At 69.3% G+C, this 54580-nt stretch carries 54 protein-coding genes (1 of these 54 cut by a window edge); 25 read left to right on the forward strand and 29 right to left on the reverse strand.

The genetic code is table 11. The features are described 5' to 3' along the window. Positions 1 to 52 precede the first annotated feature (52 nt). A complete protein-coding gene (locus tag ACTJLD_RS05850; RefSeq protein WP_060085040.1) occupies positions 53 to 601 on the reverse strand; it encodes a DUF3005 domain-containing protein in 549 nt (182 codons plus the stop codon). Positions 602 to 815: 214 nt separating this feature from the next. Further along, a complete protein-coding gene (locus ACTJLD_RS05855; protein WP_060314592.1) occupies positions 816 to 1055 on the reverse strand; it encodes a hypothetical protein in 240 nt (79 codons plus the stop codon). A gap of 218 nt (positions 1056 to 1273) precedes the next feature. Here ACTJLD_RS05855 and ACTJLD_RS05860 point away from each other — a divergent pair, with 218 nt between their 5' ends. The 3 genes from ACTJLD_RS05860 (at position 1274) to ACTJLD_RS05870 (ending at position 4845) form a co-directional block, all read left to right on the forward strand. Beyond that, a complete protein-coding gene (locus ACTJLD_RS05860; protein WP_440658278.1) occupies positions 1274 to 2824 on the forward strand; it encodes an NCS1 family nucleobase:cation symporter-1 in 1551 nt (516 codons plus the stop codon). A 22-nt stretch (positions 2825 to 2846) separates the two neighbouring features. Next, positions 2847 to 3575 (forward strand): aspartate/glutamate racemase family protein, encoded by a 729-nt coding sequence (locus ACTJLD_RS05865; RefSeq protein ID WP_027791222.1) that lies wholly within the window; start codon positions 2847 to 2849, stop codon positions 3573 to 3575. 61 nt (positions 3576 to 3636) lie between these two features. Next, positions 3637 to 4845 (forward strand): LysR family transcriptional regulator, encoded by a 1209-nt coding sequence (locus tag ACTJLD_RS05870; RefSeq protein WP_440658279.1) that lies wholly within the window; start codon positions 3637 to 3639, stop codon positions 4843 to 4845. 51 nt (positions 4846 to 4896) lie between these two features. On the opposite strand, the gene ACTJLD_RS05875 is transcribed toward ACTJLD_RS05870, so the two are convergent. Then, a complete protein-coding gene (locus tag ACTJLD_RS05875; protein WP_440658280.1) occupies positions 4897 to 6468 on the reverse strand; it encodes an MFS transporter in 1572 nt (523 codons plus the stop codon). A 100-nt stretch (positions 6469 to 6568) separates the two neighbouring features. Between ACTJLD_RS05875 and ACTJLD_RS05880 the strand changes: the two genes are divergently transcribed. Together ACTJLD_RS05880 and ACTJLD_RS05885 are read left to right on the forward strand one after the other, a co-directional pair. Then, positions 6569 to 7459: a LysR family transcriptional regulator gene (locus ACTJLD_RS05880; protein WP_060373038.1), complete on the forward strand. Its 891-nt coding sequence runs from the start codon at positions 6569 to 6571 to the stop codon at positions 7457 to 7459. Positions 7460 to 7607: 148 nt separating this feature from the next. Beyond that, positions 7608 to 8594: an ABC transporter substrate-binding protein gene (locus ACTJLD_RS05885; RefSeq protein ID WP_440658281.1), complete on the forward strand. Its 987-nt coding sequence runs from the start codon at positions 7608 to 7610 to the stop codon at positions 8592 to 8594. A 29-nt stretch (positions 8595 to 8623) separates the two neighbouring features. On the opposite strand, the gene ACTJLD_RS05890 is transcribed toward ACTJLD_RS05885, so the two are convergent. Beyond that, entirely contained in the window at positions 8624 to 8983 is a 360-nt protein-coding gene (locus ACTJLD_RS05890; RefSeq protein WP_334035746.1) for a phage protein NinX family protein, read from the reverse strand. A 315-nt stretch (positions 8984 to 9298) separates the two neighbouring features. Between ACTJLD_RS05890 and ACTJLD_RS05895 the strand changes: the two genes are divergently transcribed. From ACTJLD_RS05895 to ACTJLD_RS05910, 4 genes are all read left to right on the forward strand, one after another. Then, positions 9299 to 10396 (forward strand): glycosyltransferase family 2 protein, encoded by a 1098-nt coding sequence (locus ACTJLD_RS05895; RefSeq protein WP_060373036.1) that lies wholly within the window; start codon positions 9299 to 9301, stop codon positions 10394 to 10396. 6 nt (positions 10397 to 10402) lie between these two features. Further along, positions 10403 to 11665 carry a glycosyltransferase family 87 protein gene (locus ACTJLD_RS05900; protein ID WP_134257558.1) on the forward strand — a complete coding sequence of 421 codons (1263 nt, stop codon included), beginning with the start codon at positions 10403 to 10405 and terminating at the stop codon, positions 11663 to 11665. 255 nt (positions 11666 to 11920) lie between these two features. Further along, the gene (locus ACTJLD_RS05905) at positions 11921 to 13000 is read left to right on the forward strand and encodes a glycosyltransferase family 2 protein (RefSeq protein ID WP_440658283.1); all 1080 of its coding nucleotides are present in this window, start codon (positions 11921 to 11923) and stop codon (positions 12998 to 13000) included. Between the two features lie 15 nt (positions 13001 to 13015). Continuing rightward, positions 13016 to 14269, forward strand: coding sequence for a glycosyltransferase family 87 protein (locus ACTJLD_RS05910; RefSeq protein ID WP_440658284.1), 1254 nt, complete (start codon positions 13016 to 13018; stop codon positions 14267 to 14269). Here ACTJLD_RS05910 and ACTJLD_RS05915 read toward each other — a convergent pair. The 13 genes from ACTJLD_RS05915 to ACTJLD_RS05975 form a co-directional block, all read right to left on the reverse strand. Further along, positions 14242 to 15282, reverse strand: a complete 1041-nt coding sequence (locus ACTJLD_RS05915; RefSeq protein WP_333974154.1) for a TadG family pilus assembly protein — start codon at positions 15280 to 15282, stop codon at positions 14242 to 14244. The genes ACTJLD_RS05910 and ACTJLD_RS05915 overlap by 28 nt on opposite strands. Further along, a complete protein-coding gene (locus ACTJLD_RS05920; protein WP_021162502.1) occupies positions 15275 to 15703 on the reverse strand; it encodes a TadE/TadG family type IV pilus assembly protein in 429 nt (142 codons plus the stop codon). Before ACTJLD_RS05920 ends, ACTJLD_RS05915 begins: the two co-directional genes overlap by 8 nt. Continuing rightward, positions 15700 to 16575: a tetratricopeptide repeat protein gene (locus ACTJLD_RS05925; protein WP_060357611.1), complete on the reverse strand. Its 876-nt coding sequence runs from the start codon at positions 16573 to 16575 to the stop codon at positions 15700 to 15702. The genes ACTJLD_RS05920 and ACTJLD_RS05925 overlap by 4 nt, the downstream gene beginning before the upstream one ends. Continuing rightward, entirely contained in the window at positions 16572 to 17516 is a 945-nt protein-coding gene (locus ACTJLD_RS05930) for a type II secretion system F family protein (RefSeq protein ID WP_021164083.1), read from the reverse strand. Before ACTJLD_RS05930 ends, ACTJLD_RS05925 begins: the two co-directional genes overlap by 4 nt. Then, a complete protein-coding gene (locus ACTJLD_RS05935) occupies positions 17513 to 18490 on the reverse strand; it encodes a type II secretion system F family protein (RefSeq protein WP_124545668.1) in 978 nt (325 codons plus the stop codon). The genes ACTJLD_RS05930 and ACTJLD_RS05935 overlap by 4 nt, the downstream gene beginning before the upstream one ends. Then, positions 18487 to 19893 carry a CpaF family protein gene (locus ACTJLD_RS05940; protein WP_124531604.1) on the reverse strand — a complete coding sequence of 469 codons (1407 nt, stop codon included), beginning with the start codon at positions 19891 to 19893 and terminating at the stop codon, positions 18487 to 18489. The genes ACTJLD_RS05935 and ACTJLD_RS05940 overlap by 4 nt, the downstream gene beginning before the upstream one ends. Beyond that, a complete protein-coding gene (locus ACTJLD_RS05945; RefSeq protein WP_124531606.1) occupies positions 19890 to 21113 on the reverse strand; it encodes an AAA family ATPase in 1224 nt (407 codons plus the stop codon). The genes ACTJLD_RS05940 and ACTJLD_RS05945 overlap by 4 nt, the downstream gene beginning before the upstream one ends. A 21-nt stretch (positions 21114 to 21134) precedes the next feature. Further along, complete coding sequence (locus tag ACTJLD_RS05950) at positions 21135 to 21515, reverse strand: CpaD family pilus assembly lipoprotein (protein ID WP_021164087.1); 381 nt, start codon at positions 21513 to 21515, stop codon at positions 21135 to 21137. A gap of 15 nt (positions 21516 to 21530) precedes the next feature. Further along, positions 21531 to 22913 carry a type II and III secretion system protein family protein gene (locus ACTJLD_RS05955; protein ID WP_021164088.1) on the reverse strand — a complete coding sequence of 461 codons (1383 nt, stop codon included), beginning with the start codon at positions 22911 to 22913 and terminating at the stop codon, positions 21531 to 21533. A 54-nt stretch (positions 22914 to 22967) separates the two neighbouring features. After that, a complete protein-coding gene (gene cpaB, locus ACTJLD_RS05960) occupies positions 22968 to 23987 on the reverse strand; it encodes a Flp pilus assembly protein CpaB (protein WP_440658286.1) in 1020 nt (339 codons plus the stop codon). Positions 23988 to 24007: 20 nt separating this feature from the next. Further along, the gene (locus ACTJLD_RS05965) at positions 24008 to 24481 is read right to left on the reverse strand and encodes an A24 family peptidase (RefSeq protein ID WP_124841013.1); all 474 of its coding nucleotides are present in this window, start codon (positions 24479 to 24481) and stop codon (positions 24008 to 24010) included. A gap of 90 nt (positions 24482 to 24571) precedes the next feature. Then, positions 24572 to 24754, reverse strand: coding sequence for a Flp family type IVb pilin (locus ACTJLD_RS05970; protein ID WP_027791205.1), 183 nt, complete (start codon positions 24752 to 24754; stop codon positions 24572 to 24574). Between the two features lie 344 nt (positions 24755 to 25098). After that, complete coding sequence (locus ACTJLD_RS05975) at positions 25099 to 25518, reverse strand: hypothetical protein (protein WP_440658289.1); 420 nt, start codon at positions 25516 to 25518, stop codon at positions 25099 to 25101. A 99-nt stretch (positions 25519 to 25617) separates the two neighbouring features. Here ACTJLD_RS05975 and ACTJLD_RS05980 point away from each other — a divergent pair, with 99 nt between their 5' ends. The 6 genes from ACTJLD_RS05980 (at position 25618) to ACTJLD_RS06005 (ending at position 31503) form a co-directional block, all read left to right on the forward strand. Further along, complete coding sequence (locus tag ACTJLD_RS05980; protein WP_060194761.1) at positions 25618 to 26685, forward strand: ABC transporter substrate-binding protein; 1068 nt, start codon at positions 25618 to 25620, stop codon at positions 26683 to 26685. A 14-nt stretch (positions 26686 to 26699) separates the two neighbouring features. Continuing rightward, the gene (locus ACTJLD_RS05985) at positions 26700 to 27551 is read left to right on the forward strand and encodes an ABC transporter permease (protein WP_059694215.1); all 852 of its coding nucleotides are present in this window, start codon (positions 26700 to 26702) and stop codon (positions 27549 to 27551) included. Between the two features lie 48 nt (positions 27552 to 27599). Then, positions 27600 to 28418, forward strand: coding sequence for an ABC transporter permease (locus tag ACTJLD_RS05990; protein ID WP_440658292.1), 819 nt, complete (start codon positions 27600 to 27602; stop codon positions 28416 to 28418). A gap of 33 nt (positions 28419 to 28451) precedes the next feature. Then, positions 28452 to 29297 carry an ABC transporter ATP-binding protein gene (locus tag ACTJLD_RS05995; protein WP_021162897.1) on the forward strand — a complete coding sequence of 282 codons (846 nt, stop codon included), beginning with the start codon at positions 28452 to 28454 and terminating at the stop codon, positions 29295 to 29297. Between the two features lie 148 nt (positions 29298 to 29445). Continuing rightward, complete coding sequence (locus ACTJLD_RS06000; protein ID WP_027791201.1) at positions 29446 to 30399, forward strand: TauD/TfdA dioxygenase family protein; 954 nt, start codon at positions 29446 to 29448, stop codon at positions 30397 to 30399. A gap of 156 nt (positions 30400 to 30555) precedes the next feature. Then, complete coding sequence (locus ACTJLD_RS06005) at positions 30556 to 31503, forward strand: TauD/TfdA dioxygenase family protein (RefSeq protein ID WP_059649051.1); 948 nt, start codon at positions 30556 to 30558, stop codon at positions 31501 to 31503. Between the two features lie 100 nt (positions 31504 to 31603). On the opposite strand, the gene ACTJLD_RS06010 is transcribed toward ACTJLD_RS06005, so the two are convergent. Next, positions 31604 to 33265: an ABC transporter substrate-binding protein gene (locus ACTJLD_RS06010; RefSeq protein WP_059684287.1), complete on the reverse strand. Its 1662-nt coding sequence runs from the start codon at positions 33263 to 33265 to the stop codon at positions 31604 to 31606. A gap of 265 nt (positions 33266 to 33530) precedes the next feature. On the opposite strand from ACTJLD_RS06010, the gene ACTJLD_RS06015 reads away from it, so the two are divergent. After that, positions 33531 to 33938, forward strand: coding sequence for a DUF427 domain-containing protein (locus ACTJLD_RS06015; protein WP_440658295.1), 408 nt, complete (start codon positions 33531 to 33533; stop codon positions 33936 to 33938). 342 nt (positions 33939 to 34280) lie between these two features. Further along, a complete protein-coding gene (locus ACTJLD_RS06020; protein ID WP_027791197.1) occupies positions 34281 to 35273 on the forward strand; it encodes a sulfonate ABC transporter substrate-binding protein in 993 nt (330 codons plus the stop codon). A gap of 36 nt (positions 35274 to 35309) precedes the next feature. Here ACTJLD_RS06020 and ACTJLD_RS06025 read toward each other — a convergent pair whose 3' ends face one another. Next, positions 35310 to 35894 (reverse strand): putative glycolipid-binding domain-containing protein, encoded by a 585-nt coding sequence (locus ACTJLD_RS06025; protein WP_060085023.1) that lies wholly within the window; start codon positions 35892 to 35894, stop codon positions 35310 to 35312. 174 nt (positions 35895 to 36068) lie between these two features. On the opposite strand from ACTJLD_RS06025, the gene ACTJLD_RS06030 reads away from it, so the two are divergent. Then, a complete protein-coding gene (locus ACTJLD_RS06030) occupies positions 36069 to 36977 on the forward strand; it encodes a LysR family transcriptional regulator (protein WP_440658297.1) in 909 nt (302 codons plus the stop codon). Positions 36978 to 37191: 214 nt separating this feature from the next. On the opposite strand, the gene ACTJLD_RS06035 is transcribed toward ACTJLD_RS06030, so the two are convergent. The 8 genes from ACTJLD_RS06035 to ACTJLD_RS06070 form a co-directional block, all read right to left on the reverse strand. Beyond that, entirely contained in the window at positions 37192 to 38349 is a 1158-nt protein-coding gene (locus ACTJLD_RS06035; protein WP_440658299.1) for an iron-containing alcohol dehydrogenase, read from the reverse strand. Next, a complete protein-coding gene (locus tag ACTJLD_RS06040; RefSeq protein ID WP_321910310.1) occupies positions 38349 to 38681 on the reverse strand; it encodes a putative quinol monooxygenase in 333 nt (110 codons plus the stop codon). Before ACTJLD_RS06040 ends, ACTJLD_RS06035 begins: the two co-directional genes overlap by 1 nt. Before the next feature lie 28 nt (positions 38682 to 38709). Beyond that, positions 38710 to 39285 (reverse strand): glycerol-3-phosphate responsive antiterminator, encoded by a 576-nt coding sequence (locus tag ACTJLD_RS06045; protein WP_437264524.1) that lies wholly within the window; start codon positions 39283 to 39285, stop codon positions 38710 to 38712. 5 nt (positions 39286 to 39290) lie between these two features. Then, positions 39291 to 40853 carry an FAD-binding oxidoreductase gene (locus ACTJLD_RS06050; protein WP_440658301.1) on the reverse strand — a complete coding sequence of 521 codons (1563 nt, stop codon included), beginning with the start codon at positions 40851 to 40853 and terminating at the stop codon, positions 39291 to 39293. Next, positions 40850 to 42529: a glycerol-3-phosphate dehydrogenase/oxidase gene (locus ACTJLD_RS06055; RefSeq protein WP_027791190.1), complete on the reverse strand. Its 1680-nt coding sequence runs from the start codon at positions 42527 to 42529 to the stop codon at positions 40850 to 40852. Before ACTJLD_RS06055 ends, ACTJLD_RS06050 begins: the two co-directional genes overlap by 4 nt. Positions 42530 to 42547: 18 nt before the next feature. Next, on the reverse strand, positions 42548 to 44089 hold the full coding sequence (locus ACTJLD_RS06060) for an FGGY family carbohydrate kinase (protein ID WP_440658303.1): 1542 nt from the start codon (positions 44087 to 44089) through the stop codon (positions 42548 to 42550). Then, positions 44086 to 45549 carry an MFS transporter gene (locus ACTJLD_RS06065; protein WP_175854915.1) on the reverse strand — a complete coding sequence of 488 codons (1464 nt, stop codon included), beginning with the start codon at positions 45547 to 45549 and terminating at the stop codon, positions 44086 to 44088. The genes ACTJLD_RS06060 and ACTJLD_RS06065 overlap by 4 nt, the downstream gene beginning before the upstream one ends. Before the next feature lie 252 nt (positions 45550 to 45801). Further along, the gene (locus ACTJLD_RS06070; RefSeq protein WP_322074622.1) at positions 45802 to 46518 is read right to left on the reverse strand and encodes an SDR family oxidoreductase; all 717 of its coding nucleotides are present in this window, start codon (positions 46516 to 46518) and stop codon (positions 45802 to 45804) included. Positions 46519 to 46651: 133 nt separating this feature from the next. Here ACTJLD_RS06070 and ACTJLD_RS06075 point away from each other — a divergent pair, with 133 nt between their 5' ends. Then, a complete protein-coding gene (locus ACTJLD_RS06075; protein WP_322074624.1) occupies positions 46652 to 47638 on the forward strand; it encodes a LysR family transcriptional regulator in 987 nt (328 codons plus the stop codon). An 8-nt stretch (positions 47639 to 47646) separates the two neighbouring features. On the opposite strand, the gene ACTJLD_RS06080 is transcribed toward ACTJLD_RS06075, so the two are convergent. Further along, positions 47647 to 48384, reverse strand: coding sequence for an SDR family oxidoreductase (locus ACTJLD_RS06080; RefSeq protein WP_440658305.1), 738 nt, complete (start codon positions 48382 to 48384; stop codon positions 47647 to 47649). A 103-nt stretch (positions 48385 to 48487) separates the two neighbouring features. Between ACTJLD_RS06080 and ACTJLD_RS06085 the strand changes: the two genes are divergently transcribed. The 3 genes from ACTJLD_RS06085 (at position 48488) to ACTJLD_RS06095 (ending at position 51864) form a co-directional block, all read left to right on the forward strand. After that, a complete protein-coding gene (locus ACTJLD_RS06085; protein WP_321910306.1) occupies positions 48488 to 49444 on the forward strand; it encodes a LysR family transcriptional regulator in 957 nt (318 codons plus the stop codon). Positions 49445 to 49595: 151 nt separating this feature from the next. Then, positions 49596 to 50984 (forward strand): nucleobase:cation symporter-2 family protein, encoded by a 1389-nt coding sequence (locus ACTJLD_RS06090; RefSeq protein ID WP_440658307.1) that lies wholly within the window; start codon positions 49596 to 49598, stop codon positions 50982 to 50984. A 454-nt stretch (positions 50985 to 51438) separates the two neighbouring features. Then, positions 51439 to 51864, forward strand: a complete 426-nt coding sequence (locus ACTJLD_RS06095) for an NUDIX hydrolase (protein ID WP_060085013.1) — start codon at positions 51439 to 51441, stop codon at positions 51862 to 51864. A gap of 76 nt (positions 51865 to 51940) precedes the next feature. Here ACTJLD_RS06095 and ACTJLD_RS06100 read toward each other — a convergent pair whose 3' ends face one another. After that, the gene (locus ACTJLD_RS06100; protein ID WP_027791181.1) at positions 51941 to 52153 is read right to left on the reverse strand and encodes a hypothetical protein; all 213 of its coding nucleotides are present in this window, start codon (positions 52151 to 52153) and stop codon (positions 51941 to 51943) included. Positions 52154 to 52442: 289 nt separating this feature from the next. Between ACTJLD_RS06100 and ACTJLD_RS06105 the strand changes: the two genes are divergently transcribed. The 3 genes from ACTJLD_RS06105 to ACTJLD_RS06115 form a co-directional block, all read left to right on the forward strand. After that, complete coding sequence (locus ACTJLD_RS06105; protein WP_230958281.1) at positions 52443 to 53423, forward strand: AraC family transcriptional regulator; 981 nt, start codon at positions 52443 to 52445, stop codon at positions 53421 to 53423. 91 nt (positions 53424 to 53514) lie between these two features. After that, on the forward strand, positions 53515 to 54081 hold the full coding sequence (locus ACTJLD_RS06110; protein ID WP_059694345.1) for a carboxymuconolactone decarboxylase family protein: 567 nt from the start codon (positions 53515 to 53517) through the stop codon (positions 54079 to 54081). Then, positions 54078 to 54580, forward strand: partial view of an acyl-CoA dehydrogenase family protein gene (locus tag ACTJLD_RS06115; protein WP_440658309.1) — the start only. The gene runs 577 nt beyond the window's last position; 503 of the gene's 1080 nt are visible here — the first part of the coding sequence; its start codon is at positions 54078 to 54080; its stop codon lies beyond the right edge, outside the window. Before ACTJLD_RS06110 ends, ACTJLD_RS06115 begins: the two co-directional genes overlap by 4 nt.

Raw genomic sequence — 54580 nt, forward strand, 5'->3', positions numbered from 1 at the left:
GCCGGTGCGAGTGCACCGGCCGCCACACGCCGGGTACGCGTATCCGGCGGTATCAGTCGATCCGCTCGAGGCAGATCACGTGCTCGGCGCGCGCACCGTCGCCGTGCTCGACGTCGACATCGCCGACATGCCGCACGCGCCAGCCCGGCCGCGTCGCGATCTGCGGCATGTTGCCGCCCGGCCGGCTCTCGATCCCGCCGAGCCCCTCGTCGGGCGTATCGACCGCGTCGTCGAGCGACGCGTTCGAGTAGATCACGTTGTCCTGCAGTTCCGACGCGCCGGTGCGCGCCTCCATGCCCTTGCCGTCGACGTCGACCGTGTTGTCGGTCATCGCCATGTTCGCGTTGTCGAGCGTGACGATCCGGCCGGCCGCGCGACGCACGGGATCGCCGCTGTCGACCGCATGCGCGCCGACGTCGATCGGCGGCAGGCCGGTCGGCGTTTTCGCCGCGACCGCCTCGGGCGTCAGCGGCCGCTTCGCCACCTCGGCGGCCTGGGTCGCCGCGTCGGGCATGTCGCCGGCTGCCGGGGTCTTCACCGGACTCTTCGCGATCTGTTCCTGCTGCTGTTGCGGGGTTGGATTCGATTCCGCGTTCTGCATCGCACCTCCTGTTCCGGACGGCGTGCGCCGGCGTGATGCCGGCGCCGGTCCGGGAATCGCTACAACGGTCCTTGCAAATCTTTCACGCGCAGGTACGCCGCGCACGCGCGTCCTGCGACGCCCATGCGGCATGGGCATGCCGCACGGCAGCGCACGGGTGACGAACCGGCGCACGCCGCGTGCACGTGCACGTGCGCCGCCCGCCTGATGCCGGTCAGCCGCCGCTTGCGCCCGCCGGCGCGGAAGCCGCGCCCGGCATGCTTGCCGCGCCGCCCGGCGTGCCCGACGGCGCGGTGGACGGCGCCGGCGACATGCCGCCCGTGGCGCTGGTGTCCGAGCTCGCACCGGTACCGGTGTCGCTCTTTTTCTGGCAACCCGCACCCGCCGCCAGGCCGGCGATCAGGATGCCGGCGAAGACGGCTCGCGATACGTGACGAAGGGAATATCGCTGCATGACACCTCCGCTGATGTCGGTGGATGGAACCCTTCGACGCGCAATCCCCGTGCCTCGCCATCGATCCCTCCCATTCATTTTTCAAATGGCGCCCAGCCGAATATTTAATTTCCCATCACCGTGCCGGCCACCCATACTCGCCAACAAATCCGAGACATAACGTCCACGGCGGCCGGGCCGTCGCAGCGTATACGCGCTGCCGGTTTCGCGCCCCGCACATGGAAGGAGACAACGGCGTGCAACTGGAAGCCACCCACCGCCCGGGCATCGTGCCCGGCGCGGTCGACGCATCGCATCGAACCGATTCGGCCGCGCGCGACCCCGCGCTGAGCCCGCGGCTGCACAACCCCGACCTCGCGCCCACCAAGGCCCAGGGGCGGACGTGGGGCCGCTACAGCATCTTTGCGCTGTGGACCAACGACGTGCACAACATCGCGAACTACTCGTTCGCAATCGGGCTGTTCGCGCTCGGCCTGTCGGGCTGGCAGATGCTCGCGTCGCTCGCGATCGGCGCGGCGCTCGTGTACTGCTTCATGAACCTCACCGGCTACATGGGCCAGAAGACCGGCGTGCCGTTCCCGGTGATCAGCCGGATGAGCTTCGGCATCTACGGCGCGCTGCTGCCCGCGATGATCCGCGCGGTGATCGCGATCGCATGGTTCGGCATCCAGACCTATCTCGCGTCCGTCGTGCTGCGCGTGCTGCTCACCGCGATCTGGCCGGGCCTCGCCGCGTTCGACCAGGACGCGATCTTCGGGCTGTCGACGCTCGGCTGGGTCACGTTCGTCGCGATCTGGCTCGTGCAGATCGGCATCCTCACGTACGGGATGGAAATGGTTCGCAAGTACGAGGGGCTCGCCGGCCCGGTGATCCTCGTCACGACGCTGTCGCTCGCCGCGTGGATGTTCAGCCGCACGGGCGGCCATCTCGCGATGTCGATCGGCAAGCCGCTGACCGGCCTGAAGATGTGGACGGAGATCTTCGCGGGCGGCTCGCTGTGGCTCGCGATCTACGGCACGCTGGTGCTCAACTTCTGCGACTTCGCGCGCTCGTCGCCGAGCGCGAAAACGGTGCGGGTCGGCAACTTCTGGGGCTTGCCGGTCAACATCCTCGTGTTCGCGACGATCAGCTTCGTGCTCGCGGGCGCGCAGTTCAAGCTGAACGGCCACATCATCCACAGCCCGACGGAAATCATCGCGACGGTGCCGAACAAGCTGTTCCTCGTGCTCGGCTGCCTCGCGTTCCTGATCGTCACGGTCGCCGTGAACATCATGGCGAACTTCGTCGCGCCGGCCTTCGTGCTGACGAGCCTTGCGCCGCATCGCCTGTCGTTCCGCCGCGCGGGCCTGATCAGCGCGACGGTCGCCGTGCTGATCCTGCCGTGGAACCTGTACAACAGCCCGATCGTGATCGTCTATTTCCTGTCCGGCCTCGGCGCGCTGCTCGGCCCGCTGTACGGGATCATCACGGTCGACTACTGGCTCGTGCGCAAGCAGCGCGTGAACGTGCCCGACCTCTATACCGAAGCGCCGACCGGCACCTATTTCTACACGCGCGGCGTGAACCGCAAGGCACTTGCGGCGCTCCTGCCGTCCGCGCTGATCTCGATCACGCTCGCCGTCGTGCCGGCCTTCAGCGCGATGACGCCGTTCTCGTGGCTGCTCGGCGCGGCCATCGCGGGCAGCGTGTACTGGCTGCTGGCCGATCGCAAACGGCAATACGAGGAGCGCTCGGGCGAACCCATCGCGGTCGCCTGCGCGCAACACTGAACACACGCATACGGAGTCAGCAATGAGGATCCTGGTAGTCAACGTCAACACGACCGAGTCGATCACCGACGCGATCGCCGCGCAGGCGCAGGCCGCCGCATCGCCGGGCACGGAGATCGTCGGTCTGACGCCGCGCTTCGGCGCGGAGTCGATCGAAGGCAACTTCGAGAGCTATCTCGCGGCGATCGCCGTGATGGATCGCGTGCTGAGCTACGACGAGCCGTACGACGCGGTGATCCAGGCCGGCTACGGCGAACACGGCCGCGAAGGCCTGCAGGAACTGCTGACGGTGCCCGTCGTCGACATCACCGAAGCGGCCGCGAGCGTCGCGATGCTGCTCGGCCATCGCTACTCGGTCGTCACGACGCTCGACCGCACGGTGCCGCTGATCGAGGATCGCCTGAAGCTCGCCGGGCTCGACGCGCGCTGCGCGTCGGTGCGCGCAAGCGGCCTCGCGGTGCTCGAACTCGAGGAAAACCCGGCGCGCGCGATCGAGTCGATCGTCGGCCAGGCGCAGCGCGCGGTGAAGGACGATCACGCGGAAGTGATCTGCCTCGGCTGCGGCGGGATGGCCGGCCTCGACCGGCAGATCGAGGAATGCACGGGCGTGCCGGTCGTCGACGGCGTATCGGCCGCGGTCGCGCTCGCCGAGTCGCTGGTGCGCCTGAAGCTGAAGACGTCGAAGGTCCGCACGTATGCACCGCCGCGCCCGAAGCGGATCGTCGGCTGGCCGGGCACCTTCGCGAAATGACGCGCCGCCGGCCGGCTGCTGCGTCGCGCTCGGGCATCGTGTCGCCGGGAGACGTATCGGCATGCGGGACACGCTAGAACCGGACGCACTGCCCCGCGGCGCGTCCGACGCCGCGGGCGCGCTCGACGTGCTCGATGCGCGGCTGATGCGCATCCTGCTCGTGCTGCTCACCGAGCGCACCGTGTCGCGCGCGGCCGTGCGGCTGAACATGTCGCAGCCGGCGACGAGCGCCGCGCTCAAGCGCCTGCGCACGCTGCTCGGCGATCCGTTGCTGGTGCGCAGCCGCTACGGGATGGTGCCGACCGAGTTCGGCGCGCGGCTGATCGAACCGCTGCGCAACGCGCTGCGCGTGATCGACTTCATCCGCATCCAGCAGCCGACGTTCGACGCGCGCACGTCGGTGCGCACCTACCGGATCGGCTGCCCCGACTACCTGAACGTGCTGTTCGTGCCGAAGCTCGTCGCGCTGTTCCGCGAACGCGCGCCGAACGCGCAGCTCGTGTTCCATCCGCTCGGCGACGGCTTCGACGACGAGCGCGCACTGGCCGACGGCGAACTCGACGTCGTGATCGACAATCGCCCGGCGCGCTCGTCGCGGTTCCGGCAGGACGACCTGTTCGACGATCGCGTTGTATGCCTGATGCGCGCGACGCATCCGCTCGCACGGCACGGCGCGATGACGGCCGCCGATTTTGCCGACGCGCCGCAGCTGTGCCCGACACCGTCGTGGCTCGAGGCGTCCGGCGCGATCGACCGGCAGCTCGAACGCGTGGGCCTGCAGCGGCGGATCGTCGTCACGCTGCCCCACTTCGAACTTGCCGCGCATGCGCTCGTGCGCACCGACATGCTCCTGACCACCACGTACCGGCTCGCGCGGCATTATGCGAAGCTGCTGCCGCTCGCCGCCGTCGCGCTGCCGGCGGAGCCGCCGGACATCGTGTACCGGATGACGTGGAACGAATCGGGCGCGTGCGTGGACGGCGTGCGCTGGCTGCGCGGGCTGATCGCGGAAGCGACACGCGCGTGGCTCGACGCCGAGGCGATGCTGCCGGCGGTTGCCGCGGTTCCCGCCGGCGCAGCTGCGGACGCAGGGAACAGCGTGACGGCTGCGGGCGATACGGCCGATGCACCCGATACAGACGCTACAGCCGATACGCCCGAACCGGTTCGACGCACGCGCCGCAGGCACGCGACGCGTTGCCGTGCATCGCACCCGCCGCGCGTCGCCCGTGCGGCACGCATCCACCGTCACGCGACGAAGTCGCATTGACCGGCGCGACCGACAGGCGCGACAACGCGCCGCTCCATACGTCACACACTTTCACGCACCATCGCGCATCGGTTGCGCAAGCAACTTCCATGCGACGACGGCCACGACGAGCGCGAGCACGCCGCTCACCGTCAGCGCGTCGGCAAACCCGCTCGCGAACGCGACGGGCGCCGCCTTCGCGAGCGCGCCGGCGGCCGACGGCGGCACACGCTCGAGCGCCCGCGCCAGGTCGCCGGCCAGCAGGCTCGACATGAACGGCGCATCGGCGAACGCGCGCAGGCCGGGCGCGGCGGACAGCAGCCGGTCGAGCCGCGCCTGCGTGCTCGCCGCCAGCACCGCGCCGAGCACGCCGACGGCCGTCACGATCGCCGAGAAGCGCGTCGTCGTGCTGATGCCCGACGCCATGCCGGTGCGATTCGACGGCACGCACGCCATGATCGCCTTCTGCGTGTCGCCGTTCATGATGCCCGCGCCGCAGCCCGTCACGAACATGCCGATCGCGACGAGCCGGTAGTCGCCGGCGGCCGTCAGCGCCGCGGTCGCGAGGTTGCCCGCGCCGATCAGCGCGAGCCCGCCCGCCAGCACGCCGCCGGACGACAGGCGCGCGGCCAGCGCCGCGCCGAGCGACGGCCCGGCGATCATCGCGAACGCGAACGGCAGCATCCCGAGCCCCGCGTCGATCGCCGACATCCCGAACGCGTTCTGCAGGTACAGCGGCAGGAACGTCATCATCACCTGCGCGCACGCCGCATAACCGAACATCGCGAGCACGGCGCCGACGAAGCGCGGCTGGCGGAACAGCGCGAGATCGATCATCGGCCGCGCCTGCCAGCGCTCCGCGCCGACGAACGCCGCGAACAGCGCGGCGGCGAGCGCGAGCCGGCCGAGCGTCGCGGCCGACAGCCAGCCGTGCGACGGCGCGCCGATCAGGGCCGCGATCGCGCACGCGAGCGCCGCGCCGAACAACAGGCTGCCGGCCGCATCCACGCGCTTCGCGTGCGGATCGCGCGACTCGTCGATCGCGACGCGCGCGCCGGCCGCGAGCAGCATGCAGACGGGCAGGTTCAGCAGGAACACCCAGCGCCACCCGATCCATTGCGTGATCGCGCCGCCGACGAGCGGCGCGACGGCCGTCGCGATCCCCATGCACATGCCCCAGATCGCCCACGCGCGCGCCCGCTCGCGCCCCTCCGGAAAACGGTTCGCGATCACGGCGAGCGCGGCCGTCAGCAACAGCGCGGCGCCGCCGCCCTTCACCGCACGCGCGGCGATCAGCCAGCCGGCCGACGGCGCGACGCCGCAGCCGAGCGACGCGAGAAAGAACAGCGCGAGCCCCGCGCCGAGCATCCGCTTGCGCCCGAAGCGGTCGGCGAGCCCGCCGGCCGGCAGCAGGCAGGCGGCGAACGCGGTCATGTACGCGCTCACGACCCATTCGATATCGGCGAAGCTCGCGTGGAAGCTGCGCGCGATGCTCGGTAGCGACACGGCGACGACGTTCGTGTCGAGCACGATCAGCGAGCAGGTCGCGGACGCAACGGCGAGCGTCGCGGCGGCGGGCATGCGGCCGCCCGTGCGCGGGGCGGCAGCCGCGCCCGCGCGCGACGCCGGTGAAGACTGGGACATCGGACACTCCGGAACAGGTTGAACGAACCGTATGCTAGGCTTGCCCGGTATTGCCCGTCATTGACACTCAGACGCTTTTTTATTGACGAAAACTGCAATCATGGATCGGCTCGAATTCCGTCACGTGCGCGCGTTCCTGAGCGTCGCGCAGCACCTGCACTTCGCCCGCGCGGCCGAGGCGCTCGACATGGCGCCGCCCGCGCTCACGCGGCAGATCCAGGAAGCCGAACGCGTGCTCGGCGTGCGTCTCTTTCACCGGTCGCGCCGCGCGGTCACGCTGAGCGCGGCCGGCGAGGCCTATCTCGGCGAAGCGCGCGCCGCGGTCGAGCACCTGCAGCGCGGCCGCGAACTCGCGGCGCTGGCCGAGCGCGGCGAGCTCGGCCGGATCGAGATCGGCTACGTGTCGTCGGCCGTCTATTCGGGCACGCTGCAGCGCACGGTCGGCGCGTTTCGCGACGCGCATCCGCGCATCGAACTGAACCTGCGCGAAGTGCCGATGGACGACGTCGCGAACCAGCTCGACACCGGCCGCCTCGACCTCGCGTACGTCCGCCCGCCGCTGCCGCTGCCCGGCGGCCTGCGGATCGTCACGCTGCAACGCGACGTGTTCGTCGCGGCCGTGCCGGCCGGGTCGCGCTACGCGTCGATGGCCGCCGTTCGCGCGGCCGACCTCGCCCACGCGCGCTTCGCGGTGCCCGAACAGGAGCGCGGCACGCTCGAAGTCGCGCGCCGCGGCCGCTTCGCGCCGCTGGTCGCCGCCCGCCCGGGCGGCTTGCTCGCGGTGCTCGCGTGCGTGTCCGTGAACGGCTGGGTCGCGGTGATTCCCGATGCGCTCGCCGGCTGCGTGTCGCTGCCGGGTGTCGTGTACCGGCCGATCGCCGGCAAGCCGATCACGTCGGAACTCGCGCTCGCGCACCGGCGCTTCGAAAAGGCGCCGGCGGTGCGCGCGTTCCTGCGGACGGTTCCGTCGGCCGCGCAAGATGCTGGATGAAACGCCCGCGTGCGGCGACGGCGGCGATGGCGGCCGCCGCGGCGCGAATATGCATTGCACGATTCGATGTTTGTCGGCTGGAAACCGATTCCGTAACCTGCCCGGCAACCGCGCCACCTGCGCGCGGGTAACCGAGGACACTCCGCCGATGAACTCAACCTCCGCCCCGGCGCGCCGCCGCGTGCTGCAGCGTCTTGTCGCCCTCGCCGCCGCGCCGCTCGCCGGCGGCGTCGCACTGCCCGCCCATGCGGCGGGCGCCGACCCGTCGGGCGTCACGCTCGTGCTCGGCGACCAGGCCGGCGGCCTGCGCGCGCTCGCCGAAGCCGCGCGCGTGCTCGACGGCACGCCTTACCGGTTCCGCTGGGCCAACTTCCAGGGTGCCGCGCCGCTGTTCGAGGCGCAGCGCGCGGGGGCGATCGATCTCGCGCCGGCCGGCGACCTGCCCGTGCTGACGGCCGCGCTCGGCGATCCGTCATTGCGGATCGTCGCGACGCGCGTCGGCTCGGCGACATCGCTCGGCATCATCGTGCAGCCCGATTCGCCGGTCCGCACCGTCGCCGACCTGAAAGGACAGACCGTCGTCGTGTCGTCCGCGCGCGGCAGCATTTCGCAGTACCAGCTGTACGGGGCGCTGCGCGAACACGGCCTCGCGCCGCGTGACGTCGACGTGCGCTTCGTGCTGCCCGTCGACGCGTTCGCCGCGTTCGAGGCGAAGCGGATCGGCATCTGGGCGACGTTCGACCCGTACTACGGGCATGCGGTACGACGCGGCGCGCGCGTCGTCCGTGACGGCAGCGGCATCAATTCCGGGCTGGCGTTCCTCACGTCGCCGGTCGAAACGCTCGACGATCGCGCGAAGCGCGCGGCGCTCGCGGACGTGCTGGCGCGGCTCGCCCGCGCGGGCCAGTGGGCGCTCGCGCATCCCGCCGACTACGCGACCGTCTATGCGTCGCTCACGCGCCTGCCGCCCGACGCGGCCACCGACATCGCGCGCCGGGCCGCGCTCGCGCAGCGCAGCCTCAGCGGTGCCGACATCGACGTGCTGCAGCGTGTCGCCGACCGCGCGGCGGCCGACGCGATCCTGCCGCGGCGCGTCGACGTCGCCTCGATCGCGATCCGCAACGTGTCCGCCTGAACGATGACGCGCGTGGCGGCGTTCAGCGTTCAGCGCGGCCGCGGCATGTCGAGGTCCGGCACGTCGTCGCCGAACGTGGAGGCGACGAGCGTGCGCATGGCGGCGACCAGCAGCATCGGCCCCGACTGGTTGGACGTGCAGCGCTCGCCCGCGGCCGGCACGGCCCGCCACGCGCCACGGCCGCCCTCGCGTTCGAAAGCGGCGAACGGCAGCCGCTCGACGATCGGGCCGCCGTCCGTCCACGATGTCGACGGCGCGAACGGAGCCGGCGCCGCGCCCGCCGCGCGAATCGACGTACACCCGGACGCATCGGCGCGCGGGGCGTCATGGCCCTGCGCGACCGCGACCCAGTAGTCCAGCGGCGCGCCTGTCAGATCCCGGACTTGCATGCCCGTCACCGTCACCGTCGTTTTCGAATCGACATGCCGACCATTGCATCTGCGGCGGTTGCGGTTCCCGATGGCGCCGAAGCGCGCTGCCATATCGCTGAAATCCCTCCCCCGAGCAAACCCGCGCACGTTGTCACGGCCGCGTCACTCGTGCGTACAATGATCCGACCGCTTGCCGCCGCCGTTCACGGCAAACGAATCAGGACATTACAAACAGAGAACACACAAAACTGCGCCGATCCGGAGCTGTTTCCGGGAGTTCGGCGACATCAGGACCAGACAATGCGGCGCAGACCTGATCTCACGGGGGGACATATGTCCAGGCACACCCGAAAGCCGTTGGTATCGCTCGTCGTACCCTTCCATGACGAGGCGGAAGCGATCGACGCATTCTTTGCGACTGCCCTTCCCATCCTCGAATCGATCGACACCACGCGCTTCGAAATCGTTTGCGTGAACGACGGCAGCCGCGACGACACGCTGGACAGGCTCATCGACATCGCAGCCGGCGACCCGCGCGTGCGCATCGTCGATCTCACCCGACGCTTCGGCAAGGAAGCCGCGCTCACCGCCGGCATCGACGAAGCCGCCGGCACCGCCGTGATCCTGATCGATGCCGACCTGCAGGATCCGCCCGCTCTGATCCCCGCGATGGTCGAACGCTGGCTCGCCGGCGCCGAGGTCGTCGCCGCGAAACGCACCGACCGCATGTGCGATCCGCTGATGCAGCGCGTGGCCGCCGCGCTCTACTACCGCGTCCACAACCGCCTCTCCGAAGTCGAGATGCCCGAGAACGTCGGCGATTTCCGGCTGATGGACCGCCAGGTCGTCGACGCGCTGCGTGCGCTGCCCGAGCGGCGGCGTTTCATGAAAGGCCTGTTCGCGTGGGTCGGCTATCGCACCGAGATCATCGAATACACGCGTGCCCCACGCAGCGGCGGCCGCTCGAAATTCTCCGGATGGCGGCGCTGGAACTTCGCGCTCGAAGGCATCACGAGCTTCAGCACCGTGCCGCTGCGCGTATGGACCTACATCGGCCTCGCATTCGCCGCCCTCTCGTTCATCTACGGCGCCTTCATCGTCATGCGCACGTTGCTGTTCGGCAACCCCGTGCACGGCTACGCGTCCCTCATCTCCGTGATGCTGTTCGTCGGCGGCATCCAGTTGATCGGCATCGGCGTCATCGGCGAATACCTTGGCCGCATCTATCACGAGTCGAAGCAGCGCCCCGTCTATCTCGTCCGGCGCCGTTACCGCGCCGCCGCCCTGGTGGGCCAACATCCGGCGCGGCACGTCGCGCAGCCGGACGCCTCGAAACTGCTGCCGTTTCCGGTTCGGCGCGTCGCCCCTGCCCGACGACGGCAGACGGCCGCCGTGACCGCGGCAGCAGCACGCAACCTGTCGGTCAAGTAGCGCAGCATGGATATTTCCAGCTCATCGTTTCAAGCTGACGAACGCCCTGTCCGCGTCTGGCTGACGCCCGGACGCATCGCGCTTTACAGCGCGGTCATGCTCGCGATCGGCGTGCTGTTCGTGTCGATCATGGTCCGGGTCGGCTTCCACTCGACCGACCCGGGCCTGTTCCGCCCCGGCTCGGGGTTCACGGTGTTCTGGTCCGCGTCCCATCTGATGCGCCATGGCTCGCCGTGGCAGGTCTACGATGTCCCCGCGTTTTCGCGGGCGCTCGCCGACCTGTTCCCGATCACGGCCGGCCATGCGTTCCTGCCGTGGCTGTACCCGCCTTCATATCTGCTCGTGGTGGCACCGTTCTCGCTGCTGCCCTATGCGATCGGCTATCCGCTGTTCATCGCGCTCGGCATCGTGCTGCTGGGCGTGTCGACCTGGCGCGTGTCGGGGCTCGCGGCGACGCCCGGCGCGAAACGTGTCGGCTGGCTCGCGCTGCTCGCATGTCCGGGCGTGCTCGTCACCGCGACGTACGGACAGAACGCGATGCTGACTGCGACGTGCGCCGCGCTCGCCGTGCATTTCGTCGATCGACGGCCGATGCTGGCCGGCTTCTTTATCGGACTCCTGTCGGTCAAGCCGCAACTCGCGTTGCTGTTCCCGTTCGTGCTGATCGCAGCGCGTGCGTGGCGCGCATTCGCGTGGGCCGCGGCCTTTGCGACTGCCTTCACCGCGCTGGGCATCGCGACGGGCGGCATCGAATCGCTCCATCTCTTCATGCAGAACGCGGGCGCGCTGCGTTCGCTGATCATCGAGCATGGCGTTCCGTTCTGGTTTGCGTCGCCGACGCCGTTCGCGGCGTTTCGTCTCGCCGGCCTGTCGCCGGCGCTCGCCTATGTTGGGCAGGCCGGCATCGCCGCGGTTGCGATCGCGGCCGCGTGCTTCGTCTGGCATCGCCACCAGGATGCGCGGCTGCGCGTCGCGACATTGTTCATCGCGACGCTCGCCGCGAATCCCTATGTCTGGCACTACGAACTGTCCTGGCTGTGCGTCCCGATCGCGTGCATGATCGCCATCGGCTCGCAGGACGGCTGGCTGCGCGGCGAGCAAGGTTTCGTGGCCATCCTGTGGGCGCTGCCGCTTTACGAGTTTCTGAATCCGTGGATGCATCTGCCGCAGATCGGGCCGCTCGTGACGTCGATCGCGCTGCTCATGCTGCTGCGGCGCGGACGGTTTGCCAGTCGCGGTACGCGCGCCGCGCTCGTTCGCGCCCCGTGAGCCGATAGCCGCGCACCACGCCGGCACCCTGCCCGTGCCGACTGCTGCGCTCGGCAATCGCGCCCCGGGTCGCGCTCGGGCGCCGTCGACGTCCGGCAAGTCAGGCTGACGCCCGCCCCCCTCCACACCCACATCAATTCGTGTTACGAATCCCCGATTCCTGCCTACAATGATCAGAACGCCTGTCGTCCGGCCTGCAGCGGACGACGACCTGATCCATACGGCGCAGCACGAGCCGGATCTCTCGGGGGACGTATGTCCGCGCACGCCAGAAGGCCGCTGGTATCGCTCGTCGTACCGTTCCACGACGAGGCGGAAACAATCGACGCATTCTTTGCGACTGCCCTTCCCATCCTCGAATCGATCGACACCACGCGCTTCGAAATCGTTTGCGTGAACGACGGCAGCCGCGACGACACGCTGGACAGGCTCATCGACATCGCCGCCGGCGACCCGCGCGTGCGCATCGTCGATCTCACCCGGCGCTTCGGCAAGGAAGCCGCGCTCACCGCCGGCATCGACGAAGCCGCCGGCACCGCCGTGATCCTGATCGATGCCGACCTGCAGGACCCGCCCGCTCTGATCCCCGCGATGGTCGAACGCTGGCTCGCCGGCGCCGAGGTCGTCGCCGCGAAGCGCACCGACCGCATGTGCGATCCGCTGATGCAGCGCGTGGCCGCCGCGCTCTACTACCGCGTGCACAACCGCCTCTCCGAAGTCGAAATGCCCGAGAACGTCGGCGATTTCCGGCTGATGGATCGCCAGGTCGTCGACGCGCTGCGTGCGCTGCCCGAGCGGCGGCGTTTCATGAAAGGCCTGTTCGCGTGGGTCGGCTATCGCACCGAGATCATCGAATACACGCGTGCCCCACGCAGCGGCGGCCGCTCGAAATTCTCCGGATGGCGGCGCTGGAACTTCGCGCTCGAAGGCATCACCAGCTTCAGCACCGTGCCGCTGCGCGTATGGACCTACATCGGCCTCGCGTTCGCCGCCCTCTCGTTCATCTACGGCGCCTTCATCGTCATGCGCACGCTGCTGTTCGGCAACCCCGTGCACGGCTACGCATCCCTCATCTCCGTGATGCTGTTCGTCGGCGGCATCCAGCTGATCGGCATCGGCGTGATCGGCGAATACCTCGGCCGCATCTATCACGAGTCGAAGCAGCGCCCCGTCTATCTCGTGCGCCGCCGTTACCGCGCGCAGCGGGACGCCGCCGCGCATCCTGCGTCGAAGCTGCTGCAGTTCCCGCTCAAGCGCACGCACGCGGCCCGCCGCCGGACGCCGCTCCCCGCGACTGCCGCCGGCCACGGTGCGCGAAAAGTCTCCGTCAAGTAACCGCGTACACGCCGCATGGATCTCGCCCGGCAAACGATGCGATCGGCGGACCATCCCGTCCGCGCATGGCTGACACCGCGGCGCGTCGTTGCGTACAGCGCGGTCGCGCTCGCGTGCTACGCGCTGTTCGTCGCGATCTGGATATCCGTCGTCCGTCATGCGCCGGCCACCGCCTTGTCGCGCCCGGGCCCCGACTACGCGGTGTTCTGGACGGCGTCGTACGTGATGCTGCACGGCTCGCCGTGGCAAGCGTACGATGTGCCGACCTTCTCGCGGCTGGCCGCCGAGCTGTTCCCGCAGTTCCGCCGCGACGACCTCGTCGCGTGGCTGTACCCGCCCACCAACCTGCTGCTCGTGACGCCGCTCGCGCTGCTGCCTTTTGCGATCGGCTATCCGCTGTTCGTCGCGTTCGGTGTCGCCGTGTTCGGTTTAGCCGCATCGCGCGTATCGGGCCTCGGCGCGATCCCCGGCGCAGGGCGCGTCGGCGGGTTCGCGCTGATCGCCGCCCCGTGCGTGTTCGTCACCGGGATGTTCGGGCAAAACGCGTTCCTGACCGCGTCGTGCGCGGCGCTGGCCGTCTGCTGGGCGGACCGCCGGCCGATGTGGGCCGGCCTCTGCATCGGCCTGCTGTCGGCCAAGCCGCAACTGGCGCTGCTGTTCCCGTTCGTGCTGATCGCCACGCGCGCATGGCGCACGATCGCGTGGGCCGCGCTCGCCACCGCCGCGTTCGCCGCATTGAGCGTCCTCGTCTGCGGCGTCGAGTCGCTCCATCGGTTCGTCGCCGGCACCGCGCTCGCGCGGTCGCTCCTCCTCGAGCAAGGTGTCGTGTTCTGGCTCGCGTCGCCGGCGCCGTTCGCCGCCTTCCGGCTCGCGGGCCTGACGCCCGGGCTCGCGTATGCCGCGCAGGCGTGCATCGCGGCGCTGGCGATCGCAGCCGCCTGCATCGTGTGGACCCGTTCGTGCGACCTCCGCCTGCGTGCCGCCGTGCTGGCGGTCGCGACGCTCGCGGCGAACCCGTACGTGTGGCACTACGAACTCGCGTGGCTCGGCATCGCGATCGCGTGCATGCTGGCGACCGGCTGGCAGGACGGCTGGCTGCGCGGCGAGCAGGCCGCGATCGCGCTCATGTGGCTGCTGCCGATCGTCGAATACCTGAACCCGTGGCTGCAATGGCCGCAGATCGGCCCGGCCGTGACGCTGTTCGCGCTCCTCGTGCTGCTGCGCCGCGCCGGCCCGCGTGCTCACAACGCGAGCCGCGGCGGCACGTAGACGCCGTAGTACGGCCCGACGCCGGTTCCGACGCCCGTCATCTTCACGCCGGCGACGAAGTGGCCCTGGATGTACTTGTACGTGCCGCCGAGCGACACGTCGATATGGAACGGCGCGAACGCGACGATCGGTACGGTGGTGCTGGTCGCGGTCTGCGTGACGACCGGCAGCACCACCGTCGTGCCGACCGGCACCGACGTATAGAGCGTCGCCTTCACGCCGGTCGCGAGATTGATGCTGTCGCCGATGTTGAGCGCCGTCGGGTTGCCGGTCGCCATCAGGTTGCCCATCGTCGTCGTGTCGGTCGCGGTCGACTGGAACGAGGTCCACTGCCCGCCCATGCAGAGCAGGCCGTAGACCTGGCCGTTCGTGATCGAGAACTCGTACGGCTGGCCGGTCAGCGGATTGATCAGTGGCTGGTTGGTCGCGGCGTTCCAGTACAGGTTGTACACGCACTGGTCGATCGCAACCGGAAACAGCGCGCCGGCCGCCACCCCGCCCGGCGCCGCCAGCACCGCCACCGCGGTCGCACTGCCGGAGGCGCCGGGAATCCCGAGCAGCCCGCCGAGCAGCAGCGGAATCGAGCCGCCGTTCACGCCGGGCGCGCGCGACACGGTGACCTGCACCGCCGGCACGTCGTAGGTGCCGGGCGTGATGGTCGTCGGCTGCATCGACGCGGGATTGCGCGTCACGTTCCAGTATCCGGTGGTCACCGTGCCGGTCGACAGCGTCGCACCGGCCGCCGAGTTCCGCGCGATCACGCCGTTCGCCGCCGGCGCGGCCTGCGACCAGTTCACCGCGCCGCCGCTCGGCGACATCATCGCATCGGCCCCCGCGAGCGCGGCCGCATCGGCCGCGTTCTGCAACTGGTTGTTCACCGTGACCACCCACGCGATGTCGATCGCCAGCGCGCCGAACGACAGCAGCGGAATCAGGAACATCAGGAAGAACAACGCGACCGAACCGCGCTGCCGCGCGGGGCCGGCGGGTTGCGTCGCGCACACGTCATTCATAGAGCATCACCGAAGTCGCCGAGACCGTCACCGGGCCGGTGAGCGCGCTGAACGCGGAACCCAGCACGAGCCCCGTATACGTGTAGGTCACGGTCACCGTCAGCGCGGTGCCCGACGTCGTGCCGTTCGCCTGCGTCACGGTCACCGCCGGGGTGGTCGCGGTGCCCCCGGTGATCAGGCTGTTCTGCATCGCGTTCTGCGCGATGCCCGCGATCTGCGTCGTGGTCAGCATCGGCACGCGCAGCACGACGCCGGCCCGCGCGGCCTCGCGGCTCGCGTTCGTGATGACGGCCTTGTCGCACAGGATCAGGCTCGTGTCGATGATGCCGATCAGCACCATCAGCAGGAACGGCAGCATCAGCACGAATTCGAGAGACACGACGCCGCGCGCGCGGCGGGCGCCGGTCGCCCCGCGTGTCATTTTGCGGCCCCCGCACCCGGCGGCGCGACGCCCGGCTCCAGCGCCGCGCCGGACATCGGCGGCGCCGCACCGGCACCGCCGGCACTGCCACCGCCCCCGCGCGACGCGAGCCGCGCGCGCACCGCCTGGTAGAAGCGCAGGTTGTCGGCCACCGCCGACGCGGGCAAATCCGCGGACAGCAGCTTCTTCGCCGAATCGGTATTGCCGAGCACGCCGTACGCGAACGCGAGGTTCTGGCGCGCCTGCCACGGCGCGGACGGCAGCCCGGCGACGTCGAGCAGCACGTTCACGCCTTCGCGCGGCCGGTTGCTCAGCACGAGCGACAACCCGAGATCGACGCGCAGCCCCTGCGCGTCCGGGTGCACGCGCAGCGCGTCGCGATACACGACCTGCGCATCCGCATGACGCCCCTGCAGGTCGAGCACGGTGCCGAGCCCTTCCGCCGCGAGCGGATGGTTCGGCTGCGCGGCCAGCAGGTCGCGATAGCGCTGCGCGGCTTCGTCGAGACGCCGCTGCCGCAACGCGACGCGCGCGAGCCCAAGCCGCGGGCCGAGCTCCGCGGGCGCCTGCCGCTGCGCCTCGTCGTAGAGGATCCGCGCGCGCTCCAGGTCGCCCGCGCGATAGTTGACGTCGCCGAGCCCCAGGCGCGCCGCGAGCGATTCGGGATGCTTCGCGAGCACCTTCTCGTACAGCGTCGATGCGAGATCGACGTTGCCGCCGGCGAGCGCGCTGTCCGCGATGCGCAGCTCGGCCTGCGGGTCGTCGCTCTTGTGCGACAGCACCGGCCGCGTCTGGATGCCCGGCGCGCAGCCGCCGGCCAGCACCGGCAGCACGGCCGCGAGCGCGAACGCACGTACGACGGATCGTGTCATCTGAATACCTCGAGCAGGCGAATCGCCGCCGGGCCCGCCGCGATCAGGCACACCGTCGGCAGGATGAACAGCATCATCGGCAACGTGATCTTCGGCGCCAGCTTCGCGGCCCGTTCCTCGAGCGCGACGATCTGCTCGGTGCGCTCGGTGCGCGACAGGGTGCGCAGTGCCTGCGTGATCGGCGTGCCGAAGCGCTGCGACTGCGTGAGCGTCGTCGCGAGCGAACGCGCCGACGTGAAATCGACGCGCGTCGCGAAATGCGCGAGCGTCGCGGACACGTCGCCGCTCAGCGTGAGCTCGTCCGCGCACACCGTCAGCTCGTCGGCGAGCGGCGGGCAGATGCGCGACAGTTCGTGCGCGACGCGCCGGATGCCCGATGCGAGGCTGTTGCCGGCCATCGTGCAGATCACCAGCAGGTCGAGCGCGTCCGGAAAGCACGCGGCGATGAGCCGCCGCCGCCGCCGGATCATCGCGCCGAGCACGTATTCCGGCACGATCACGCCGACCACGAACGCGGCGACCATCGCCAGCGCCCGGATCACGAAGTATTCGCCGAAGCGCGGAATCAGCGGGCTGAACACGATCGCGCCGCATGCGAACAGCACGCCGCAGCTCAGCTTGATCCCGATCATCGACGACACCGCGCGGCGCTCGCGAAACCCCGCGCGCGTCAGTTGCAGGCCGAGCTTCACGCGCTGCATCGGATCGAGCACCGGCAGCCGTTCGCCCAGCTGCGCGAGCCGGCGCGTCAGGTCCTGGCGAACGCCGCCCGGCTGCAGCCACCCCGTCACGGGTGCCGGCGGGTGCTGCCCGGCAGCCTGCCGCACGCGCGCGGCGATCCGCTGGCGGGTGCCGCCGCCGGGTCTGCCGAGCGCCGCCGCGACACAGGCGAGCAACAGCAGCAATTCGAAGCCGCGGGCGGCCAGTATCGACATCGTCATCGCGCGGTATCCAGTTTCGAGATCTTGCGGATCACCAGCAGGCCGACCGTCAGCAACCCGGCCGCGATCGTCAGCATCGTGTTCCCCGCGTGCGTCGAGAACAGCAGCATCACGTAGTCGCGGTTCACGAGGAACAGCGCGCCGATCATCACGAACGGCACCGCCGAAATGATGTTCGTCGTGATGCGCCCCTCGGCGGTCAGCGCGCGGGTCTTCAGGCGGATGTCGCGGCGCGTGCGGATGATGCTCGACAGCTCGTCGAGCGTTTCGCCGAGGCTGCCGCCGGTCTCGCGCTGCAGCAGCAGGTAGACGGTGAAGAACGAGAAGTCCGCGATCATCAGCCGGTCCGCCGCCTGCGTCAGCACGTCCTTGAGATCCGCGCCGACGCGCAGGCTGTCGCCCATCGAACGGAACGTCGCGCGCACCGGTTCGGCCGCGCCGTCGCCGACCATGCCGATCGCCTGCGTGACCGGAATGCCCGCGCGCACGGCCCGCACGATCACGTCGATCGCGTCCGGGAACGCTTCGAGAAAGCGCACCCGAAACCGGTCGACCAGCGCACGGTAGCTGGCGCGCATCGCGACCAGCGGCAACCCGACATAGATCAGCGGACGCAGGAAGTCCGGCGGCCCGATCAGCTTCACCGCGACGATCGCCGCGATCGCACCGGCGATCGTGCTCGCGACGACGATCCTCACCCCGCCCTTGCCGCCTACCGCGCGCACCCGCGTCACGCGGCGTTGCAGCCATGCGCGCAGGCGCCCTTGCCGGCGCTCGAGGTTGAACAGCGCGACGCCGGGCGCGGCGGACGCGTGCCCGGCGTGCCCGGCGAGCGACGGCGACAGCTTGCGCATCCGTGCGCGGATGCGCTGCGCCGGGTGATGGCTCGCGCGATCGAACAGCGACGACAGCACGAGCCCGATCGCGAGGATCGTCACGAACCCGCCCGCCGCGAACAGGTCGGCGGCCCTCATTGCCGGAAGACCTCGGCGAGCGCATCCTCGACGCCGTAATACGCGGCGCGCGCCGCGAATCCCGGCCGCAACGGCGATGCCTCGAACACGCCCTTCACCGCATCGCGCGTCGTGTCGCCTTCCTGGCGGAACACGAACAGGTCCTGCGTGATGACCACCTCGCCTTCCATCCCGACGATCTCGGTGATCCGCGTCACGCGCCGCACCCCGTCGCGCATCCGCTCGATCTGCACGAACAGGTGCACGGCGCTCGCGATCTGGCGGCGGATCGACAGCAGCTGCAGGTTCGCGTTCGCCATCATGACCATGCTCTCGAGCCGGCTGATCGCGTCGCGCGGTGAATTCGCGTGAATCGTCGTCATCGAGCCGTCGTGCCCCGTGTTCATCGCCTGGAGCACGTCGAACGCCTCGGGGCCGCGAATCTCGCCGAGGATGATGCGGTCGGGCCGCATCCGCAGCGCGTTGCGCACGAGATCGCGCTGCGAGATCCCGCCGAGCCCCTCGGTATTTTCCGGGCGCGTCTCGAGGCTCACGACGTGCGGCTGCAGCAACTGCAGCTCGGCGGCATCCTCGATCGTCACGATCCGTTCGTGCTGCTCGATATGCTGCGACAGCGCGTTGAGCAGCGTCGTCTTGCCCGAGCCGGTGCCGCCCGAGATCACGATGTTCAGCCGGCACGCGCACGCGACCTTCAACACCTGCAGCATCGGATGCGAGATGTTGCCCTGCTGCGCCATCCGCGCGAGCGTGATGTCGCGCTTCGCGAACTTGCGGATCGAGATCGATGGCCCGCGCATCGCGATCGGCGGCAGCACGACGTTCACGCGGCTGCCGTCGGCGAGCCGCGCATCGACCATCGGGCTGCTCTCGTCGACGCGCCGCCCCACCGCCGCCGCGATCCGCTGCGCGACGCTCGCCACGTGCGCGTCGTCGCGGAACTTCAGCGACGTGAGCTCGAGCCGACCCGCGCGCTCCACGTACACCTGGTCGGGCCCGTTGACGAGGATGTCGGTGACCGTGTCGTCGGCCAGCAGCGGCTCGATCGGCCCGACGCCGAACATGTCGTTCAGGATCGCATCGACGATCAGCACCTGCTCGCCGGCCGTGATCTTCAGGCGCTCGCGCTCGACCGTGTGCGCGGCCACCTGCTCGATGCCCGCGCGCACCTCGTCGCGCGTCTTCATCAGCGCCGCCGACATGTTCATCGACGTGAACACCGCGTGGCGGATCGCATCGAACTTGCTCGACCGGATCAGCGCCTCGTGGGTATCGGCCGCCACGGGGGCACGGGCCGATGCCGAAGCGGGCGCAGGTGCTTCCGCCGGAGCCGGCTCGTGCGCCACGGCGGGCGTCGCGGCCGGCACGGGGTTCGCCGGCGGCCGGTTGCGGGTACCGAACGTCACGATCCCTTCCTCCACTTGACGAGCCGCGCATACCACGGCTCGGCGACGGCCATCGGCTCGCCGGTGATGCCGTTCGCGAGCTGCCGGATCTGATCCACGAAGCCGTGCCGCTTCGCGCCTTCGATCGGCTCGCCGAGGTTCTCGGCGACGGCGAGCGTCTGCGGCTCGTGCGGCAGTTCGTGCAGCGGCGCGCCGCCGAACGCCTCCTCGAAATCGACCGGCTCGACCCGGCCCGCGACGGGCGCGAGCGGGTTGTTCAGCACCATCGACAGCAGCCGCTCGCCGGGCAGTTCCCGCACGAAGCGCACGAGCCGCGCGGCCTCGTATGCGGCATGCACCGAGCGGTCGACCACGACATGGACGAGATCGGACGCGACGAGCGCGTCCTCGAGCAGCTTGCCGGCGCCGCTCCCGACGTCGAACAGCACGTAGTGGAAGCGGTCCTTCAGCATGTCGACCAGGCGCGCGACGGCCTCGTCGCCCACCGGGGTGTCGGCGCCATACGCCAGCTCGGCGGACAGCACGTGCAGCCGGTCGCCCTTCGTGACGAACATGCGCTCGAACAATGCGTCGTCGGGGCGCTGCCCCATGTTCAGCAGTTCGATCAGCCCGTTGTTGCTGGACAGCCCGAACATCGAGTTCGCGCCGCCGCCGTGCAGGTTCAGGTCGACATAGGCCACGCGGCGGCGCTTCTCGCCCGCCAGGAAGCGCGCGAGGCTCACCGTGATCGTGGTCGCGCCGACGCCGCCGCGGGCGCCGACGAAGCTGACGACCTTGCCGGTACGCGCCTGGACGACCGATTCCGTGGCCGTCAGCGCGCGCCGCATCAACTCGACGGTCAGCGGCTTGACGATGTAGTCCTGCACGCCGATGCCGAGCAGGTTGCGAAACAGCCCGACGTCGTTCTGCGTACCGATCGCGATGACGCGCACCGACGGGTCGCACACGTCGGCGAGCCGCATCAGGTCCGACACCGGCAGCACCGAATCCGACACGTCGATGACGAGCTGGCGCGGCGAACGCTCGTACTGCTGCAGCAGCCGGATCGCATCGTCGCAGGTGCCCGCCTGCAGATGGGGGCGCGTGATCGACAGCTCCTGCGCGACGCGGCGTATCACGTCCTCGCTGCCCGGATCGGCGACGACCGCGACGAGATCGGCCGCCCCCGCGGACGCGGTGCGCCGGGTGTGCTGGCGATCGAGGAGGTTCATGGGCGGCATCGTGATGGCATCCGGGTCGGTTCAATGGCCGGGCGAGCCGGTCGTCAGCGTCTTGCCGGGCGTCGGCTGCTTCACGCGGTCCTCGACGTAGCGGCGCACCGCGTCGGCCGCGGCCTGCGCGTCCGCGCCGCCGTACGGCACGGGCGCGACGAGATCCTCCGGCCGCGCGAGCATCGCCGCGAGGTTCGAGTAGGTCGCGCAGCCGAACGGCACACCGGGCCGCGCGTACCCCGCGTCGACGAGATGCGACGGCTGCATCAGCGTCGCGCAATCGGGCGGCACCGCGCGCGCGCCGTCGAAGCCGATCGTCCGCGCATCGGGCAGGTTGACCGGCGGCGGCGCCGACAGGCAGCCCGCGAGCCCCAGCGGCAGCAGTGCGGCAACGATCGATCGGGTTCGCATGGGCGCGCCTCCGGTTCAGTACACGAAGCCCGCGGCGCCGACGAGGCGCGGCGTATCGCCCGACAGCAGGTCGAGCCCCAGGTTGCGCTGCACCGCGAACTCCAGGTCGCTGCTCGGCCGCGCGACCGTGTCGATCGCCTGCTCGAGCTGGCCGGGGCCGGCCGGCTGCACGATGTACGGCGTGACGATGACGACCACCTCGGTCTTGTTGTCCTGGAAGTTCTTCGACGAAAACAGCCGGCCGATGATCGGCAGCCGGCCGAGCCCCGGGATCTGCGACACGGTGTCGGCCGTCTGGCTCTGCAGGAGCCCGCCGATCGCGAAGCTCTGCCCGCTCGACAGCTCGACGGTCGTCTCGACGCGCCGCACCGTGAGCCCCGGCACCTTGACGCCGCCGGTCGTCACGCTGTTGTTCGCATCGACCTCGCTCACTTCCGGCCGCACCTTCAGGCTGATCCGGTTGTCGGCGAGCACGGTCGGCGTGAAATCGAGCGACACGCCGAACGGCTTGAACTCGACCGTGATCGCGCCGGTCGACGAGCCGGCCTGCGCGACCGGGATCGGAATCTCGCCGCCCGCGAGGAAGCTCGCGGTCTCGCCGGACATCGCGGTGAGATTCGGTTCGGCGAGCATCGTGATCAGGCCCTCCTGATCGAGTGCGTCGAGCACCACGTCGATCGACCAGCGCCCCGCGCGGAACCCGCCGAGCACCGAGAACGCGCCCGTCGGCGACAGGTTGAACAGGCTGGTCGTCGGATCGAACAGCGTGCGCCCGTTGAACAGCCCGCCGACGAAGTTGCCGGCCCCGCCCAGCGAGCTCCAGTTGATGCCGAGCTGCTGCGTGATGTTGCGGCTCACCTCCGTCACCCGCACGCGCAGGTTCACCTGGATCGGGCGCGACAGCGTGAGCCGGTTGACGATCTTTTCCTTGTCGTGCAGGTACGGCGTGAGCGACTGCATCACGGCGTCGGCGTCGGCCGCGCTCGGCACCTTGCCCGACACCATCAGCGAGCCCGGCGCACCGGATACCGACAGCTTCAGTTGCGGGAAGCGGCTGTCGAGCACGCCCTGCAGCGATGCCGTGTCGACCTGCACGATCACCGTCTTGCGCAGGATCGGACGATGGTTCGCGCCGAGCGCGATCAGCGTGGTCGTGCCCGCCTTCTTGCCGAACACGAATACGGTACGCGGCGACGGCACCTGGATGTCCGCGATGGCCGGATCGGCGACGAACATCGCGGTTGCGGGCTCGGGCAGCGACAGCAGTTCTCCCTTGCCGGTCGCGATCGACAGCGCCGCGCCCGCGTCCGGCGCCCGCGCGACCTGCGCGGCGGCGCCCCCGGACGCGATGCCGCAGGCCAGGCCCAGGAAAGCGATCCAACGAACCATGCGCACCATGCGTGTTCCCGTCAAATGCCGGCCGCCGGACGGACGGCCCGAATCGTCAATCCGTCACTGCACCGTCGCTCCCGGCGGCGGCGCACCCGCCTGCGCCGCGACATTGGCACCGCCCGGTGCCGCGGGCATCGCCGGCCACGACGGCAGCCCGGACGGCAGCGGCGGCAGGCCCGGCATGCCGGTTCCGCCGCCGTGCGATCCGTCGTCGACCGACGAACCGCGATAGATCACGACCGCGTTGTTCCGCCACGCCGGCCGCGCGCCCGCATCCGGCCCGGCGGACGGCTCGCGTGCGGTCTCGCGCGCCGCGCGCGACACGTCGCCGGCCCACACCGGCTGGGTATCGACCTCCTGCTCGTCGCCGCCCGCCGGCTGCCGCCGGTCGCTCGTCGCGAAGCTGCGCAGCGCGAGCGACAGCGAGCCGAGGCGGGTCGCCACCAGCACGACCTGCGCGGTGCGCGGCGCGACCTCGAGCGTGACCGTGCGCGCACGCGCCGTCGCGTCCGGCGCACTCGCGGGCGCCTTCGCGCGCTGGAATTCGGAACCGACCGCGAGCACGCGCGCGCGCCGCACCACCGTCTCCGCTTCGAACGTGCCCGGCGACGTCGCCGAGCCGCCGATCTGCTGCGTCAGCAACACGTCGACGAAGTCGCCCGGCTGGATCAGCCCCGCGTTGCCCGACACGTCGTCGACCGGCACCGAGATCGCGCGCATGCCGGGTTGCAGCGCGGCCGCGAGAAAATCCGGCGCGCCGGCCGGAATCACGTTCTCGACGCGAATCGGCGCGCCCGCGCCCACGTGGTTGCGCAGCAGCGCGCCCTTCAGGTCCGCGCCCGGCTGCGACTCGACGAACGCGCCGGCCGGCACCTGCGCGCGCGGCATGCGCTTCCACGCGAGATCGTTGTCGCGCAGCAGCAGCCCTTCCGGCAGGTCGGCGGCGGCGACCCGCACGCGCGCCTGATCCGTTTCGGCGGGCACCGACGGCGTCGATGCGGCGACGTATAGTTCGCGCAGGATGAACGCACCGATGCCGGCGGCAACGACGAGCACGGCCATTCTCAGCGGTTTGGGCATGGCGGCGTGCGTCCCCCGGGCTAGGTAAGCGAAACCGTGTGTGGAAACGACGCCCAGACGGCCAGCGTGCCGCCGAGCGCAAGCGCCACGCCGTACGGCACGCCGCGCGCGTCGATCGCGTGCACCGGCGTGGCGCGCCGCGACCGCGATACCAGCAACGCGACGCCGCACAGGGCACCGCCCGCGCCGACACTCGCCAGCACCGGAAACACCAGCGCCGGGCCGGCCCACAGGCATACCGCCGCCGCCAGCTTGACGTCGCCGCCGCCGATCCAGCCCGCGTGACGCATTGCGCCGAACAGCAGCAGCATCGCCGCGCCGATCGCGACATGCCCGGCCAGCGGCGCGAAGCCGTCGTGCGTGAGCGCCGCCGCGACGAAATACAGCGCCGCGAACGCGAGCACCACGCGATTGGACAGCCGCCGGTCGCGCAGATCCTGCGCGGCGAGCGAAGCCAGCAAGACCGTGGCCACCGACTGCACGAGCGTGAGCATGGGAGAGCCGTCCGTCGACACGCACCGGCCGCGGATACGTTCTACCGCTGCGGATTCCGGTGTTCGTCGGTGGCGCGCGGGTTCAGCGGATCAGATCAGGCTCGTCACCTTGTTGATCAGCGTCGTGAATATGCTCGGCAAGCCGCCGGTGTTGCTGCTGAGGATCACGCCGACCGCCGCCAGCGCGACCACGACGATGCCGGCCAGCACTGCGTATTCGAGCGAGCTGACGCCGCGTTCGTCACGCAGCAGGGACTTGACGTATTGCAGCATGGCAACCTCCGTGTAACGGGTCGGTGACCGACCGTTGAACGCAAAGACGCACCCTTGCTCCGGCGGTTGCGCAGGACCTTCGCCCATTGCGATGCCTGCGGGCGACCCTGGCACTGGGTCGTTCGCATCCCCCGGAATACTCTCGATCGCGACAACACGCGGCGCGCAACGATGACTTCGACCGTTGCATGCCCGCATCCATGGTGCGGTCTTCCCGCACGATGCAACCACGCTGATTCGTCTAGGGTATAGACAATTTTTCAGGCGAATTCAAATGATTTGGCGTCGGAGTGCATTTATGGATTTCATGCTGCAACGATGAATGCCATATCGCTCATTTGCCTTCATTTTTCTCGCGGTATTTCGCATGGTTCACATATCTGAACAGGCATTGCCACTGTTGCGGCGCATGATTTTCCGGCCGGCCGCCGAACCGTTTCCATTCGATTTATCAGCATGCCGGATCGATCGACAGCGGCTCGCTTCTCCTTATCCGGCCTGACTTTCCGGCAAAATTGACCGGCCCGCATCGCATTTCCCCGATTACCGGCCTCCGTCTTTCCGCCCGGATTCGTCCAGCGATCCTCATGCGAATCCATCCACGTCGCCATTGCGATGTTCAAATCGACGATTGCCCGATTCGGCATCCGGTCGCAATCGACATGATGGGAATCCTGAATGAATCTCCAATGCATGTGAATGCGGTTCTCCGCCGCAAAGAACGGAGCGCGCGGCGCGGCAACCCGCAAGGCGGCGATAAGCATAGTTCAAATCGTTTCTTGTCCGGCCCCGGCACGTCATCGAGAATGCCCCGACGGGCTGCGGCCCGGCCTTGTTCCTCAACGTTCCGGACCCGTCGATTCATGCTTCCACTGCGCCTGCTGCGATCGCTGTTCATTGCGTCCCTCATTGCGTTGCCGGCCGCCGCCGCGCACGCCGACAAGCCCGCCACCATCCGCATCGGCGTCGCCCAGCAAGGCGCCGGCGATCCGCCGACGTTCGGCGGCTCAAGCCCCGCCACCGCGCAGTTGCAGCAACAGGTCGAAAAGGAGTTCGCGGCAGACGGCATCAAGGTGGAATGGCTGTTCTTCAAGGGCGCGGGGCCTGCCGTCAACGAGGCGATCGCCAACAAGGCGCTCGACTTCGCGTACCAGGGCGACCTGCCCGCCGTGCTCGCGCGTGCGAACGGAATCAAGACGCGCCTGCTGCTCGCCGCGAGCGTGCGCTCGGGCGTCAAGATCGCGGTGCCGCCCGACTCCACGATCCGCTCGATCAAGGACCTGAAGGACCGCCGCGTGTCGATCTTCCGCGGCACCAACCTGCAGCTCGTCGCCGACAATGCACTCGCGAAAAACGGCCTCGGCGAACGCGACCTGCGCGTGATCAACCTCGATGCCGCGAGCTCGCTCGCCGCGCTCGCGTCGAAAGGCATCGACGCGTCGGTGGGCGACTACCAGCTGTACAAGCTGCGCGACGCGGGGCTCGCGAAGATCATCTACGAATCGCAGAACGACGGCCCGCAGTTCACGCGCCAGACGCACCTGCTCGTGCTCGACGATTTCGACCGCGCGCATCCGGACATCGTGCAGCGTGTCGTCACCGCGATCGTGAAGAGCGCGCAATGGTCGTCCGACGAGGCGAACCGCGATGCGCTGTTCAAGCTGTGGGCGAAGAGCGGCGTGCCGGTTTCGTCGTGGCAGGCCGACTACGCGAACCAGCGCCTGAAGGACCGGTTGTCGCCGCTGATCGATCCGTTCTTCGTCGCGCGCTACAAGTCCGTCGCGCAGGATGCGCTCGCATTGAAACTGATTCGCCAGCCGGTCGACGTCGACGGCTGGTTCGAGCCGAAGTATCTCGACAACGCGCTGCGCACGCTGAAGCTCGAAAACTACTGGCAACGATACGACGCGGCCGGCAAGCCCCTTTCCTGACCCGGACTACCTCGATGAGCGACACCGCGTTTTCCGTCCCGTCATCCGACACTCGCCCGCCCGCCGCGCTCGCCGCGCAGCCGCACCCGGCGGCGCACGTGAAACGGTGGTCGTGGCGGCTCGCGCCGTGGCTGCTGCCCGCGCTGCTGTTCGCGCTGTGGAGCGTCGGCAGCGCGCGCGGCTGGATCGCGCCGCAGATCCTCCCGCCGCCGGAACGCGTGTTCGACGCGCTCGCGGATCTCGCGACGAGCGGCGATCTCGTGCGCCACACGCTGATCAGCCTGCAGCGCGTGCTGGTCGGGTTCGCCGCCGGCACGCTGCTCGGCTTCGCAACCGGCGTCGCGCTCGGCCTGTCGCGCACGCTGGAAGCCTACGTGCTGCCGAGCTTCAACGCGCTCGTGCAGATTCCGGTGCTCGGCTGGCTGCCGTTCCTGCTGCTGCTCGTCGGCGTCGGCGAACCGCTCAAGTACCTGCTGATCGCGCATGCGGCGCTCGTTCCCGTCACGCTGAGCACGCTGCAAGGGTTTCGCCAGACCCCGCCCGCGCTCGACGAAGTCGCGCGCGTATTCGGCTACACGCGCCGCCAGCGCATCGTGCACGTCGTGCTGCCCGCCGCGATCCCGACGCTCGCGACCGGCGTGCGGCTCGCGTTCACGAAGTCGTGGCTCGCGCTCGTCGTCGTGGAACTCGTCGCATCGTCCGAAGGGCTCGGCTACCTGATCGTGTACGGGCGGCAGCTGTTCCAGCTCGATCTCGTGATGGCCGCCGTGATCGTCGTCGGGGCGGTCGGCCTGCTGATCAACCGGCTGCTCGACGCGCTCGAGGCGCGCCTGCGCCGCGGCGTGCCGTCCGCCTTCCGGGGCTGAGCCACACACGATGCCCGCCCCGCCCGCGCAACCGAAGGAGATTCTCCCGTGACGCATTCCGCTTCGCCGGACGCCGCACCGCCGGCCGCCACGGCCGCCCGCCGCCTGCGTGCGCCCGACTGGCGCGGCTTCGTCCTGCCGCTCGTCGCGCTCGCGCTGTGGTGGGCCATCGCGTCCGCGCACCTCGTGAACAGCGGGCTGCTCGTCGGCCCGGCCGACGTGCTGCGCACCGCATGGGCACAAGCCTCGAGCGGCGCGCTCGGCCGCGCGCTGTCCGCGTCGCTTGCGCGCGAAGCCTGCGGTTTCGCGATCGGCGCGGCCGGCGGGCTGCTGCTCGGAACCGCGCTCGGGTTGTCGCGCCTCGCCGCGCGGATGGTCGGCCCGAGCTTCGACACGTTCAAGCAGATCTCGCTGTTCGCGTGGATTCCGCTGATTTCCGTATGGTTCGGCCTCGGCGACGTCGCCAAGGTCGTGTTCCTGTCGCTCGCCGCGCTGCTGCCCGTTGCCGCGCACACCTGCGACGGCATTCATGCGGTGCCGCGCGCGTATGTCGACGTCGCCCGCGCGCTGCGCTACTCGCGGCTCCAGCTCGTGCGCCACGTGATCCTGCCGGCCGCGCTGCCGTCGATCTTCACCGGGCTGTATCTCGGCCTGATCTATTCGTGGCTCGCGACGCTCGGCGCCGAATACCTGCTGGTCGCCGGCAGCGGGATCGGCAACACGCTGATCGACGGCAGCGAGCAGTTCCGGATGGATCTCGTGCTGTTCGGGATCATCGTCGTCAGCGTGACCGGCTGGGCCCTGAACGCGATCGCACGCGCGATCGAGCGCAAGGTGCTGGCCCGGCGCGGCGACCTGCCGCGCTGATCGCCCTTTCCTTCCCCCTTCCTCAGACCTGCCATGACGACCCTCGCCTCCGATTCGCTCGACATCCTCCACGTGAGCAAGCACTACGCGCAACGCGGCGCCGCGCTCGCCGTGCTCGACGACGTGTCGCTGCACGTGCGCGCCGGCGAGTTCGTCACGATCGTCGGCGCGAGCGGCTGCGGCAAGTCGACGCTGCTGCGCCTGATCGCCGGGCTCGACACCGACTACGCGGGCGAGATCCGTGCCGGTGCCGAACGCGTACGCGACACGTCGCTGCAGCGCGGGATCGTGTTCCAGGATCACCGGCTGTTCCCGTGGCTGACCGTCGCGCAGAACATCGAGGCGGCGCTGCGCAACGCGCCGCTCGACGCGGCCGCGAAGCGCCGCGCGGTCGCCGATCACGTCGCGCTCGTCGGGCTGAACGGCTTCGAGCATGCGTATCCGAACCAGTTGTCGGGCGGGATGGCGCAGCGCGTCGCGATCGCACGCGGCCTCGTGAACCGCCCGCGCGTGCTGCTGCTCGACGAGCCGTTCGGCGCGCTCGACGCGCAGACGCGCGCGCGGATGCAGAACGAGCTGCTGCGCATCTGGGAACAGGAGCGCATCACGATGATCCTCGTCACGCACGACGTCGACGAAGCCGTGTATCTCGGCGACCGTGTCGTGACGATGGCGCCGCGCCCGGGCCGCATCGAGCGCATCGTCGACGTCGCGCTGCCGCGCCCGCGCCGGCGCGATTCACCGGAATTCGCGCGGCTGCGCGACACCGTGCTCGCCGGTTTCGACGACGGCGAACCGCCGGGCGACGATCACCCGCGCGGCAAGCGTATCGACCCGCCGCGCCCGCACCGGATCGGCGAATGGCGGCTTGCGTGGTAGCACGCATGGCGCTTCGATTTGCTCAGCACGACGACGCATATCGATCGTCGCCGCGCGCACGCTAAGGTTGTGACGATTCATCGGTTCCGGTTGCGCACGGTCCCTGCTTGAATGGAGACTCGACCGACCCGACTCCAGGAGACTCCCGATGTCCGAAGTCCAGCACGCCGCTCACCCGTCTTCGCATGCTTCGCACGCCGCGCCGCGCACGGCCGCCACCCCGCTCCAGCTTCGCCAGGTCGCCGGCCGGATCGGCGCCGAGATCGCCGGCGTGCGGCTGTCGGGCACGCTCGACGACGCGACGTTCGACGCGATCCAGGCCGCGCTGCTGCGCCACAAGGTGCTGTTCTTCCGTGGCCAGCACCACCTCGACGACACCGCGCAGGAAGCGTTCGCACGCCGCTTCGGCGAGACCGTCGCCCACCCGACCGTGCCGTCCGTCGACGGCAGCGCGCACCTGCTCGAACTCGATTCCGCACACGGCGCGCGCGCCAATTCGTGGCACACCGACGTGACGTTCGTCGATGCGTACCCGAAGGTCTCGATCCTGCGCGCGGTCGTGATTCCGCCGTTCGGCGGCGATACCGTGTGGGCCAACACGGCCGCCGCCTACGCGAACCTGCCCGACCCGCTGCGCGCGCTCGCCGACACGCTGTGGGCGCTGCATACGAACGCGTACGACTACGCGTCGACGCACGTGCATGCCGACGCTGCGCAACTGAAGCGCTACCGCGAAGTGTTCACGTCGACCGTCTACGAAACCGAGCACCCGGTCGTGCGCGTCCATCCGGAAACCGGCGAACGTACGCTCGTGCTCGGGCATTTCGTGCAGCGGCTCAAGGGGCTGTCGGCGCAGGATTCCGCGCACCTGCTGCAGGTATTCCACGAGCATGTGACGCGTCTCGAGAACACCGTGCGCTGGAACTGGCAGGAAGGCGACGTCGCGATCTGGGACAACCGCGCGACGCAGCACTACGCGATCAACGACTACGGCGATGCGCGCCGTGTCGTGCGCCGCGCGACCGTGCACGGCGACGTGCCGGTCGGCATCGACGGCCGCCGGAGCGTCGTGCTGAAGGGGCCGGGCGCGACGCTGCAATAACGCCCGCGTCACGCGGCGGCGCCGTTCCGTGCGCGCCGCCGCACCTGCCTCCTCCGCCACCGGACACCCGACCATGCCCTTCCCGCCACCGGACCGACGCACGCACGCGCAACGATGTCGGCCCCGCACCCCGTTCACTTCCGCCAGGAGCGTCGCATGAGCGCCTTACTCGAACCCGCCGCCGAGCCGATCGACGTGATCCCGCTGTCCGCCCATATCGGTGCGGAAATACGCGGCGTCGACCTCACGCAACCGTTGACCACGCCGCAGATCTCGGCGATTCGCGCCGCGCTGCTGAAATGGCGCGTCATCTTCTTCCGCGAGCAGTTCCTCACGCACGAGCAGCACGTCGCGTTCTCCGCGCAGTTCGGCGAGCCGACGGTCGGCCACCCGGTGTTCGGGCACGTCGACGGGCATCCCGCCGTGTACTCGATCGCGAAACACCGCAAGGCCACCCGTTTCGAAGGCGAACCGGTGCGCCGGCCGTGGACCGGCTGGCACACCGACGTGACGGCCGCGGTGAACCCGCCGTGGGCATCGATCCTGCGCGGCGTGACGATCCCGCCTTACGGCGGCGACACGCACTGGACCAACCTCGTGCGCGCGTACGAAACGCTGTCCGCGCCGCTGCGCGGCTTCGTCGACGGCCTGCGCGGCCTTCATCGCTTCACGCCGCCGGCCGGCGCGCGCGCAACCGATGCGTTCGACGACGCGGTCGAACGCCGCCCGCTCGTCACCGAGCATCCGCTCGTGCGCGTGCACCCGGAGACCGGCGAACGCGCGCTGTACGTGAGCCCGAGCTTCCTGAAATCGATCGTCGGGCTGACGCCGCGCGAGAGCCAGGCCCTGCTCGAACTGCTGTGGGAACACGTGACGCGGCCTGAATTCACGATCCGCTTCAAGTGGGAGCCGCGCAGCATCGCGTTCTGGGACAACCGCGCGACCGCCCACCTCGCGCCGGTCGACATCTTCGATCTCGACTTCGACCGCCAGCTCTATCGCACGACGCTCACCGGCGACGTGCCGGTCGGCCCCGACGGCCGGCCGTCGGTTGCGCTCGAAGGCTCGCCGGTCGAGGCCGCGGCGGCGGTCGCGCTCAACTGAACCGGCGGCAGCCGGCGCACCGCGGCGCGCCGGCCTTTCCGTCACTTCCGTCACGTCACGCCGATGAATGCGCGGGCCGCGCGTGTGCGCGGCCCGTCCGTCAATCCAGCCAGACCCCGTCGAAACGGTGCCCGCCGAGCGGCGAGAACGTCAGCCCGTGCACGCGCTTGGACACGGGCAGCGACACGATCGACGTCGCGATCGGCGTGAACGGCACCTGGTCCTTGAACACGACCTGCGCCTGTTCGTACAGCGCCGTGCGTTTCGCGACGTCCGCATTGGAACGCGCGGCGTCCACCAGCCGTTCGAAATCCTGGTTGCACCATTTCGCGAGATTGCTGCCGTGCACCGCGTCGCAACCGAGCAGCGTGCCGAGCCAGTTGTCGGGATCGCCGTTGTCGCCCGACCAGCCGTACAGGATCGCGTCGTGCTGCCCTTCGAGCTTCGCGCGGCGGTTGTATTCGCCCCATTCGTAGCTGACGATCTTCGCGCGCACGCCGATCTTCGCCCAGTCCTGCTGGATCAACTGCGCCATCAGCTGCGCATTCGGGTTGTACGGGCGCTGCACGGGCATCGCCCACAGCGTGAGGTCGAAGCCGTTCGGGAAACCGGCCTGCGCGAGCAGCGCCTTCGCGGCCGCCGGATCGCGCGGCGCATCCTTCAGGCGCGGGTTGTACGACCATTGCGCGGGCGGCATCGGGTTCGTCGCGATCTTCGCGTCGCCGTTGAACACGGTCTTCACGATCGCCGACTTGTCGATCGCGATGTCGAGCGCGCGCCGCACGTCGACGCGATCGAGCGGCGCATGCTGCGTGTTGTACGCGACGAAGCCGACGTTGAAACCCATTCCCGAGAACAACGACAGCTTCGGGTCGCGCCGCACCGTGTCGAGGTCGGCTGGCCGCGGGAACACCGATACCTGGCATTCGCCGGACACCAGCTTCTGCAGGCGCGCGGCCGGATCGGGCGTGATCGCGAACACGAGACGGGCGAGCTTCACGTCGTCCGGCTTCCAGTAGTCCGGATTCGCGTCGTAGCGGATCAGCGCGTCCTTCTGGTACGTGCGCAGCAGGAACGGCCCCGTGCCGACCGGGAACTGGTTGATGTCGGCCTCGCGGTGACGCGCCGCGAGCTGCGACGCGTACTCGGCCGACAGGATCGACGCGAACGCCATCGCGAGATTGCGCACGAACACGACGTCGGGCGTCTTCAGGACGAAGCGCACCGTGTAGTCGTCGACCTTGTCGATGCGTTCGATGTTGCGGTCGAAACCGAGGTCGCTGAAATACGGGAAGCTGACCGGATAGGCCTTGCGGAACGGATCGTCCCGATCGAGCATCCGGCGGAAGGTGAACACGACATCGTCGGCCTGGAACGGCCGCGTCGGCTTGAACCACGCGGTCGTCTGGAACTTCACGCCGCGCCGCAAATGGAACGTGATCGTGCGCTGGTCGGGCGACACGTCCCAGCTCGTCGCGAGCGACGGTTCGAGATCGAGCGTGCCGCGTTTGAACTGCACGAGCCCGTTGTAGATCGTGAACGTGCTCGCGTCGAAATCGGTGCTCGTCGTGTGCTGGCCCGGATCGAAGCCGGCCGGGCTGCCTTCGGTGCAATACACGAGCGTCTTGCCGGCGGGCGCGGCCAGCGCCTGCGTGGCCGCGCCGGCGAGCAGCAGCGACGCCGCGATGCAGCGCAGGGCCGTCGCGGCGCGCGGCGGTTTCCGCACGCGAGGCGCGGCGGGCGAAACGAAAGAGGTCTTCATGGTGGCGGAATCGGTGGCTGTCATGCAAATGACGACGGCCGATCTTCGCGCGTCGCCCGCCGATCGCTTACCAATTAATTGCGCGTTGCTTATCGCTGGATCGGCATCCCGCCGCCGCGGCACGGGGATGTCCGTGCGAGCGTCGGGCACGTGGCGCGCGTGGTCTCTTCCGGCCCCGTGCAGGTTCGCCGAAATGGGCGCATCGTATCGGCTGGCCAACGCCGGCGCGCATCCCGTCGCGCCGCCGATTCCAGGAGGACACACCATGCCTGTCAGCCCCGATACGCCTGCTCGCCCGGTGAAGACGCCGGGCCCCGATCACCCGATCACGATCGAATCGCACCCGCGGCGGGTCGTGGTCAAGTCGGCCGGCCGGATCGTCGCCGACACGCGCCGCGCGCTGGCGCTGCGCGAAGCCGCCTACCCGGCCGTGCTCTACATCCCGCGCGAGGACGCCGACCTGACGCTGCTGCTGCGCACCGATCACGCGACCTACTGCCCGTACAAGGGCGACTGCGCGTACTACTCGATCCCGGTCGGCGGCGAACGCGCGGTCAATGCCGTCTGGACCTACGAGGCGCCCTATCCGGCCGTCGACGCGATCCGCGGGCACCTCGCGTTCTATCCGGATCGCGTCGATTCGATCGAGGAAAGCACGACCGGCTCCGATTGAGCGTCGCGGCAGCGGTTCAGGCAGCGGCTCGTCGCGCGCCGGGCGGCCACGCGTGCGAGGCGGCGATTTTTCCGGGGCGGCCTGCCATGCCGCCCCGTTCCGGCCGCGATTTGGCTCGTCGCCGCGGGTTTCTGCACTGATCGCCGGATCGAACGCCCGCAACGCGTCCACCGCTGATTTGCATATGCGCATTCGTTGGTTGGCCGCCAACGCAGGCGGACGTATCGTCACGAGTCCGGCGCGGGCCGGCCCGTGGCGTGCAGCGCCCGCATCCGGCCCCGCCCTGCGCCGACCGCGTCGCCTTTCGCGCGCGGCCCGCTCCTTCGCCCGCAGGACGCTTCGATGAACGACACACCGCACGCAGACGTTGAACCGACACCGGCGAACCCGCAGCGCCGCCAATGGCTGCAAGGCGCGGCCGCCGGGCTGGCCGGGCTCGCGCTCGGCCCGCTCGCCGGCCTGCCCGCGCACGCGCAAGACAGCGGCACGCGGCTGCGCGTCGGCTTCCAGAAATACGGCAACTTCGTCGTGCTCAAGGCACGCGGCACGCTGGAAAAGCGGCTCGCGAGCCAGGGCGTCACAGTGCAATGGCTCGAATTTCCGGCCGGCCCGCAATTGCTCGAGGGCCTGAACGCCGGCGCGATCGACGTCGGCACGGTCGGCGAGACGCCACCGATCTTCGCGCAGGCGGGCGGCGTCGATTTCGTCTACATCGGCAACGAGCCGCCCGCGCCGCAGGGCGAGGCGATCGTCGTGCTGCCCGATTCGCCGATCCGCAACGTCGCGCAGCTGCGCGGCAAGAAGGTGGCGTTCAACAAAGGCTCGAACGTCCACTACCTGCTCGTGAAGGCGCTCGAACACGCGGGCCTGACGTATGCCGACATCCAGCCGATCTACCTGACGCCCGCCGACGCGCGCGCCGCGTTCGTGCAACGCAACGTCGATGCGTGGGTGATCTGGGATCCGTACCTGGCCGCCGCAGAGCGGCAGATCGGCGCGCGCGTGATCGCGAACGGCGAAGGGCTCGTGCGCAATACGCAGTACTACCTCGCCGCACGAAAATACGCGGCCGCTCATCCGCAGGTGCTGCGCGCGCTGCTCGACGAAGTCGACGCGGTCGACCGCTGGGCACGCGACCACGTGGCGGAAGTCGCCGCGCAACTGTCGCCGCTCGTCGGCCTCGACGCGCCGACGCTCGAAGTCGCGCTCAAGCGCGCCGGTTATGGCGTGCAGCCGATCAGCGATGCGACGCTCGCGTATCAGCAGAACATCGCCGACGCGTTCAGCGCGCTGAAGCTGATTCCCGGCAAGCTGTCGGTGGCCAGCGCACGCTGATGCACTGCCGCCGACGCACGGCGCGGCACGCGTGCGTCAGCGCGCGGGAGCCGCGCCGATGCGCCGCCATTCGTCGTAGTCGGTGACGAGGCCCGCTTCGTCGACCGCGATATCGGCCGCATACGTGCCGCTTTCGTAGCGGTACACGTGTTCCGCCGTGCGGGTATAACGCTGCTCGCCGCGCACGAACTCGAATTCGGGGAAACGCAGCCACGCGGTATGGATCACGGCCGCCTCGCCGACGGCCAGCCCGAGCCGCCGGATCGGCAACGTGTTCGTCGACGGGCTGAAACCGAGATCGATATCGGTCGCGCCCGCGAGCGCCGGTACGTCGACGCCGTCGATCGTCCAGCGCCCTGCGTCGCACGCGATATCCCGCTGCCGTGGCGGCTGCGTGCCGCCCCACTGCGTGATGCGCGCCGCGCGCGTGAGCCAGTCGGCGCCGCACGAGACCGCGTAATCGACACGAAACGGCGCGCCGTCGATCGCGCCCGACACCGACCCCGACAAGCCGATACCCGTTCGCGACTCGACGAGCCTGCACCATTCGGCCGCCTGCCAGGTCTGCACGATCTGCCATGCGACGCAGCGCGTGCGCACCGCTTCATCCTGTCGCGTCATGTCATCGTCTCCAGTCGATCGCACGGAAGCCGATTGTCGCCCATCGCACCGGCGAACACACGCGGCTTGCGCAACCGATGGTCAGTATCGGGTCGCTCCACACCTTCAGTCAGCCGTGCTTTGGTACCATCCGTCGATCGGCATCAACCGGAACCGGACAAGGGGCGCGACTTCATGGATTTGCTGGCGACGATGCGCATCTACGTCAGGGTCGTCGAGCGCGGCACGATGTCCGGCGCGGCGCGCGATCTCGACATGGGCCAGCCGGCCGTCAGCGAGCGCATCGAACGGCTCGAGAAGCATCTCGGCACACGGCTCCTGATGCGCAGTGCGCGCACCCTCGTGTGCACGGAAGAAGGCCGGATCTTCTACGACCGCAGCAAGGCGCTGCTCGAAGCGGCCGACGATGCGGTCGCATCGGTCTCGAAGACGGAAACCGCGCTCGACGGCACGATCCGGCTCGCGGCGCCGCAATGCTTCGGCGAGGTCGTGCTGCCGGGCGTGCTGATGCATGTCCGCACCGCGTATCCGGGCCTGCACATCGATCTGGTCCTGAACGACGACATCGTCGATCCGGTCACGGAAGGCGTCGACATCTCGATCCGCGTCGGACAGCTCGGCGACGGCGGGTTCGTCGCGCACCCGGTCGGCGCGGTGAGCCGCCGGCTCGTCGCCGCGCCGTCGTATCTCGACCGGTGCGGCCCGATCGACACGGCGGCCGATCTGGCGAACCATCCGTTCATCCGCGTGAAAGGCGTCTTCGCGAGCGAACGGCTGCCCGTGCAGCACGACGGCGGCCCGCTCGAATACGCGCGCATCCGCACGATCATGACGACGAGCCACTGGCGGCCGATGTTCGACACGATCGCGGCGGGCGGCGGCATCGGCGTGGTCCAGCACCCGGCCTGCGCCGACGCGATCGCGGCCGGCACGCTCGTCGAGCTCCTGCCGCGCTACGCGATTCCCGACTTCGCGCTCAACGTGCTCGTCCACGCGCAGCGGCCGCTGCCGCCGCGCGTGCGGGCCGTCGTCGACCTGCTGAAGCAGGACATCCCGCCGCTGCTGGCCCGCCCTGCCCGCTGACGACGGCAGCCGCCGTCAAGCCTGCCGCGACTTCCCCGGTTCCTTCACGTGAGCGTCGAACGCGACGCATTGCTCGTCACGCCCGCGGGCCGGATGCGGGCTCGCGGCCGTTGCGCTCGCATGCGCATGCGGCGCGGCACGGCCCGCGCGGCGGGCGGCGCGCGCATCGCGACGTGAATGCATGGCGGGCGGCGCGACGCGCACGCCCGCCCCGTCACCACGCCTGCCGGTAAATCTCCAGCGCGTCGGCCTCCGTCACCTCGCGCGGATTGTTCACCAGCAGGCGCGTCTGCAGCATCGCGTCCGACGCCATCCTCGGCAGGTCGCCCTCGCCGATACCGACCTCGCGCAGCGTGCGCGGAATGCCCGTCGCGGCGATCAGCCGGTCGATCTCGCCGATCAGCGCGTGCGTACGCGCTTCGTCGCTGCCCGTCGCCGACGGCGCGACAATCGCCGCGAGTTCCGCATACAGCGGTGCGGCGGCCGGTGCGTTGAAACGCAGCACGTGCGGCAGCACGAGCGCATTCGACAGCCCGTGCGGCACATGGAAGATCCCGCCGACCGGATAGGCCAGCGCGTGCACGGCCGCAACCGGCGCATTCGCGAACGCCTGCCCCGCGAACATCGCGCCGACCAGCATCGCCTCGCGCGCGTGGCGGTCGTGGCCGTCGTCGCACGCCGCAAGCAGGTTGCGCGACAGCAGCGTCAGCGCGTGCACGGCCAGCATGTCGGACACCGGGTTCTTCAGCCGCGCGGACGTGTAGGCCTCGATCGCATGCACCATCGCGTCGATGCCCGTCGCGGCCGTCGCCGCGCGCGGCAGGCCGAGCGTCAGTTCGGCGTCGAGGATCGCGACATCGGCGAACAGGTGCGGCGACACGACGCCCATCTTGCGCGCCTCGCCGACCGTGACGATCGACACGGCCGTCACTTCGGAGCCCGTGCCGGCCGTCGTCGGCATCTGCACGAGCCGCAGCCGCGCGCTCGTGACCTTGTCGACGCCGTACATGTCGGCCAGCGCCTGCTGCCCGGGCACGAGCACCGCGATCAGCTTCGCGACGTCCATCGACGATCCGCCGCCCAGGCCGAGCACGATCTCCGCATCGGCCGCGACGGCCCGCTCGGTCGCGTCGAGCACCACCTGCTCGGGCGGATCGGCGATCACGTCGTCGATCACGGTGACCTGCCAGCCGTGCGCGGCGAGGCTCTCCAGCGCCGGCGCGAGCACGCCGCTGCGATGCAGGAACGCATCGGTGACGACGCACAGCCGCACGAGCGCCGGAAAGCGTTCACGCAACAACGCGCCGAGCCGGCGCGCGGCGCCGAATTCGACGACCTGCGTCGGCACGGTGCGGAATTGAAACGGGTTCATCAGGCACCTCCCGGCGACGTCGCCGTGCCGGTGTCCGGCTGCACCATGAAGCGCAACACGTCGCGGCGATCGAGCAACGGAAAGATCGCGCCGACACCGATCCGCTGGAAATGCGGCGTCTCCCGATGCACGTCGAGGCCGTCCGCATAGCGGTAGCGTTCGAGGATCACGATATGGTCGGGGTCCTCCGCCGACCGGAAATACGCGTAGTCGAGGTTCTGCGGCTCGGTGCGCGTCGCCGGCGCGAGTTCCGCGAGCAGTTCGAGCACGCGGTCGCCGTTGCCCGGTTTGGCGAAGAAATGCGCGATGACCTGAAGGTAGGGTTCGTTCATGTTGCGCTCCGTGTTTAACAGGAATCCGTCACGACGACGGGTCGAAATTCCACCACGCGCTGTCGCTCGTCGACACCGCGAGCGCGCCGTGCCGCCTCGCGCTGCGCACGTCGTCCGCATTGCCGACGAAGCCGGATGCAACGATCGGCGGCAGTGCCTGCCGGTCGGCTTCGCTCAGGTGCGCGAGCATCGGCGCGGGCATCAGTTGTACGAGGTTCGGATCGCTCTGCTCGATCGCCTTCATGCTGCGCGGCCATGTCGAACGGTCGGTCACGAACACCTTCTGCATCGTGATCAGCCCCGCGCGGTTCGCGCGCTGGATCGTCGCGACGCGCGTCGACACGAGGCTTGCGACACCGATATCGGCCAGATACTCGACGCCGCCCTTGTCCTGCGATAGCCCATCGCAGCTGTCGATGTTGACGATCACGAACTTGCCGGCCCGGGCGAGCGCCGCGACCACCGCCTGCAGGCGGCGCAGGTCGACGTTCGCGACGATGCCGACCTCGGCCGCGCTGTCGACGAAACTGTCGGCCTGCTCGGGGCCGTACAGCGTCGCGATGACGGGATGACGGGCGAGACGCGCGCCCAGCGACTTGTCCATGACGTTTACCGGTCGACGTGCGGGCCCGTCTCGTCGCCGAGACCAAGCTTGCCGGGGTTGAGGATGTGCTTCGGATCGAGCGCGCGCTTCACCGCCTGCAGCACCGGAAACGCCGTGCCCAGTGAATCACGCATGTACGGCGAACGCAGCAGCCCGACGCCGTGGTGATGACTCAACGTCGCATTGTATTGGATCAGCACCGCGTTCGCTGCGTCCCAGGCGGCACGGTACCACGCGGCCCGTTCGGCCACCGCGACGTCGCCGCGCAGCGAGAAATACAGACACGCTCCGTCCGCATACGCATGCGACTGGTGCGCCGAGCCGGCCAGCGTGCCCGGCACGGCCTGCAGCGCGGCCACCACGTCGCGGTAGATCGCCGCGAGATCGCGCCAGCGGCCGCACATCTCCAGCGTATCGGCGACGAAGCCCGGGCTGCGCTTGAAGCCTTCCGCGCTCTTGCCGGTCAGGTAGCGCGTGTCGAGCCACTTCTCGAAGATCGCGTCGCCGTCGAGCTTGCGCCCGCCTTCCTCGCCGACGCGTGCGCCGATCGCCATCACCGCGTCGACCATCTCGCGCGCGCCTTCGTCGGCGATCAGCAGCACGTTCGTGTCGGGCAGACCAAACTGCACGCCGCTCTCGAGTTCGTCGTAGAGCCGCAGTGCCGCCGGGTTCGCGCCGCGCTGCAGGATCTCACGGCACGCGTCAAGGCCGGCCGCGAACGTGTCGAAACCGTACGCGATCGCGCGGCCGTAATCGGGCAGCCGGTGCAGCTTAAGGCGCGCGCGCACGATGATGCCGAGCGTCCCTTCGCTGCCGACGAACAACTGCTGCAGATCGGGGCCGACCGCCGCGCGGGAATACCCGCCGAGCGTCACCAGGCTGCCATCCGCGAGCACCACGTCGATCCCGAACACCATGTCCTCGATCTTGCCGTAGCGCGTCGACAGTTGCCCCGCGCCGCGGCAGGCGATCCAGCCGCCCACGGTGCTGATCCCGAACGACGACGGCCAGTGCCCCATCGTCAGCCCGTGCTCGCGCTGCAGCGTTTCCTCGAACACGTCGCCGAACATCCCGGCTTCGACGTCGACGATCTGGCTCTCGGTATCGACACCGATCAACCGGTTCAGCCCGCACACGTCGAGCACGATGCCGCCGCGCACGGGCAGCGCCGCGCCCGTCACGTTGCTGCGGCCGGCCGACGCCGTCACCGGAATCGTCGCCGCGTGCGCGATGCGCATCACGGCCTGCACCTGCTCGACCGTCGACACGCGCACGATGACCGCATGCGGCGTCGCGGGCCGGCCGCCCGTCTCGGCGACCATCGACGCGGCCCACCAGTCGCGCGTCCAAGCGACGACGTCGGCCGGCTGCGTGAGCACTTCATCGGCCACCGCGCGCAACGCTTCGACTTGCTGCGGCGATACCACGACCGGCGCGCGCTGCATGCCCGCTTCGGCGAACGTGCTGCCCGCCGTCTGCAGGTTCAGCGAATAAGGCGGCGGCGTATGCGCACCGACGACGTAATTGCCGCGGTTGTAGCCGCGCTTGATGGCTTCCTTGCTGATCATCCGTTTTCTCCCATGAGGATGGCTTTTTCGAGTGCGACGGCGGCGACGTAGTCGCTCACCTGGCTGGCGACGGCCGCATCGGACAAGCCGAGCTCCGCCTTGAGAATGGCGCCGACACGCGGTGCCGCGCGCGCCGATGCGTCGCGCGCCATCAATCGGGCGCGCGTGCGGCGCGACAGCACGTCGTCGACGCTGCGCGCGAATTCGTGACGTACCGCATAGAGCACTTCCGCTTCGCTGTATGGCAGCCCCTCGACGATCGGCGCGAGCAGCGACGGCGTTTCGTCTGCGAGATCGCCGACGAAACGCGCCTCGGTGCCGTAGCGTTCGCCAAGATGCGCGGCGAGTCCGCCCGACGCGACGATCGCCTGCGGGTCGTAGCCGGCCGCGCCGAGCAGGTAAGCCGATTTGGTGCGGCAGCGCGTGCGGCGCCCGAGCAACCTGCCGACCGTATCGATTGTCTGCTCGGCCATGTGCCGCGACGTCGTCAGCTTGCCCCCGACGATCGTCACGAGCCCGTCCGGCGCGACATGGATCTCGTGGTTGCGCTTCATCTCGATCGTCTTGCCGCCCGGCGGCCCGACGAGCGGCCGGCATCCGGCGATGCTGCCGACCACGTCGTCCGCGCTCAGGTCGGCCTTCAGCGCGGAGCGTGCGCCTTCGAGCAGGAAATCGAGCTCCTTGCGCGTGCAGTGCACGTCGTCGAGATCGCCGTCGTAGTCCTCGTCGGTCGTGCCGAGATACGACACGTTGCCCCAGCGCGTGATCGTCGCGCGGCGGTTGCGGCCCGGCACGGGGATCGTCACCGTGCAGTCGTTGCGGATCTTCAGCCACGGGATCGCGACGTGCACCCCCTTCGCGGGCCGCACCTGCAGCGCGGACGTGTCGCCCTTGCGGGCGCCGGTCCAGTCGCGCAGCCATACGCCCGTTGCCATCACGACCACGCGCGCGCGCACGCGCCGCTCGCGGCCGTCGGCATGCACGATCGCGCCATCGACCTTGCCGTGGCCGTCGCGTGTCAGCTCGACCACGCGGGCGTGGTTCGCCACCGCCGCGCCGTGGAACGCGGCCGTGCGCACGAGGTTCAACGTCAGGCGCGCATCGTCGACGCGCGCGTCGAAATACATGAAGCCGCCCGTCAGGTACGTTTCGTTGAAGGTCGGGCAATGCGACAGCACCTCGGCCTTCGTCAGCTTCTGATGCAGGATGCCCTCGCGCCAGCCGCCGGCGATGTCGTAGGTCCACAGCAGGCTTTCGAAAGCTTTCGCGAGACGCTTGTCAAATACGCCTTCGCGCTCCATCACCGGGAACAGGAACGGCAACCGCTGCACCAGATGGCGCGCGTTGCGCCGCAATCGCTGCCGTTCGAGGAGTGAATGGCGCACAAGCCCGAGATTGCCCTGTTCGATATAGCGCAACCCGCCGTGTACCATCTTCGACGATTTCGACGACGTGCCCGACGCGAAATCGCTCTTCTCGACGAGCGCGACGCGCAGCCCGCGCAGGCTCGCATCGAACGCCGCGTACGCGCCCGTCACGCCGCCGCCGACAATCAGCACGTCGAACGCGTCCGTCTCGAGTCGCGCCAGGTGCTCGTCGCGATTCACGCGCAACGGCTCGGTGCCGGTCATGCCGGCACGATCCGTCTTCGGTTTTCTGGATGGCAAAAACATCATGCTGGTCGTTCTCCGTGCTTACGCGTGAGCGAAATCGGTTGCGTGCGCGAGCTCGGACGCGATTCGCGCGTGCCACGCCGCGCGCCGGCGCTGCCGGCGGTCTGCGTCGGTCGAGGGTTCGAATACGGCGTCGGTGACGAGCGTCGCGCAGGCCGCGTCGAGCGATTCCCACAGCAGCCCCGATGCGCCCGCGAGAAACGCCGCGCCGCGCAGGCTCGCGCAATCGCCTTCGCGCATCCGGCGCACCGGCACGCCGCTCACGTCGGCCTGGATCTGGAGCAGCGTGTCGCTGCCTGCCAGCCCGCCGCCGACGATCAGCTCCGATACGTCGGCTCGCGCGACGACCTGGTTGGCCTCCATGCACGATGCGACCGAATGCGCGATGCCTTCGAGCACCGCGTACGCGACTTCGGCCTGTGTCGTCGCGATCGAGATGCCCGACAGCAACGCGCGTGCATTCGGCTCCATCCTCGGCACGCGCAGGCCCGTGAGCGCCGGGATGAAGGTCACGCCGCGCGACGACCGCACAGTGGCCGCCAGCGCGCTGATCTGCGCGGGATCGTCGAACCAGCGCAGCTTTTCGCAGACCCAGCGCAGTGCCGAACCCGTCGTCGCAACGAAGGTTTCGAGCGAGTAATGCGACACGCCGTCGTGCCGCCGTGCGGTCATCGCAAGCGTGCCGTCGTGCGCGTGACCGGGTTGCACGTGCGAGCCGGTGTCCGGACGCGCCGTGCCGGTCAGCAGGTCGACGAAGCTGCCGGTGCCGTGCACGCACATCGCCTGGCCGCGCTCGACGCAGCCAAGCCCGACCGCGCCCGCGAACTGGTCGCCTGCGCACGCGAGGATCGGCACGTCGATGCCGAGCACGTCCCGGCGCGTGCGGCCGAACGCATCAGCGTCTTCGCGCAACGCGGGCAGCAGTTCACGCGGAAAGCCCAGCGCGTCGAGCCAGGGTTCGAAATAGCGGTGCTCGCCGAGCAGATACGCGCTCGCCGAGGTCGCATGGGTCGGTGTCGTCACGCATTCGCGCGCATCGGACAGATGCCACATCAGCCACGTGTCGATCGTGCCGAATGCGAGGCATCCTGCGCGATGGGCGTCGGTGACCGCCTGCGACGTGCGCATCTGGTGCGCGGCCCACAAGTACGGCGAACGCACGCCCGCCGGCCGGCCGACCTGCGGCACGAGCAAGCGGTCCCAGTCGGCGGCGAGACGGTCGAGCTCGGCTGCATGCCGCGTGTCCTGCCAGACCATCGCGGGCACGAGCGCGCGCCCGGTCCGCGTGTCCCACAGCACGGCCGTCGCGCGCTGCGTCGCAAGCGCCAGCGCGACGATGCGTACACGCTGTGCTCGCGCCCGCGCAAGCGTCGCGCGGCAGACCGCGAGCGTCTTGTCGAGGATCGCGTTCGCGTCCTGTTCGACGACGCCCGGCCGCGGGCTCTCGACCGACAGCGGCAGGTATTCGAGGCACGATACGTGCCCGCTCGCGTCGACGATCGCGGCGCGCGTGCCGGAGGTGCCTTCGTCGATGGCAAGAATGGCGTTTCGGGAATCGGTCATCGTTGCGTTTTCTCGATGGCGGGGTTCAGGAAGGCCGACGTTGCGCGTGCGTCGCCGCCGAAGTGCGGCGCGTCGGGTTCGTTGTCGGGATTGATCGTCGTGCGCGTCGGGTCCCAGCGGATCGCGAAGCAGATTACGCTTGCGACGCACGGCACCATCGCGAGGATCAGGAACGTATGTTCGAGGCCGTAGCGCGCGCGAAACAGCGGGAAGACCAGCAGGCCCAACGCCGCGCCGATCGAGCCGAGCGCGCCGACGATGCCGTTTGCGCCTGCGCGCAACTCGCCGCGAAACGACAACGACGACAGGCTCTTTCCGTTCGCGCCGGGGCCGGCCGAGTGGAACAGGATGAACAGCGACGGCACGACGACCGACAGCCACAGCGGCATGCGCGCATGAAACATCCCGAGCACGACCAGCATCGCGCAGACCGCCGCGAACCCGATCGCCGATGCGCGACGCAGGCCGACACGGCGGCCAACCGCCGACGACGAGAAGCCGCCGACGATCCCGAACAGGTTGAACACCAGCGCGCCGAGTGTCGCGTAGACGAAGTCGGTACCGAACAATGCGGCGCTGATCAGCGGCAGATACCAGCCGATCGCGAAGTATTCGATCGACTGGCCGATCTGCACGGTCGCGGCAAGGATCGTGCGCGGCAGGTAGACACCGCGAAAGATCAGCAGCACGTTCGCGAAGCCGCGCGTGGCCGGATTCACGACGGGCGTGCGTTCATGCACGGGCGCGGCGGCGAATGCGTGCCCGTAGATGCGCGTCATCGCACGCGCCGCGTCGTCGAGACGCTCCTTGCGCGCGAGCCAGATCGGGCTTTCGACGAGGAATGCGCATTGCAGCGCGAGGATTGCGACGCCGAACACGGCGGTAGCCGCCACCGAGTAGCGCCAGATCGAATCGCCGACCTGCCATGCGTGAAACAACAGCGCGAGCAGCAGGTTCAGGCAGACGGCCGTGTACCACATGCCCTGCCAGGTATTGAGCCGGCTCTTCAGGCGGCCCGGCGTGAACTCCGCGAGCATCGCCATCGCGATCGCGAAGTCGATTCCGTATGCCATCCCGACGAAGAAGCGGCCGGCGAGAATCGTATTGAAATCCGGCGCGAATACGACCAGCAGCGCGCCGATCACCGACAGCAGTTTCGCCGCGATCAGCGGCCGCACGCGCCCCCAGCGGTCGGCCATCCAACCGCCGATCGGGTTGAACGCGATCGCGACCCACGACGCGAAGGACGTCATCCACGCGACCTGCGCGGCCGACAGATGCAATTCGCGCGTCATCGGCCCGAGGCCGGCGCTCAATGCCGAGTTGGAAAATGCGTCGAGAAACAGCCCGCCGAGCGACAGCCACCAGACGAGCCCCGCCCTGCCCGCGATGCCGGGGCGAGTGTCGAGAAAGGAGATGACGTCTTCAATGCCATGAAGCTTGACCGCGATCGTTTGCACAATCGGCCTCCGTATATTTGTTCTGTAAGAGGCTCGACATTGCAGATGCGATCGACGCATGGAGAGACCATCTTACAGATAGTCTCTTATCTAGATCTGCCTGCGCAATTTACGGCGGGCTACACGCCTATGTCAAGCGCGACCGGTTGTGCGATGCAGCGAGCGGCGTGTCGTCGCCTTTTCCAAATCGTTGCGAACACAACTTATGCCACGGGCATGACGCCGGGCACGGCGATCCTTTGCAACGCGGCTTCACCACGGCACCGTCCGCCCCAGATAGTCGAGATACTCGAGCCCCGGGCGCGCCCGCTTGGCGACCAGCACGTCGACGAGGCTCGGCACGCTTTCCTCGATCGTCAGGCGCGCATCCGGCCCGCCCAGCTCCGTGCGGACCCAGCCGGGTGCCATCAGCACCATCGCACGCCGCGTATCGGCCTGGCGCGCCGCGAAGCTGCGCATGAACTGGTTCAGCGCGGCCTTGCTGCCGCGATAGACCTCGCGCATCCCGCTGACGTTGTTCGCGACGCTGCCCTGCCCCGACGACATCGCACCGATCAGGCCGTCCGCGGTCACGCGATCCTGCAGCGTCTCGATCACGCGCATCGGCGCCAACGCATTCGTGACCATCACGCGCATGAACTCGTCGGTCGTCACTTCGCCGATCGTTTCGGTCGTCTCGTTCGTCGTTCCCGCATTCACGAACAGCATGTCGAAGCGCCGGCCCGACAGCCGCTCGCGCAGCGCCGCCAGTTGCGCCGGCTCGCAGATGTCGAGCGTCTCGATGTCGAGCCGGCCGTCGAACCGGTCGGCGAGGTCGTGCAGTCGCGTGCGCCCCGATCCTTCCCGCACAGTGCCCGTGACGCTCCAGCCCTTGCTCAGGAATTGCTCCGCCATCGCGAGCCCGAGGCCGCGCGAGGCCGCGACGAGCAGGATCGTCGGTGCGTTTTTACTCGATACAGTCGATTGCATGGTGTCCGCCTTTGCCGGGTTGCGTCATGCAGCCACTATAGGTGCGTATCACGACAGGCACCAGACGCACCCGATTCAAACGATAGTTGCACCGAACGCCATGTCACATCGTGCCGTGGCGTATCCTGTCGCCATGGAAGACATCGACCTGAACCTTGTCACCGCGCTCGACGTGCTGCTGTCGGAAGGCAGCGTGACCGGCGCCGCGCGCCGGCTCGGCCTGAGCACGTCCGCGATGAGCCGCACGCTCACGCGGCTGCGGGTGTCCACCGGCGATCAGCTGCTCGTGCGCGCCGGGCGCAAGCTCGTGCCGACGCCGCACGCAGCCGCGTTGCGCGACCGCGTGCACGCGATCGCAACCGATGCGCGCACGGTACTGCGGCCGGCAACGGCCGACGTGGATCTGGCGACGCACGCGTCCACGTTCACCATCCGCGCGGCCGCATCGTTCATGGAAATGCTGTCCGGCCCGGTGGTCGCCGCACTCGGCGAAATCGCGCCGCAGGTGCGCATCCGCTTCGTCCCGAAACCCGACCGCGATCCGCAAGCGCTGCGCGACGGCGCCGTCGATCTGGAAATCGGCAAACGCGGCGACGATGCCCCCGAACTGCACACACGCATGCTGTTCCACGACTGGCACGTCGCGGTGGCACGCGCCGGGCATCCGCTGTTCGCATCGGGCAGGATCACACCCGCGCGTTATGCGGCCTGCCGTCAGGTGATCGCGTCGCAGCTCGGCGATTTCGGCGGGCCGGCCGACGACCCGACCGACGGGGCCGGCCAGGGCGACGCCGTGCGCGTCGTCGTACCGGGCTACCCGGATGCGATGCGTGTCGCGGCCAGCACCGACCTGATCGCGCTCGTGCCGCGCTCGAGCCTCGGCAACGCATTCTCGCCGGGGCTCACGGACGCCCTCGGGCTGCGCAGCTTCGAGATCCCGGTGCGCCTGCCCGGGATCCTCGTTTCCGCGCTGTGGCATCCGCGCATGCACGGCGACCCCGTGCATCGCAGCCTGCGCGATGCGGTCATCGCCGTCTGCCAGCGCGCGTATCCGGATACCCGCACACCCCACACATCACGCCCGCCGGCGCGGCGCACCGGCCCGCGCGCCGCAGGCTGACACGCGGCTCAGACCAGCCGGCCGCCGCCGTCGATGTGCAGGATCTCGCCGTTCATGAAGCCGTTGCCCAGCAGGAACGCGATCGCCTCCCCCACTTCATCGGCTCGCCCGACCCGGCCGCCGGGCAAAACCGACGCCGCACCCGCGAGAATCGTGTCGCGCGCTTCCGCGCCGAACGCGTCGTACAGCGGCGTCTCGACGAAGCCGGGCGCGACGACGTTCACGCGAATCGGCTTCAGTTCCAGCGCGAGCGACTGCGCCAGCGCCTCGACGCCGCGCACGGCGGCGGCTATGACGGACGTGCCGTGCGCGGCCGGACGATCCGACAGTTGCCCGCCGGTCAGCACGATCGAGCCGGTCGCCGGCATCAGCGGCAACGCGGCCCGGATCGCGTAGACCGGCCCGGCGATACGTTCCTGCAGCGCGGCGAGCAGCTGATCGGGATCGGTCTCGTTCAGCTTGCCCGCAATGAACCGGCCGGCCGTGACGACCAGGTGATCGACGCGCGTGAGCGAGTCGAATACGGCCTGCACCGCATGCCGGTCCGCGATGTCGGCCACTGCGATGCGCGCGCCGCCGATCGCTTGCGCGGCGGCCTCGAGCTTCACGCGGGTCCGGCCGACCAACGTGACGCTCGCGCCTTTCGCCTTCGCGGCGGCCGCGGCCTCGAGGCCGATTCCGGAGCTTCCGCCGAATACCACGACGTGCGCACCGTCCAGTGCCGAAGATTGCGTTGTCTCGTTCATGTCGACTCCTCGTCAGGGATTGAAGGTTCGCGAACGTTAGGTCATTCTCCATTGCGCAGGAACGTGGGAGACTTGAATAAGGTTCATTCCCCGAAGGAATAAGATGGAATCGCTGCGATCCATGCGCGTGTTCGTCCGCGCCATCGAGCTCGGCAATTTCTCGGCGGTCGCGCGCGAGGAAGGCACCGGCCAGCCGACGATCAGCAAGATCGTCGCCGCGTTCGAAAAGGAACTGGGCGTCCGCCTGCTCGAACGCTCGACCACGAGCCTCGCACCCACCGACGAAGGCCGCCGGTTCTACGACCGCTGCAAGCGCGTGATCGACGAATACGCGAGCGCGGTGGCCGAGGTGCGCGGGCAAACGGTGCGGCCGGTCGGCAAGCTGGTCGTCAATGCGCCGATGGGGCTGGGCGAGCTGAGGCTGAATGCGCTCGTGCTCGAATTCCTCGCCGCATGGCCGGAGATCGAGGTCGAGCTGCAATTGACCGACCGTGTGATCGACCTGGTCGAAGAAGGCGTCGACGTCGCCATCCGCCTCGGCCATCTGCTGCCGCCGGATGCCGTGGCGCGCCCCATCGCGTCGTCGCCCCGCCTGCTGGTCGCCACGCCGAAGTACGTCGCGCAGGCACCGAGGCTCCGCCGGCCGGAAGACCTGGCGCGGCACGAGTACGTCGGCTACGCACGCGCGGACATCGGCAACGAACTGGCATTCGCCCGCGGCGACGAGCAGGTCACCGTTCCGGTGCGCGGCCGGTATCGCGTGAACAGCTCGATGGCGCTGCGGGAATGCTTTCTCGCCGGGAACGCGGTGGGCAGCGGACCGGCGTGGCTGGTTCAGGACCTGATCGACAGCGGGCAGCTCGTCCGGTTGCTGCCGAAGTGGGACATGGTGCCGCCGCATGCGCTGCACCTCGTGTATGCGTCGCGCCGGTATCTGCCGCTCAGGACCCGGACGTTCCTGCAGTTCATGGAGCAGCGGATTCCCGGGCTGCCCGGGTTCCATGCGACGACCGCCGCGACCGCCAACCCGGCCGCACGCGCATCGCGGCAGCCCCGCTGACCGGCGGGCGTCGCGGTCACGGCCGGCCGGGCGCCGATCCGCCACCGTTTTCCCGATCCGCCGAATTCCCGCTATTGCGGCGCCCCCCGGCGGCGGCGGCAGGCCGTTCGGCTAAAATGCCGCACTTTCCACCTTGTCCGGCCCGCTCGCCATGCAACCCGCCTCCTCCGCCCAACCCGCCGCCCATGGCGCCGACGCCGCAGATGCGGCCCGCGACCTCGTCTACGGCCCGAACGACCGGCCGGCGCCGATGGTCGCCTTCGTCGCAGCGCTGCAGCACCTGCTGGCGATCATCGTGCCGATCGTCACGCCCGGCCTGCTGATCTGCCAGGCGCTCGGCGTGTCCAGCCGCGATACGACCCTCATCGTGTCGATGTCGCTGGTGATTTCCGGCATCGCCACCTTCGTCCAGTGCAAGCGCTTCGGCCCGCTGGGCGCCGGCCTGCTGATCGTCCAGGGCACCAGCTTCAACTTCGTCGGCCCGCTGATCGCCGGCGGCAGCCTGATGGTCAAGCAAGGCACGCCGGTCGAAACCGTGATGGCCGCGATCTTCGGCGTCGTGATTGCGGGGTCGTTCGTCGAAATGGGCGTGTCGCGCATCCTGCCGTTCGTGAAGCGCCTGATCACGCCGCTCGTCACCGGCATCGTCGTGCTGCTGATCGGCCTCACGTTGATCAAGGTCGGCCTCATCAGCATGGGCGGGGGCTTCGGCGCGATGGCCAACGGCACCTTCGCGAGCGCGGAGAACCTGACGCTCTCGGGCCTCGTGCTCGGCACGATCATCCTGCTGAACCGCGTGCCGATCGTGTGGGTGCGCAGCACCGCGCTGGTCATCGCGCTCGTCATCGGTTATCTCGCAGCCGCGTTCCTCGGCCGCCTCGACTTCACCGGCATGCACCAGGCCGCGCTGTTCCAGGTCCCGACGCCGCTGCACTTCGGCATCGGCTTCTCGTGGTCGCTGTTCGTGCCGATGCTGATCATCTACCTCGTCACGTCGCTCGAAGCGATCGGCGACGTCACGGCCACCAGCAAGATCTCGAACGAGCCGGTCGAAGGCCCGGTGTGGATGCAGCGGATCAAGGGCGGCGTGCTCGTCAACGGCGCGAACTCGCTGCTGGCCGGTGTGTTCAACACGTTCCCGAGCTCGGTGTTCGCGCAGAACAACGGCGTGATCCAGATCACCGGCGTCGCCAGCCGCCACGTCGGCATCTGGATCGCGGGGATGCTCGTGGTGCTCGGCCTGTTCCCGGTCGTCGCCGGCGTGCTGCAGGCCGTGCCGGAACCCGTGCTCGGCGGCGCGGCGATGGTGATGTTCGGCGCGGTGGCCGCATCGGGCATCAACATCCTCGCGGGCGTCCAGCTCGATCGCCGCGCGCTGCTGATCATCGCGGTGTCGCTCGCGCTCGGCCTCGGCGTGTCGCAGGTGCCGGACATCCTCAACAGCCTGCCGCACGCGCTGAAGAACGTGCTGGAATCGGGCGTGGCGACGGGCGGCATCTGCGCGCTCGTGATGAACTGGTTCCTGCTGGAAAAGAAGTAAGCGGATGATCCGCACGATGCGCGGTGCGCCAGACGGGCCGCACCGCGCGGCGTGCCGACCGGCACCCGCGGCGCCCGGTGCGGGCAACGCGATCGGCGTATCGCCAACCGGCCGATTCCGCTCGCACCACCCGTTGCCCCGATTCCACGCGGCGCCGCGTCACACCTGGAACCGCCCGTCCGCTATCGCCGGCATCACCGGTTCCCGTACGAACGCGGCATCGGACAATTGCAGCAGCGTACGCACGACACCACCACGTCGTGAACCGGCACCAGCCCGCCATCGCAAGGGCGTCCGGCGCGGCACAAGCCACACGTCACAAGCCACGAGACGCGCACGCCGAACTGCGCTTTCGACATGCCCCGGGGTTATCGACCCCGTGTCGGCGGCGATCAAAGGTCAAACCCGGTCATGCCGCCTTGGCCGATCGATTTGTGCTGGTTAGAATCACGACATGCCCCGAGTTCCCGCCCCCAACAACACCCCCGAGACGCCCGCCGTCCCCGTCAAGGAACGCGCGACTGTCGTCTGCTACCGCGGTGAACGCGTCCTGCTCGTCGCCCGCGCGGCGTCGCGCTGGGCCCTTCCCGGCGGCACGATCAAGCGCGGGGAATCGCCGCTCGAAGCCGCGCATCGCGAGTTGTCCGAAGAAACCGGCATAACCGGCCAGACGCTCGTTTATTCGATGCAGTTCACCGGGCTCGCAAAGATCCATCACGTGTTCTTCGCGGAAGTCGGCCCGGACCAGACGCCGCAAGCGAACAACGAGATCGAGAAATGCAAGTGGTTTCCGATCGACGGCGTCGACGGATTGCGCGCAAGCATTCCGACGAAGCGAATCGTCGAACTCGTCCATCAACACGAAATCCGCAAGGCGTAGCGCGCGACGGACGAACGCATGCCCCGGCCGGCGGCCGGCTCGCGTCGCTGTTCGTGAACCCGCGACGCGCGACCGCTCAGTGCATGCGCTTCCTGCGCAATTCGCGCGTGGAATAGACGACGAGGAAGATGCCCAGCATCGCGGCACCGGATGCCATGAAGTCGTTTGCGCTACCCGAACCGTGCAGGGACGTCGGGAATATGCCGAGACTCAATCCTGCGGCCGCGAGAAGCAATCCTGCAGCCACGCCCCAGATCGGCCCGGCGGTCTTGTCGATGTTATTTTTCATGCAGCACCCGTCTACAGTCATTACCTGAACGGTATCGGCAAAGCACGCCGCGTCTACCTTCAGTGATTCCACTATAGCCCGGAAAAAAATCATTGAAGCTTTAGTGCTTCTACCGATCAAGTTTTATCGATCGCGGCCGCCCGGGCGGGCCGATCGGCAATCCGGCTCGGCCGAGGCGACGCCGGCCACCGAAGAACGCATATGCCGCACGCCCATATGCATTCCACGATCGCTTGTTTTACCGCGCAACGTCGCGGCGCTAAGCTCGGAACCCGCCGTCGACTTCCCAATGGCTTTCCCGCCTTCGCCCACCATGCCGAACTCCGCCGAACAGGCCGCCGACTGGCTGCTCTCCGGACTCGAACTGCGCAGCACGCTGTTTCACGTGGGCCGGTATTGCGGCGTCTATCGCGCATCGACGGCCGGCCATCAGCGCGCGAGCTTCCACCTCGTGCTCGAAGGCGCATGCTGGTTGCACCTGCCCGCCCGGAACGGCCGTGCCGCGCAAAGCACGCGCCTCGTCGCCGGCGACGCGGTGTTCCTGATGCACGACATGACGCATTGCCTGACGCCCGACGCGGTTGCGCCGTCCGACGACGAATACACGGTACGGATCGGCACGATGACGCCGCTTGCCGAGCCTGCGTCGTCACCGGGCGACGTCGCGCTGGCATGCGGTTTCTTCGAGTTTCGTTCCGATCTCGGCGACGCGATCGCCGGCCTGATGCCCGATCACCTCCTGGCGCGCCACGACGACGCGAAGCTGGCGGGCGCGCGCACGCTGTTCGACCTGATCCGCACCGAAGCGGCGCGTGCCCAGGATGCACCGTCGCCTCTCGTCAATCGTCTGACGGATGCGCTGTTCTTCTATGCACTGCGTGCCGTCGCGAGCAGCGACGATTTTGCGCCGGGCCTGTGGTCGGTCATGCGGCGCGCCGAATTTACGCCGCTCGTCGGCGCGATCATCGAGAAACCCGGCGACGACTGGACCACGCACACGATGGCCGCGTTTTGCCACATGTCCCGCGCGCGCTTCTGCAAGCAGTTCGCGCAGGCATGCGGACAGCCGCCTGCGCAGTTCCTTGCGCTGCTGCGCATGAAGGTCGCGGCCGAGATGCTGCGGCAGGGGGCATCCACGCTCAGCACGGCCGAGCATGTCGGCTATCAGTCGGAATCCGCCTTTGCGCAGGCATTCAAGCGCGTCACCGGCCTGCCGCCCGGCACCTGCCGCCGCGCCCCGGAGCGCACCGGCGCGACACCCGTGCATTGACGCGAGACAAACGCGCATGAAACAGAGACGGCCGCGCATTGCCGGCTCGACCGGCGCCGCCAACAATGACGGCTTTCCGATCGAGGATGCCATGAGCCGCCTGCCCCTCCAAACCGTCGAAAGCGCGCCCGAAGCCAGCCGCCCGTTTCTCCAGAAGTCGCAAGCCGCCAACGGCTTCCTGCCGAATCTCGTAGCCTCACTCGCCAATGCACCGGTTGCGCTCGAAACGTACCTGACCGTCGGTGAAATCAATTCACGCAGCGGCCTCACGCTGGCCGAGCGCGAAATCGTGCAGATCACCGCCGCCGCCGTTCATGGCTGCGGTTTCTGCGTGGCCGGCCATACGGCCGTCGCGCTGAAGAAGGCGCAATTGCCCGCCGCGCTCGTCGACGAGGTCCGCGCCCAGCGCCCGCTGTCCGACGCGCGCCTCGATGCGGTCGCCACGTTCACGCGCGACGTGATAGCAACCCGCGGCGCCGTGTCCGACGAAGCGCTCGCCGCGTTCAAGGCGGCCGGCTACAGCGATGCCGGCGCGCTTGAAGTGGTACTCGGCGTGAGCCTCGCGACGCTTTGCAACTTCGCGAACAACCTGGCGCGCAACGAACTGAATCCGCAGCTCGAAGCGTATCGCTGGGAGCCGACGGCGCGCGCAGCATGACCGCGCCGGCGAGCTCCGATGCGTTCGACGCATGGCTCGAAGCAAATGCCGACGCGCTCGACGTCGACCCGTCGCGGGCGGCGGACATCCTTCCGCAGCTGGTGCGCTCGCGCACCGTCGCCGTCGGTGTGCCGGAGGCAATGGGTGGCACGGGCGGCACGATCGCGGACGCGATCGACACGGTGGCCGCCGTCGCGCAACGCTCATTGACGGCCGCATTCGTGCTGTGGGGACATCGCACCTTCGTCGAATACGTACTGCAGAGCGACAACGACGCGCTCCGTGCGCGCTGGCTGACGCCGCTGCTCGACGGCGAAGTGGCGGGCGCCACCGGTCTTTCGAACGCGATGAAGTATCTGTCCGACATCGAGCCGTTGCAGATGCACGCGGCCCGCAGCGGCAACGCGTTCGTGCTGAACGGCAGCCTGCCGTGGATCACGAACCTGCGGCGCGAAGGCTTCATTGCCGCCGCCGCGTTCGATCACGACGATGGCACGCC

Source organism: Burkholderia sp. 22088 (genome assembly GCF_052045915.1).
Classification (GTDB): Bacteria; Pseudomonadota; Gammaproteobacteria; order Burkholderiales; family Burkholderiaceae; genus Burkholderia; species Burkholderia cepacia.

What these genes read in the sequence shown, in the direction of transcription:
- ACTJLD_RS05850 (WP_060085040.1), bottom strand. Translation starts at nt 601, where the DNA reads ATGCAGAACGCGGAATCGAATCCAACCCCGCAACAGCAGCAGGAACAG.
- ACTJLD_RS05855 (WP_060314592.1), bottom strand. Translation starts at nt 1,055, where the DNA reads ATGCAGCGATATTCCCTTCGTCACGTATCGCGAGCCGTCTTCGCCGGC.
- ACTJLD_RS05860 (WP_440658278.1), top strand. Translation starts at nt 1,274, where the DNA reads ATGGAAGGAGACAACGGCGTGCAACTGGAAGCCACCCACCGCCCGGGC.
- ACTJLD_RS05865 (WP_027791222.1), top strand. Translation starts at nt 2,847, where the DNA reads ATGAGGATCCTGGTAGTCAACGTCAACACGACCGAGTCGATCACCGAC.
- ACTJLD_RS05870 (WP_440658279.1), top strand. Translation starts at nt 3,637, where the DNA reads ATGCGGGACACGCTAGAACCGGACGCACTGCCCCGCGGCGCGTCCGAC.
- ACTJLD_RS05875 (WP_440658280.1), bottom strand. Translation starts at nt 6,468, where the DNA reads ATGTCCCAGTCTTCACCGGCGTCGCGCGCGGGCGCGGCTGCCGCCCCG.
- ACTJLD_RS05880 (WP_060373038.1), top strand. Translation starts at nt 6,569, where the DNA reads ATGGATCGGCTCGAATTCCGTCACGTGCGCGCGTTCCTGAGCGTCGCG.
- ACTJLD_RS05885 (WP_440658281.1), top strand. Translation starts at nt 7,608, where the DNA reads ATGAACTCAACCTCCGCCCCGGCGCGCCGCCGCGTGCTGCAGCGTCTT.
- ACTJLD_RS05890 (WP_334035746.1), bottom strand. Translation starts at nt 8,983, where the DNA reads ATGCAAGTCCGGGATCTGACAGGCGCGCCGCTGGACTACTGGGTCGCG.
- ACTJLD_RS05895 (WP_060373036.1), top strand. Translation starts at nt 9,299, where the DNA reads ATGTCCAGGCACACCCGAAAGCCGTTGGTATCGCTCGTCGTACCCTTC.
- ACTJLD_RS05900 (WP_134257558.1), top strand. Translation starts at nt 10,403, where the DNA reads ATGGATATTTCCAGCTCATCGTTTCAAGCTGACGAACGCCCTGTCCGC.
- ACTJLD_RS05905 (WP_440658283.1), top strand. Translation starts at nt 11,921, where the DNA reads ATGTCCGCGCACGCCAGAAGGCCGCTGGTATCGCTCGTCGTACCGTTC.
- ACTJLD_RS05910 (WP_440658284.1), top strand. Translation starts at nt 13,016, where the DNA reads ATGGATCTCGCCCGGCAAACGATGCGATCGGCGGACCATCCCGTCCGC.
- ACTJLD_RS05915 (WP_333974154.1), bottom strand. Translation starts at nt 15,282, where the DNA reads ATGAATGACGTGTGCGCGACGCAACCCGCCGGCCCCGCGCGGCAGCGC.
- ACTJLD_RS05920 (WP_021162502.1), bottom strand. Translation starts at nt 15,703, where the DNA reads ATGACACGCGGGGCGACCGGCGCCCGCCGCGCGCGCGGCGTCGTGTCT.
- ACTJLD_RS05925 (WP_060357611.1), bottom strand. Translation starts at nt 16,575, where the DNA reads ATGACACGATCCGTCGTACGTGCGTTCGCGCTCGCGGCCGTGCTGCCG.
- ACTJLD_RS05930 (WP_021164083.1), bottom strand. Translation starts at nt 17,516, where the DNA reads ATGACGATGTCGATACTGGCCGCCCGCGGCTTCGAATTGCTGCTGTTG.
- ACTJLD_RS05935 (WP_124545668.1), bottom strand. Translation starts at nt 18,490, where the DNA reads ATGAGGGCCGCCGACCTGTTCGCGGCGGGCGGGTTCGTGACGATCCTC.
- ACTJLD_RS05945 (WP_124531606.1), bottom strand. Translation starts at nt 21,113, where the DNA reads ATGCCGCCCATGAACCTCCTCGATCGCCAGCACACCCGGCGCACCGCG.
- ACTJLD_RS05950 (WP_021164087.1), bottom strand. Translation starts at nt 21,515, where the DNA reads ATGCGAACCCGATCGATCGTTGCCGCACTGCTGCCGCTGGGGCTCGCG.
- ACTJLD_RS05955 (WP_021164088.1), bottom strand. Translation starts at nt 22,913, where the DNA reads ATGGTGCGCATGGTTCGTTGGATCGCTTTCCTGGGCCTGGCCTGCGGC.
- cpaB (WP_440658286.1), bottom strand. Translation starts at nt 23,987, where the DNA reads ATGCCCAAACCGCTGAGAATGGCCGTGCTCGTCGTTGCCGCCGGCATC.
- ACTJLD_RS05965 (WP_124841013.1), bottom strand. Translation starts at nt 24,481, where the DNA reads ATGCTCACGCTCGTGCAGTCGGTGGCCACGGTCTTGCTGGCTTCGCTC.
- ACTJLD_RS05970 (WP_027791205.1), bottom strand. Translation starts at nt 24,754, where the DNA reads ATGCTGCAATACGTCAAGTCCCTGCTGCGTGACGAACGCGGCGTCAGC.
- ACTJLD_RS05975 (WP_440658289.1), bottom strand. Translation starts at nt 25,518, where the DNA reads ATGCTTATCGCCGCCTTGCGGGTTGCCGCGCCGCGCGCTCCGTTCTTT.
- ACTJLD_RS05980 (WP_060194761.1), top strand. Translation starts at nt 25,618, where the DNA reads ATGCTTCCACTGCGCCTGCTGCGATCGCTGTTCATTGCGTCCCTCATT.
- ACTJLD_RS05985 (WP_059694215.1), top strand. Translation starts at nt 26,700, where the DNA reads ATGAGCGACACCGCGTTTTCCGTCCCGTCATCCGACACTCGCCCGCCC.
- ACTJLD_RS05995 (WP_021162897.1), top strand. Translation starts at nt 28,452, where the DNA reads ATGACGACCCTCGCCTCCGATTCGCTCGACATCCTCCACGTGAGCAAG.
- ACTJLD_RS06000 (WP_027791201.1), top strand. Translation starts at nt 29,446, where the DNA reads ATGTCCGAAGTCCAGCACGCCGCTCACCCGTCTTCGCATGCTTCGCAC.
- ACTJLD_RS06005 (WP_059649051.1), top strand. Translation starts at nt 30,556, where the DNA reads ATGAGCGCCTTACTCGAACCCGCCGCCGAGCCGATCGACGTGATCCCG.
- ACTJLD_RS06010 (WP_059684287.1), bottom strand. Translation starts at nt 33,265, where the DNA reads ATGAAGACCTCTTTCGTTTCGCCCGCCGCGCCTCGCGTGCGGAAACCG.
- ACTJLD_RS06015 (WP_440658295.1), top strand. Translation starts at nt 33,531, where the DNA reads ATGCCTGTCAGCCCCGATACGCCTGCTCGCCCGGTGAAGACGCCGGGC.
- ACTJLD_RS06020 (WP_027791197.1), top strand. Translation starts at nt 34,281, where the DNA reads ATGAACGACACACCGCACGCAGACGTTGAACCGACACCGGCGAACCCG.
- ACTJLD_RS06025 (WP_060085023.1), bottom strand. Translation starts at nt 35,894, where the DNA reads ATGACGCGACAGGATGAAGCGGTGCGCACGCGCTGCGTCGCATGGCAG.
- ACTJLD_RS06030 (WP_440658297.1), top strand. Translation starts at nt 36,069, where the DNA reads ATGGATTTGCTGGCGACGATGCGCATCTACGTCAGGGTCGTCGAGCGC.
- ACTJLD_RS06035 (WP_440658299.1), bottom strand. Translation starts at nt 38,349, where the DNA reads ATGAACCCGTTTCAATTCCGCACCGTGCCGACGCAGGTCGTCGAATTC.
- ACTJLD_RS06040 (WP_321910310.1), bottom strand. Translation starts at nt 38,681, where the DNA reads ATGAACGAACCCTACCTTCAGGTCATCGCGCATTTCTTCGCCAAACCG.
- ACTJLD_RS06045 (WP_437264524.1), bottom strand. Translation starts at nt 39,285, where the DNA reads ATGGACAAGTCGCTGGGCGCGCGTCTCGCCCGTCATCCCGTCATCGCG.
- ACTJLD_RS06050 (WP_440658301.1), bottom strand. Translation starts at nt 40,853, where the DNA reads ATGATCAGCAAGGAAGCCATCAAGCGCGGCTACAACCGCGGCAATTAC.
- ACTJLD_RS06055 (WP_027791190.1), bottom strand. Translation starts at nt 42,529, where the DNA reads ATGATGTTTTTGCCATCCAGAAAACCGAAGACGGATCGTGCCGGCATG.
- ACTJLD_RS06060 (WP_440658303.1), bottom strand. Translation starts at nt 44,089, where the DNA reads ATGACCGATTCCCGAAACGCCATTCTTGCCATCGACGAAGGCACCTCC.
- ACTJLD_RS06070 (WP_322074622.1), bottom strand. Translation starts at nt 46,518, where the DNA reads ATGCAATCGACTGTATCGAGTAAAAACGCACCGACGATCCTGCTCGTC.
- ACTJLD_RS06075 (WP_322074624.1), top strand. Translation starts at nt 46,652, where the DNA reads ATGGAAGACATCGACCTGAACCTTGTCACCGCGCTCGACGTGCTGCTG.
- ACTJLD_RS06080 (WP_440658305.1), bottom strand. Translation starts at nt 48,384, where the DNA reads ATGAACGAGACAACGCAATCTTCGGCACTGGACGGTGCGCACGTCGTG.
- ACTJLD_RS06085 (WP_321910306.1), top strand. Translation starts at nt 48,488, where the DNA reads ATGGAATCGCTGCGATCCATGCGCGTGTTCGTCCGCGCCATCGAGCTC.
- ACTJLD_RS06090 (WP_440658307.1), top strand. Translation starts at nt 49,596, where the DNA reads ATGCAACCCGCCTCCTCCGCCCAACCCGCCGCCCATGGCGCCGACGCC.
- ACTJLD_RS06095 (WP_060085013.1), top strand. Translation starts at nt 51,439, where the DNA reads ATGCCCCGAGTTCCCGCCCCCAACAACACCCCCGAGACGCCCGCCGTC.
- ACTJLD_RS06100 (WP_027791181.1), bottom strand. Translation starts at nt 52,153, where the DNA reads ATGAAAAATAACATCGACAAGACCGCCGGGCCGATCTGGGGCGTGGCT.
- ACTJLD_RS06105 (WP_230958281.1), top strand. Translation starts at nt 52,443, where the DNA reads ATGGCTTTCCCGCCTTCGCCCACCATGCCGAACTCCGCCGAACAGGCC.
- ACTJLD_RS06110 (WP_059694345.1), top strand. Translation starts at nt 53,515, where the DNA reads ATGAGCCGCCTGCCCCTCCAAACCGTCGAAAGCGCGCCCGAAGCCAGC.